Origin of the sequence: Flavobacterium sp. YO64, assembly GCF_004119505.1 — a bacterium.
Lineage (GTDB): Bacteria > Bacteroidota > Bacteroidia > Flavobacteriales > Flavobacteriaceae > Flavobacterium > Flavobacterium oncorhynchi.
The window spans coordinates 115,343-173,013 of sequence record NZ_NRQV01000009.1 but is presented as its reverse complement, the minus strand read 5'-3'; the positions used below and the strand labels follow the sequence as shown (position 1 = coordinate 173,013).

General features: G+C 32.8%; 54 protein-coding genes (2 of these 54 running past the window's edge). 18 read left to right on the top strand and 36 right to left on the bottom strand.

Annotated features, from left to right (window positions below; all coding sequences use genetic code 11):
* From BOW57_RS08825 to BOW57_RS08790, 8 genes are all read left to right on the top strand, one after another.
* Positions 1–135, top strand: partial view of an AI-2E family transporter gene (locus tag BOW57_RS08825; RefSeq protein ID WP_129053811.1) — the 3' portion only. The gene continues 966 nt to the left of window position 1, outside the view; 135 of the gene's 1,101 nt are visible here — the last part of the coding sequence; its start codon lies off the left edge, out of view; the stop codon is at positions 133–135.
* Positions 136–222: 87 nt separating this feature from the next.
* Positions 223–2,055 carry a hypothetical protein gene (locus tag BOW57_RS08820; protein WP_129053810.1) on the top strand — a complete coding sequence of 611 codons (1,833 nt, stop codon included), beginning with the start codon at positions 223–225 and terminating at the stop codon, positions 2,053–2,055.
* Positions 2,056–2,243: 188 nt separating this feature from the next.
* Positions 2,244–2,771 (top strand): hypothetical protein, encoded by a 528-nt coding sequence (locus tag BOW57_RS08815; protein ID WP_129053809.1) that lies wholly within the window; start codon positions 2,244–2,246, stop codon positions 2,769–2,771.
* A gap of 162 nt (positions 2,772–2,933) precedes the next feature.
* Positions 2,934–5,465: a PIG-L family deacetylase gene (locus BOW57_RS08810; protein ID WP_129053808.1), complete on the top strand. Its 2,532-nt coding sequence runs from the start codon at positions 2,934–2,936 to the stop codon at positions 5,463–5,465.
* A gap of 121 nt (positions 5,466–5,586) precedes the next feature.
* A complete protein-coding gene (locus BOW57_RS08805; RefSeq protein WP_089055739.1) occupies positions 5,587–7,311 on the top strand; it encodes a sodium:solute symporter in 1,725 nt (574 codons plus the stop codon).
* A gap of 144 nt (positions 7,312–7,455) precedes the next feature.
* Positions 7,456–7,908 (top strand): hypothetical protein, encoded by a 453-nt coding sequence (locus BOW57_RS08800; RefSeq protein WP_129053807.1) that lies wholly within the window; start codon positions 7,456–7,458, stop codon positions 7,906–7,908.
* Positions 7,909–8,016: 108 nt separating this feature from the next.
* Positions 8,017–8,646 (top strand): MCP four helix bundle domain-containing protein, encoded by a 630-nt coding sequence (locus tag BOW57_RS08795; RefSeq protein ID WP_089055741.1) that lies wholly within the window; start codon positions 8,017–8,019, stop codon positions 8,644–8,646.
* Between the two features lie 204 nt (positions 8,647–8,850).
* Positions 8,851–9,369 (top strand): hypothetical protein, encoded by a 519-nt coding sequence (locus BOW57_RS08790; protein WP_129053806.1) that lies wholly within the window; start codon positions 8,851–8,853, stop codon positions 9,367–9,369.
* Between the two features lie 100 nt (positions 9,370–9,469).
* Here the strand turns inward: BOW57_RS08790 and BOW57_RS08785 are convergent, their stop codons facing one another.
* The 10 genes from BOW57_RS08785 to BOW57_RS08740 form a co-directional block, all read right to left on the bottom strand.
* The gene (locus tag BOW57_RS08785) at positions 9,470–10,117 is read right to left on the bottom strand and encodes a DUF5661 family protein (RefSeq protein ID WP_129053805.1); all 648 of its coding nucleotides are present in this window, start codon (positions 10,115–10,117) and stop codon (positions 9,470–9,472) included.
* Between the two features lie 84 nt (positions 10,118–10,201).
* Positions 10,202–10,363 (bottom strand): DUF1328 family protein, encoded by a 162-nt coding sequence (locus tag BOW57_RS08780; protein WP_089055742.1) that lies wholly within the window; start codon positions 10,361–10,363, stop codon positions 10,202–10,204.
* 99 nt (positions 10,364–10,462) lie between these two features.
* Positions 10,463–11,545 (bottom strand): DNA topoisomerase IB, encoded by a 1,083-nt coding sequence (locus BOW57_RS08775; protein WP_129053804.1) that lies wholly within the window; start codon positions 11,543–11,545, stop codon positions 10,463–10,465.
* 67 nt (positions 11,546–11,612) lie between these two features.
* Entirely contained in the window at positions 11,613–11,852 is a 240-nt protein-coding gene (locus BOW57_RS08770) for a Rho termination factor (RefSeq protein ID WP_129053803.1), read from the bottom strand.
* A gap of 207 nt (positions 11,853–12,059) precedes the next feature.
* Positions 12,060–13,424: an amidohydrolase gene (locus tag BOW57_RS08765; protein WP_129053802.1), complete on the bottom strand. Its 1,365-nt coding sequence runs from the start codon at positions 13,422–13,424 to the stop codon at positions 12,060–12,062.
* 104 nt (positions 13,425–13,528) lie between these two features.
* Complete coding sequence (locus BOW57_RS08760) at positions 13,529–14,401, bottom strand: AraC family transcriptional regulator (RefSeq protein ID WP_129053801.1); 873 nt, start codon at positions 14,399–14,401, stop codon at positions 13,529–13,531.
* 85 nt (positions 14,402–14,486) lie between these two features.
* Positions 14,487–14,897 (bottom strand): hypothetical protein, encoded by a 411-nt coding sequence (locus BOW57_RS08755; protein ID WP_129053800.1) that lies wholly within the window; start codon positions 14,895–14,897, stop codon positions 14,487–14,489.
* Between the two features lie 117 nt (positions 14,898–15,014).
* The gene (locus BOW57_RS08750; RefSeq protein ID WP_129053799.1) at positions 15,015–15,428 is read right to left on the bottom strand and encodes a cupin domain-containing protein; all 414 of its coding nucleotides are present in this window, start codon (positions 15,426–15,428) and stop codon (positions 15,015–15,017) included.
* Between the two features lie 23 nt (positions 15,429–15,451).
* On the bottom strand, positions 15,452–15,868 hold the full coding sequence (locus BOW57_RS08745) for a cupin domain-containing protein (RefSeq protein WP_129053798.1): 417 nt from the start codon (positions 15,866–15,868) through the stop codon (positions 15,452–15,454).
* A 189-nt stretch (positions 15,869–16,057) separates the two neighbouring features.
* Positions 16,058–16,927 carry an AraC family transcriptional regulator gene (locus BOW57_RS08740; RefSeq protein WP_129053797.1) on the bottom strand — a complete coding sequence of 290 codons (870 nt, stop codon included), beginning with the start codon at positions 16,925–16,927 and terminating at the stop codon, positions 16,058–16,060.
* A 260-nt stretch (positions 16,928–17,187) separates the two neighbouring features.
* Here BOW57_RS08740 and BOW57_RS08735 point away from each other — a divergent pair, with 260 nt between their 5' ends.
* The 3 genes from BOW57_RS08735 to BOW57_RS08725 are packed head-to-tail and all read left to right on the top strand — an operon-like array spanning position 17,188 to position 19,017.
* Positions 17,188–17,571 (top strand): hypothetical protein, encoded by a 384-nt coding sequence (locus tag BOW57_RS08735; protein ID WP_129053796.1) that lies wholly within the window; start codon positions 17,188–17,190, stop codon positions 17,569–17,571.
* A 20-nt stretch (positions 17,572–17,591) separates the two neighbouring features.
* Positions 17,592–18,458, top strand: a complete 867-nt coding sequence (locus tag BOW57_RS08730) for a chromate resistance protein ChrB domain-containing protein (protein WP_129053795.1) — start codon at positions 17,592–17,594, stop codon at positions 18,456–18,458.
* A 58-nt stretch (positions 18,459–18,516) separates the two neighbouring features.
* Positions 18,517–19,017 (top strand): hypothetical protein, encoded by a 501-nt coding sequence (locus BOW57_RS08725; RefSeq protein ID WP_129053794.1) that lies wholly within the window; start codon positions 18,517–18,519, stop codon positions 19,015–19,017.
* Between the two features lie 46 nt (positions 19,018–19,063).
* Here BOW57_RS08725 and BOW57_RS08720 read toward each other — a convergent pair whose 3' ends face one another.
* Both BOW57_RS08720 and BOW57_RS08715 read right to left on the bottom strand, forming a co-directional pair.
* Complete coding sequence (locus tag BOW57_RS08720; RefSeq protein WP_129053793.1) at positions 19,064–19,534, bottom strand: hypothetical protein; 471 nt, start codon at positions 19,532–19,534, stop codon at positions 19,064–19,066.
* 11 nt (positions 19,535–19,545) lie between these two features.
* Positions 19,546–20,037, bottom strand: coding sequence for a TlpA disulfide reductase family protein (locus BOW57_RS08715; RefSeq protein WP_129053792.1), 492 nt, complete (start codon positions 20,035–20,037; stop codon positions 19,546–19,548).
* 167 nt (positions 20,038–20,204) lie between these two features.
* Here BOW57_RS08715 and BOW57_RS08710 point away from each other — a divergent pair, with 167 nt between their 5' ends.
* Both BOW57_RS08710 and BOW57_RS08705 read left to right on the top strand, forming a co-directional pair.
* Positions 20,205–20,507: a helix-turn-helix transcriptional regulator gene (locus tag BOW57_RS08710; protein WP_012025367.1), complete on the top strand. Its 303-nt coding sequence runs from the start codon at positions 20,205–20,207 to the stop codon at positions 20,505–20,507.
* 6 nt (positions 20,508–20,513) lie between these two features.
* Positions 20,514–21,620 carry an NADH:flavin oxidoreductase gene (locus BOW57_RS08705; RefSeq protein ID WP_129053791.1) on the top strand — a complete coding sequence of 369 codons (1,107 nt, stop codon included), beginning with the start codon at positions 20,514–20,516 and terminating at the stop codon, positions 21,618–21,620.
* A gap of 164 nt (positions 21,621–21,784) precedes the next feature.
* Here BOW57_RS08705 and BOW57_RS08700 read toward each other — a convergent pair whose 3' ends face one another.
* From BOW57_RS08700 to BOW57_RS08675, 6 genes are all read right to left on the bottom strand, one after another.
* Positions 21,785–22,933: an acyltransferase gene (locus BOW57_RS08700; protein WP_129053790.1), complete on the bottom strand. Its 1,149-nt coding sequence runs from the start codon at positions 22,931–22,933 to the stop codon at positions 21,785–21,787.
* 243 nt (positions 22,934–23,176) lie between these two features.
* The gene (locus tag BOW57_RS08695) at positions 23,177–23,824 is read right to left on the bottom strand and encodes a DUF1349 domain-containing protein (RefSeq protein WP_129053789.1); all 648 of its coding nucleotides are present in this window, start codon (positions 23,822–23,824) and stop codon (positions 23,177–23,179) included.
* A gap of 160 nt (positions 23,825–23,984) precedes the next feature.
* A complete protein-coding gene (locus BOW57_RS08690) occupies positions 23,985–26,201 on the bottom strand; it encodes a glycoside hydrolase family 3 C-terminal domain-containing protein (RefSeq protein WP_129053788.1) in 2,217 nt (738 codons plus the stop codon).
* Between the two features lie 206 nt (positions 26,202–26,407).
* Complete coding sequence (locus BOW57_RS08685) at positions 26,408–28,051, bottom strand: DUF6377 domain-containing protein (protein WP_129053787.1); 1,644 nt, start codon at positions 28,049–28,051, stop codon at positions 26,408–26,410.
* Positions 28,052–28,255: 204 nt separating this feature from the next.
* Positions 28,256–30,517, bottom strand: a complete 2,262-nt coding sequence (locus BOW57_RS08680; RefSeq protein WP_129053786.1) for an acyl-CoA dehydrogenase — start codon at positions 30,515–30,517, stop codon at positions 28,256–28,258.
* A gap of 173 nt (positions 30,518–30,690) precedes the next feature.
* Complete coding sequence (locus BOW57_RS08675; RefSeq protein WP_129053785.1) at positions 30,691–31,608, bottom strand: EamA family transporter; 918 nt, start codon at positions 31,606–31,608, stop codon at positions 30,691–30,693.
* Positions 31,609–31,709: 101 nt separating this feature from the next.
* Here BOW57_RS08675 and BOW57_RS08670 point away from each other — a divergent pair, with 101 nt between their 5' ends.
* Positions 31,710–33,128, top strand: a complete 1,419-nt coding sequence (locus BOW57_RS08670; protein ID WP_129053784.1) for a PLP-dependent aminotransferase family protein — start codon at positions 31,710–31,712, stop codon at positions 33,126–33,128.
* Between the two features lie 71 nt (positions 33,129–33,199).
* Here BOW57_RS08670 and BOW57_RS08665 read toward each other — a convergent pair whose 3' ends face one another.
* From BOW57_RS08665 to aspA, 7 genes are all read right to left on the bottom strand, one after another.
* Positions 33,200–34,147, bottom strand: a complete 948-nt coding sequence (locus BOW57_RS08665) for a bestrophin family protein (RefSeq protein ID WP_089055786.1) — start codon at positions 34,145–34,147, stop codon at positions 33,200–33,202.
* 181 nt (positions 34,148–34,328) lie between these two features.
* Positions 34,329–35,051, bottom strand: a complete 723-nt coding sequence (locus BOW57_RS08660; RefSeq protein WP_129053783.1) for a hypothetical protein — start codon at positions 35,049–35,051, stop codon at positions 34,329–34,331.
* Positions 35,052–35,128: 77 nt separating this feature from the next.
* A complete protein-coding gene (locus BOW57_RS08655; protein WP_089055788.1) occupies positions 35,129–36,532 on the bottom strand; it encodes a HAMP domain-containing sensor histidine kinase in 1,404 nt (467 codons plus the stop codon).
* Between the two features lies 1 nt (position 36,533).
* A complete protein-coding gene (locus BOW57_RS08650) occupies positions 36,534–37,208 on the bottom strand; it encodes a response regulator transcription factor (protein WP_089055789.1) in 675 nt (224 codons plus the stop codon).
* A gap of 163 nt (positions 37,209–37,371) precedes the next feature.
* Complete coding sequence (locus tag BOW57_RS08645) at positions 37,372–37,992, bottom strand: outer membrane beta-barrel protein (protein WP_129053782.1); 621 nt, start codon at positions 37,990–37,992, stop codon at positions 37,372–37,374.
* Between the two features lie 128 nt (positions 37,993–38,120).
* On the bottom strand, positions 38,121–39,389 hold the full coding sequence (locus tag BOW57_RS08640) for a BamA/TamA family outer membrane protein (RefSeq protein ID WP_241687419.1): 1,269 nt from the start codon (positions 39,387–39,389) through the stop codon (positions 38,121–38,123).
* A gap of 154 nt (positions 39,390–39,543) precedes the next feature.
* Complete coding sequence (aspA, locus tag BOW57_RS08635) at positions 39,544–40,953, bottom strand: aspartate ammonia-lyase (protein WP_089055792.1); 1,410 nt, start codon at positions 40,951–40,953, stop codon at positions 39,544–39,546.
* Positions 40,954–41,111: 158 nt separating this feature from the next.
* Between aspA and BOW57_RS08630 the strand changes: the two genes are divergently transcribed.
* Positions 41,112–41,690, top strand: coding sequence for a pentapeptide repeat-containing protein (locus BOW57_RS08630; protein ID WP_129053826.1), 579 nt, complete (start codon positions 41,112–41,114; stop codon positions 41,688–41,690).
* Between the two features lie 9 nt (positions 41,691–41,699).
* Here the strand turns inward: BOW57_RS08630 and BOW57_RS08625 are convergent, their stop codons facing one another.
* The 6 genes from BOW57_RS08625 to glyA all read right to left on the bottom strand — a co-directional run bounded on the left by BOW57_RS08625 (position 41,700) and on the right by glyA (position 47,598).
* Entirely contained in the window at positions 41,700–43,103 is a 1,404-nt protein-coding gene (locus BOW57_RS08625; RefSeq protein WP_129053781.1) for an MFS transporter, read from the bottom strand.
* A gap of 39 nt (positions 43,104–43,142) precedes the next feature.
* The gene (locus tag BOW57_RS20965) at positions 43,143–43,709 is read right to left on the bottom strand and encodes a TetR/AcrR family transcriptional regulator (protein ID WP_129053780.1); all 567 of its coding nucleotides are present in this window, start codon (positions 43,707–43,709) and stop codon (positions 43,143–43,145) included.
* A gap of 87 nt (positions 43,710–43,796) precedes the next feature.
* Complete coding sequence (locus BOW57_RS08615; protein WP_129053779.1) at positions 43,797–44,306, bottom strand: GNAT family N-acetyltransferase; 510 nt, start codon at positions 44,304–44,306, stop codon at positions 43,797–43,799.
* Positions 44,307–44,326: 20 nt separating this feature from the next.
* Positions 44,327–45,367, bottom strand: coding sequence for a GMP reductase (locus BOW57_RS08610; protein ID WP_129053778.1), 1,041 nt, complete (start codon positions 45,365–45,367; stop codon positions 44,327–44,329).
* 226 nt (positions 45,368–45,593) lie between these two features.
* Positions 45,594–46,187, bottom strand: a complete 594-nt coding sequence (locus BOW57_RS08605; RefSeq protein ID WP_089055797.1) for a tRNA-(ms[2]io[6]A)-hydroxylase — start codon at positions 46,185–46,187, stop codon at positions 45,594–45,596.
* A 136-nt stretch (positions 46,188–46,323) separates the two neighbouring features.
* Complete coding sequence (gene glyA, locus BOW57_RS08600) at positions 46,324–47,598, bottom strand: serine hydroxymethyltransferase (RefSeq protein ID WP_089055798.1); 1,275 nt, start codon at positions 47,596–47,598, stop codon at positions 46,324–46,326.
* Positions 47,599–47,707: 109 nt separating this feature from the next.
* Here glyA and fahA point away from each other — a divergent pair, with 109 nt between their 5' ends.
* Entirely contained in the window at positions 47,708–48,991 is a 1,284-nt protein-coding gene (fahA, locus tag BOW57_RS08595) for a fumarylacetoacetase (protein WP_089055799.1), read from the top strand.
* 246 nt (positions 48,992–49,237) lie between these two features.
* On the opposite strand, the gene BOW57_RS08590 is transcribed toward fahA, so the two are convergent.
* Positions 49,238–50,278 carry an agmatine/peptidylarginine deiminase gene (locus tag BOW57_RS08590; protein ID WP_089055800.1) on the bottom strand — a complete coding sequence of 347 codons (1,041 nt, stop codon included), beginning with the start codon at positions 50,276–50,278 and terminating at the stop codon, positions 49,238–49,240.
* Positions 50,279–50,464: 186 nt separating this feature from the next.
* Between BOW57_RS08590 and BOW57_RS08585 the strand changes: the two genes are divergently transcribed.
* Both BOW57_RS08585 and BOW57_RS08580 read left to right on the top strand, forming a co-directional pair.
* Complete coding sequence (locus BOW57_RS08585; protein ID WP_129053777.1) at positions 50,465–51,985, top strand: choice-of-anchor I family protein; 1,521 nt, start codon at positions 50,465–50,467, stop codon at positions 51,983–51,985.
* 200 nt (positions 51,986–52,185) lie between these two features.
* Complete coding sequence (locus BOW57_RS08580; RefSeq protein ID WP_129053776.1) at positions 52,186–53,448, top strand: OmpA family protein; 1,263 nt, start codon at positions 52,186–52,188, stop codon at positions 53,446–53,448.
* Positions 53,449–53,752: 304 nt separating this feature from the next.
* Here BOW57_RS08580 and BOW57_RS08575 read toward each other — a convergent pair whose 3' ends face one another.
* The 4 genes from BOW57_RS08575 to clpB all read right to left on the bottom strand — a co-directional run.
* A complete protein-coding gene (locus BOW57_RS08575; protein ID WP_089055803.1) occupies positions 53,753–54,643 on the bottom strand; it encodes a carbon-nitrogen hydrolase in 891 nt (296 codons plus the stop codon).
* Positions 54,644–54,857: 214 nt separating this feature from the next.
* On the bottom strand, positions 54,858–55,268 hold the full coding sequence (locus BOW57_RS08570; RefSeq protein WP_129053775.1) for a hypothetical protein: 411 nt from the start codon (positions 55,266–55,268) through the stop codon (positions 54,858–54,860).
* A gap of 333 nt (positions 55,269–55,601) precedes the next feature.
* On the bottom strand, positions 55,602–56,483 hold the full coding sequence (locus BOW57_RS08565; RefSeq protein ID WP_129053774.1) for a DUF808 domain-containing protein: 882 nt from the start codon (positions 56,481–56,483) through the stop codon (positions 55,602–55,604).
* A 384-nt stretch (positions 56,484–56,867) separates the two neighbouring features.
* On the bottom strand, positions 56,868–57,671 hold the end of the coding sequence (clpB, locus tag BOW57_RS08560; protein WP_089055806.1) for an ATP-dependent chaperone ClpB. It continues 1,800 nt past the right edge of the window; only the last 804 of its 2,604 coding nucleotides appear in the window; its start codon lies off the right edge, out of view — the gene reads right to left on this strand; it ends in the stop codon at positions 56,868–56,870.

Genomic DNA, 57,671 nt, shown 5'->3' with positions numbered 1-57,671 from the left:
GCAATTCCGCTTCTTGCAATTTTAAAAATTATCTTCGATCGTATAGAATCACTAGAACCTTGGGGCTATGTTATGGGCAATCATATGCCAAAAAAATTCACGTGGCGAGTTCGAAAAACCAAAGCTGTCAATTAAAATAAGCTGTCAATTTTAAAAATGTTCGTGTTATTTATCTTATATTCATATAAAAATCAGTAAAAAAGTAAGTTTAAAAATATCTGAATGTTTCTAAATAAAAAGATATTAGTTTTTATTTTGTTATGCTTTAGTTTACAAAGCATTTATGCTCAGTCAGATACTTTAAAAGAAAAGATTAAAACTAAAAAAGACACTACCGAAATATACAATCGAATTCGAAATTATTCTAAAAAGAACAAGTTCACCAAAACCTTACATAAGCTTATATTCAGAGCAAAGAAACCTAGAAAAAAAGAAGAACTCCTTGTGTCGAATGATACCACAAATTTTGATGGAAAAATTATTCGAAAAATCAACATCATTACATTAGATCCGTTTGGACATTCTGTAGTTGATTCTACCGTGATGCCAAAAAACTGGGGAGAACGCACAGGAAATCGACTTCACTTAAAAACAAAGAAAATTGCGATAAAAAACCTGTTGCTATTTAGAAAAAATACGGTTTATGACAGTTATAAAGTTCAGGAAACAGAGCGTTTAATACGATCTCAGAGATACGTTACTGCAGTTAGAATTTCGAATAAAGCAGTTGGCATGGCAGCAGATTCTGTTGATGTTACTATCAGGGTTTTAGATTCATGGAGTACCATACCAAGATTTTCAATATCCAGTAATCAAATGTCGATAGGTTTTAAAGAAAAAGATTTTTTTGGTTCAGGTCAGCAATTAGAATATCGATACACTAATCGATTTGATGATGGTAGAAATGGTAATGAGGCCACTTACACTATTCCTAATATTAAAAATACTTATATTGGAGCCGCCGTGCATTACAACATGGATCTCGATAACAATTACAGTAAATCAATCGATATTGAGCGTGATTTTTATTCTCCTTTGACTAAATGGGCAGGCGGTGTTTATATTGGGCAGAATTTCAGGAAAGATACGCTGCAAGCTCCTGATTTGACTTATGCCTATCAGCCGTTTAAATATAATTTTCAAGATTTATGGGGAGGTCACGCTACGAAAGTTTTTGAAGATGAAAATAAAGCAATTACAAATCTAATTGTAGCAGCACGTTTTTTAAATGTTGATTTTACCGAAACACCTTCAGAAGTTTATGATCCTACAAATTTCTATTCAGATCAAAAACTCCTTTTAGCAGGCATTGGATTGAATAGACGTAAATTTATAAAAGATAGTTATATTTTCAGAAACGGACAAACAGAGGATGTACCAATTGGTCGTATTTATGGTATTACTTTGGGATATCAATACAAAAACACCTTTTGGAGACCTTATGCCGGCGCACAATTTTCATTTGGAAACTACTACCGATTGGGTTTTTTAAGTATGAATTTTGAAGCAGGAACTTTTTTTCATCAATCAAAAACTTACGAAACCGCCTTTTTATTAGAGTCTAATTACTTTACCAAATTATTTACTATAGGAAACTGGAAATTAAGACAATTTGTGAATCCAAAGGTCGTTATTGGTGTAAATCGCGAGAATATTATTGGAGATGAACTGAATATAAACGAGCAAAATGGTTTAGCAGGATTTAATAGCGCTATTTACGGAACGAGCAAAGCTGTTTTATCGCTTCAAACTCAAACTTATTCACCGCATTCTATTTTAGGTTTCCGTTTAAATCCATTTTTTAATTATTCTATAGCAGTTTTAGGAAGTCCAGATAATGCAATGTTAAGAAGCAAACCTTATTCTAAAATTACTTTGGGATTATTAATAAGTAATGATTATTTGGTTTTCAGTTCCTTTCAGCTCTCATTATCCTATTATCCAAGTATTCCAAATCAAGGAGACAGTGTTTTTAAAACAAATACATTTGAAACTACAGATTATGGACTTCAAAGTTTTGAACTTGCAAAACCAAGAATTGTCGATTATAAATAGATAGAGCTTAATTTTTTTTACTTTTTTTATATTTTGTTTTTGTTTTAAAAATCAATACATTACGAGTTTTATAAGACTAATTCACTCGTTAAAAAGTATATTTTATCCGACGAACGGTATTGCGTTTTTATTTTTGGCACGGTATATGAAAATCCTTAAACAAGATTAACATTTAAACTTTAGAAAAGATGAAAACAATGAAAATAGCAATCGCCGGATTATTCCTTTTGATTGCAAATGCCACACAAGCTCAGGTATCAATAAACGTTAACATAGGTAATCCTCCAGCTTGGGGACCAGCCGGATATGCAAATATGGAATATTACTATTTGCCAGATATTGAGGCTTATTATGATGTTAGAGCTTCGCAGTTCATCTATTTTGGAGGCGGAAGATGGGTTAGAACAACTTATTTACCTAGACAGTACAGAAACTATGATTTATACGGAGGTTACAAAGTAGTTTTAACAGATTATCACGGAAGAACTCCTTATACTTACTTTGATCGACATAAAGTAAAATACTACAAAGGATATTGCGGTGCACCACAAAGACCTTATAGACCAAGACCAGTTTATGGTTACAATGATCGTCGTAATGATAACAGAAATTACAAGCACTACGACAAACATTATGATAAACATAACAACAAGCATCATGGAAAACATGATAGAGATGATGATGACGATCGCCACGAAGGTCGCGGCAGAAGATAAATAACTATAAAAGAGCGTATTAATCCTGATTAAGACGCTCTTTTTGCATGTTTAAACAGTATCTAATTAGTTTTCAATAACTAAACATTAACATTTCATTTAAATACTGTTCCATAATTTAATTACTATTTTTGAGTCTATTAAAAAACCAACTAACCAAGCATGATAAAAACTCCAGTTCAATTAATTCTATTTTTTTTAATAGGTTTTAACATCACATTCGCACAGCAGCCGCAAAAACCAAACTCGATTGAAATTTACAATCAAATCAAAAAATTAAATTTTTTAGGATCAGTTTTGTATGTTGCAGCACATCCTGATGATGAAAATACTCGTTTGATTTCTTATTTTGCAAACGAAGTAAATGCTAGAACTGGGTATTTGTCGCTTACAAGAGGAGATGGCGGTCAGAATTTAATTGGTCCTCAATTGCGCGAATTACTTGGTGTAATACGAACTCAGGAACTTATTGAAGCACGAAAAATAGACGGCGGTGAGCAGTTTTTTTCTAGAGCAAATGATTTTGGATTTTCAAAAACTCCCGATGAAACTTTACAAATTTGGGATAAAGATAAAGTCTTAGCCGATGTTATATGGACTATTAGAAAATTTCAGCCAGACGTAATAATTAATCGTTTTGATCATCGTTCGCCAGGAACAACGCACGGACATCATACTTCATCTGCAATGTTGAGCGTTGAGAGTTTTAATCTAACAAACGATTCAAAAGTATATCCTGAGCAATTAAAATTTGTTTCGCCTTGGCAGGTAAAAAGACTTTATTTTAATCCGTCGTGGTGGTTTTATGGAAGTCAAGAGAAATTTGATGCAGCGAACAAATCTAATTTTGCAAAATTAGAAACGGGTGTATATTATACTGGATTAGGAAAATCAAATCAGGAAATTGCCGCATTGAGCAGAAGTCGTCATCAATCACAAGGTTTTGGGAGTACTGGTGTTCGTGGTGAAGAAACAGAGTATTTAGAAGTAATTAAAGGCGAAAACGGATTAGATAAAAACAATGTTTTTGATGGAATCGATACTACTTGGAATCGCGTTAAAAACGGAAAACCAATTGGTGATTTGATATCGATAATTATTGCCAAGTATGATTTTAGCAATCCATCGGCGAGTATACCAGATTTAGTAAAAGCCTACACCATGATTGAAACTTTAAACGACGATCATTGGAAGAATTTAAAATCAGAAGCTGTAAAAAATATTATTGCATCTTGTGCAGGTTTATATTTAGAAGCTGTTGCGAGCGAGCAGGAAGCTACTCCAGGAAGCATTGTAAAACTTAGTTTAGAGGCAATAAACAGATCTCCAGTAAACATGCAGCTTACAAGTGTTACTTCATTGCCAGACAATAAAATAACTATTCAGAATACTATTTTAAAAAACAACAGCAATCAAAAGTTTATTCTTCAAACAAAGCTGCCAGAAAACATTGAATACACACAGCCTTATTGGTTAAAGGAAAAAGCAACTGTTGGAATGTATACCGTTTCTAACCAAGAAAACATTGGAATTCCAGATATTATTAGAAATGTAAAAGTTGTTTTTACCATAAAAATTGAAGGTGTCGAAATTCCGTTTGAGCGTACCGTTATTTACAAATACAACGACAGCGTAAAAGGCGAAATGTATAACTTTCTTGATGTTGTGCCAGAGGTAACCACTTCAATTTTAGAAAAAGTACTTGTTTTTAGAGATACTAATAGTAAAATGATTCCTGTAAAAGTTCGCGCAGGAAAAGATAATGTGAAGGGAAATTTACAGTTGGAATTGCCAAAAAGCTGGACTGTAGTTCCAAAACAAATTCCGTTTACTTTAGATCAAAAAGGGAACGAACATATTTTTTATTTTGAAGTTACACCTCCTATAAATCCTGAGGAAACTACAGCACAAAGTATTGTTACTATTGATAATAAACGTTTTGATAAAGCAGAAACAATTATTGATTTCAGCCATATTACAAAACAAATGGTTCTAAAATCAGCCGATTCAAAAGCAATACGAATTGATTTAAAAACTTCAGGAGATGCCATAGCTTATATAATGGGCGCTGGTGATGAAGTTCCTGAAAGTCTTTCTCAAATGGGATATAAAGTAACTATCTTAAAACCTGAAGAAATCACACCAGAAAAATTAGATTCATTTAATGTTGTTATTACTGGAGTTCGTGCTTACAATACTGTAAATGCTTTGGCTAACAAGCAAAGTATCCTATTCAATTTTGTAAAAAGCGGTAAAAATATGATTGTTCAATACAATACAAATGGACAATTGGTAACGGATAAAATTGCACCATATCCGTTAAAATTATCATACGACCGAGTAACAGAAGAAAATGCAAAAGTTACTTTCTTAGCACCAAATCATCCTGTTTTAAATACTCCAAACAAAATCTCATCAAAAGATTTCGAGGGTTGGACACAAGAACAAGGCTTGTATTATCCAAATCAATATGATCCTGCCTTTACTCCTATTATCTCTTCACATGATAAAGGAGAATCAGCCAAAGACGGTGCACTATTAGTAGCGCCTTACGGAAAAGGATATTATATTTACACCGGTTTAAGTTTCTTTAGAGAATTACCTGAAGGCGTTGCAGGAGCTTATAGATTATTATCTAACATGATTTCGCTGAAACAGCCAATAGAAGCTCCTAAACAAGATATTAAGCAATAAAAACGAAAGTATGGAAGCTAAAAAAGTAAAAAAATGGAAAAAAAGCTACACCTATGTTTTGGTTGCTAATGCCATTTATATTTTAATATTTTTCTTAATCATGCAATTATATTCATAACCTATGCAGCTATTTGATTGGATCGTACTTATTGTAACACTTTTATTCATAGTTGGATATGGTTCTTGGAAAACCAAAGGAAGTAAAAATGTTGAAGACTTTATTCTAGGTAATAACGAAACGCCTTGGTACACTGTAGGACTTTCGGTAATGGCAACCCAAGCCAGTGCCATTACTTTTTTATCAACTCCAGGGCAGGCTTATCATGACGGAATGGGTTTTGTGCAGTTCTATTTCGGACTGCCAATTGCAATGATAGTAATATGTGTTACTTTTATTCCGCTATATCATAAAAATAAAGTTTTTACCGCTTACGAGTTTCTTGAAAAACGTTTTGATGTAAAAACACGTTCACTTGCTGCCATTTTATTTCTTGTTCAAAGAGGATTAGGAACTGGACTTACCATTTATGCACCCGCAATTATCCTCTCGGCACTTTTAGGTTGGAATCTTACCGTAATGAACATTATTATTGGTGTTCTCGTTATTATTTACACATTCTCTGGCGGAACAAAAGCTGTAAACGTTACCCAGAAACAGCAAATGTTTGTAATTATGTCGGGTATGTTCATTACATTTTTCTTGATTTTGCATTATCTGCCAAATGATATGACGTTTAATAGCGCTATGCATATTGCTGGAGCAAATGATAAAATGAATATTGTTGACTTCTCGTTTAATCCAGAAGAGAAATACACTTTTTGGAGCGGTATTACAGGAGGTTTTTTCTTAGCCCTCGCCTATTTTGGTACAGATCAATCGCAGGTTGGACGATATTTATCAGGTAAATCGATTCGTGAAAGCCAAATGGGATTAATCATGAACGGCCTTTTAAAAGTACCAATGCAGTTTTTTATTCTGCTTACAGGAGTTATGGTTTTTGTGTTTTTTCAATTCAATCCAGTTCCTTTAAATTTTAATCCAAATAACAAAACAGTAATTGAAAAATCGCCTTTTAAAGAAGAATATCATGTTTTGGAAAAAAAGCTTAGTAAGCTTTCTGAAGATAAAAAAGTAATTAATTTATTGTACATCGATCAGTTAAATCAAGATTATGATAATCCGATTCTGCGTAAAGAATTAGTGACGCTATCAAATAAAGAAAAAGATTTACGCGACCGCGCCAAAGAAATTATTTCGAGAGCAGATAGTCGCAGTGAAACAAACGATAAAGATTACGTGTTTTTTCACTTCATATTGCACTATTTACCAAAAGGATTAATCGGTTTATTATTAGCCGTTATTTTATCTGCTGCAATGTCATCAACTGCTTCAGGATTAACCGCTTTGGCATCGACAACAGCAATAGATATTTATAAAAGAAATCTCAAAACAGAGAAATCTGAAAAACACTATCTTAATGCTACTAAATTCTTCACGCTATTTTGGGGAATTATAGCGATCCTTTTTGCTTGCGTTGGAACTCTGTTTGAAAACTTGATTCAGCTTGTAAATATAATTGGATCAATATTTTATGGCACCGTTCTAGGAATATTTTTAGTTGGATTTTATTTACGTCGTGTTAAGGCAAAACCTATGTTTTACAGTGCTATCATTAGCCAGTTAACCATTTTTGTTATTTATTATTTCATGATTTATACACAAGAAAAATTAGGTTATTTATGGCTTAATTTTATTGGAGCTATCCTAACGATATTATTGTCATTGATTATGCAGTTTTTATTTTTTAGAGAAAAAACAGATAATGATAAGGTGATTTTAGAATAATATCTTTTTTGGCTTAAGTGTTTTAGAAGATCTTGGTTGAAGTTTTAAACTTTTACAAAGATCTTTTTTTGTTTGCATTCTAAATGGTTTTTAAACATTTGCATAAAATCTTTTATCTTTGATAAAACCTTCAAATCACTAAAAATGAAACCATTAATAGTTCTGATTCTTGTTTTTTTAGTTTCAATTTTTACTCTAAAATTCCTCACAAATCAATACGATATGCCAATGGCAGCAAGAATAGCAATGTGTGTAATGCTGTGTTTTACAGCAATAGCGCATTTTGTTTTTACTAAAGGAATGGTAATGATGCTTCCTGAAAAAATCCCATTTCGGACAGAGGTGGTTTACGCAACCGGGATAATCGAAATTGTATTAGGAATATGTCTTTTGATTTCTTCAACGAAAGTTTATTCAGGCTGGATATTGATTATATTCTTTATCTTTTTACTTCCCGCTAATATTTATGCGGCTGTAAAACATATAGATTATCAAAAAGGAACTTATGAAGGAAACGGAATTTCGTATTTGTGGTTTAGAATCCCACTGCAGATCGTTTTTATTATTTGGACATTTTGGTGTGCAGTTTTATACTAAATGCATTTTCAATTTTTAGCTGCAATCAAGAATCAAGAAATAAACTAATTGCAATATTGCTAAAATACCATATTAAATTTTGTAAATTAGTCGATTAAAAGCTTTTTCATGAAAGACCTTAAGAAGTACAGTAATAAAACCAAAGCAGCCTTTGTTTTGCTGATTGTAATGCTGCTAATTTTACTTGGAAATTTTAATACGCTGCAAAATTCTAAAAATGTAAACAAACATATCAATGCAATTTACAATGATCGATTGGTTGTAGCGCATTATATTTTTCAATATTCAAAGGAACTTCATTTTATAAAGGCAGAAGCAGAAAAACTGGACTTAAGTGACAATATTAAGAAAGATGAAATTATACATACGCTGAATATCATTCATAATATTGATGATTTGTATGCCAAAACGGTTCTCACAAATAAAGAAAAACAACATTTTGATACATTTTTAAAATCTTGTAAAGAGATCAATAAACAAGTAGAAAATAAAGATTGGAATAAAATTGCTGTTTCGAGCGCAGAAGCTTTAAAAACACTAGAATCATTATCGCAAATTCAGATTCAAGAAGGAAAATCACAATTAGCAAACGCTAATGCAATGTATAGTAAAAACAATAGTCTTGGTCAGCTTCAAATTGCATTGCTTATAATTCTAGGTGGAGTAACTTGTTATCTTCTTATAGTCAAAAAAATAAAAAGAACAATTAAAATTCCCGAACCGCCAAGTTTAAATTAAACATCACTTTTCCGCTTTAGTAGTCCTAACGTCTTTTTTGTAAGATAAGAAGATGCAAATTTTATCTGCTTCAAATTATAATTTTGCATCATAAAATTACAATATAAACATCTGTTAATTATGGAATTACATTAAAGTATTCTGTAAGAAGTATTGTTGTTTTCAAGGTTACCTTGTAGTATAGAAACTATAAAAAAGAATGTCATGAATACTACAGATAAAAATCAAGATGCTTTTAACGGAAATTCTAAAAATCAAAATCCCAATATTTCAGGCAGAAACACTGTTATGAATGAAGAATTTTATGATTTGAACAATAATGAAGAAAACGATAACAGCAACAAAGCCAGTGTAGAGCGTGGTTACACTGTTAGAGACGGCTATAATCCTAATAAGCCCAACCCGGACCAAATAACGAATGATGAAAGAGATGATTTTGATGATTTAGACGATGATTTTCATAATCAAAATGATTTAGAAGACGATAACGACAATCTTTATGAGGTCGAACTAGAGGATGAAGATCCGGAAGACGATATAGAGAATAGACAGAGTGATGATTCTATCGATAATCTTGAAGATGATTTTACCGAAACGGAAGATGATTTAGAAGATATCGATGATGATGATGATCTTGACGAAGAAAGCGAATACATTGAAGACGATGTTCAAGAAGATGATCGTGATGAAAATTATCCAGATAATGATCCGAGGAAATTTTAGATTATAAACTCAGAAAAGCCGTTAAGTTCAAATAACTTAACGGCTTTTTGATTCAATTTAGATTAAAAATTGGTATTGCAATTGAACAAAACTAACTTAATTAATCTCCTATTTTTTCGAGTACAGGAATATCATCCATTTTTTGCAGTCGCTCAACCAAACCAATTCTAGCTTCGGTAAGCTCTTGTTCTGCTTTTCCTAATTCCTTATACCATTCCTCTTTACCTGTTTTTGCATTTTCTATTTTTCGCATAATTTCATAAATTTCTCCTTCAGCTTCCATTACTTTTAAGCGTTTGTAATAGGTTAAACTCTCTGTCATATGAGCAAGAGCAATCATCGCAGTCAAAAACGGATGATTATTGGTCACATTTACATCTTTAATTTTTCCGTGTTCAAGTTCAACTTTCAAAGCAAATGCAAATTCTTCCATATTAAAGGCTTCATGTTTACTTTTAGGATTCAAGTACGCTTTTATAGCTTCAACGTTATTCATTGTCGAGAGATCTACTTCGGTATGTTTAGTATCAAGTAAATCTTTGTAAACTACATTTGCAATTGCCCGCGCTTCGGCAGTTGATGGGTCATTTGCAGGATTTTCAAAATCACGTGTCGACCAATTCCAATTTTTAGGATGAACAGGTTTAATGTATTTTTCGCAAAAATCTGTTACATCATTTTTTAAGCTTACCATTTCATCATCTCTTTTAATATATACGTCTTGATAAGCACCGCTTTTAGTTCCCATAATTTGATATTTTTAAATGATAAACGACACATTTACCTTGGTAAATGTGTCGTTTTTACTTGGTTAATTATTAATGATAACCCGTTAAACGCTTTTTCGTCCACTGACCAGCGAAATAACAAATAGCACCAGAAATATAAAAAATAAAATTTTTGCTATACTAGCGGCTCCAGCGGCTATACCCCCAAAACCAAATATCCCTGCAATAATTGCCAGAATAATAAATATGACTGTCCATCGTAACATAATAAGTAATTTTAATTAATATCGATTTTGTTTGTTACTCAAATATTATGCTTTTAAAAGAGATGCATTAACTCTAAATCGTTTATTTGTAATCAATTATTAAACTAAATTGATTTGATAGTTTTCTATTAATGCTGCAAAAGCTGTTTCGGTGCGCGAAAAGTATTTCTTAGTACTTCGGCTTCTTTTAGCCTTATCAAAATATTGTTGGATCGAACCATCTTCGTATGTTGAAACCAGCAGCGGATGAACGTAATAATTTTTGCATACATTCCTTGTGTTTCCAAGTGCTTCTGCCGTTATATCATAAGCAATTGTAATGTTTTTCTTTATCTGTTTCTCGTCATATGAAACCCCAATCTCCATTAAACTTTCAAAAAACAGAACCGAAGCGACCCAAGTTCTAAAATCTTTAGCACTAAAAAATTCATCAGAAATTGCATGTAAATATTCATTTACCATGTGACTTTCTAACACTTTTTTTTCTCCATTATTGTTATAATATTTAAAAACTTCCCATCCTGGAATTTCCTCACAGCGTTCAACCAATTTAATTAATTGTTTATTCCGCGTTGTGATAGTATGTTGTTTTCCCTTTTTTCCGATAAATTCAAATCGAAGAGTATTTTTGTTGATATTGATATGTCTTTTTCGCAGTGTCGAAAGTCCGTACGATTTGTTCTCCTTTGCATATTTTTCATTTCCAATTCGAATATGGGTTTCTTCCATTAATCGGATTACTAATGCAATAATTTTATTTTTAGACCATTCTCCCTGATCTAAATCGAGATCTACTTGTTTTCTAATTAATGGCAATTTTTGTCCAAACGCTCCAATTTTATAAAACTTAGTTTGATTTCTAATGAGATTCCATTTAGGATGATAACGATATTGTTTCCTTTTTTTTAAATCTAAACCTACAGCTTGCAAATGCCCATTAGATAAATCTGAAATCTGAACATCTACCCAAGCTGGTGGTAAAACCAAACTCTTGAATCGTTTTAATTCCCTTTTCAGCTTTATTTGTCTTCCATTTTTTTTATAAATAAAACCGTTTTCATCTTCGCTTCTCTCAATTGGTAGTTTCTGATCCTTCACATAAACTAAATCTAATTTTTCAATAACCAATTCTGGAGACTGAATTAATTGATTCATAAGCTTTTGAGTTTTGGAGGCATTCATAACTTTTTTATTTATATAAGACTACATTAACTTTTACACCATATTAATTTAAACGAAAGTTTGTATTCTAGTTCGTACGCAAAGAGTGAATTAGATTCATCTTATTCATAGAAGAACGTCCTGAAATACCTACTCTTTTTGCCTGCTGATAAAGTTCTTCCTTAGTCCATTCCTCATATGGTTTTGCTTTTCCTCCTTTTTCTCCTGCATCTGGTGTATTTGCAATACGTGCTGATTTCTCTTTACTATATCCTTTTCTTAAAAGAGCTTCATATTGTGCCTCGTTTTTAATTCTTGGATTTTTCATGATTAAAAAATTTGATTCAATGAATAATTTATTGTGTTTACCAAAATTCATCAAAAAGAAAGATTTTTCTATTATATAATTTCGAGAATTACTTTCATAATTAAAATTAACGTCCTGAAAATGAATATTAAAAGTTACCATCAAAAAAAACTCCCAATTTAAAAAATTGAGAGTTTAAGCTTTTTGTCGAGAAAAGTATTGGAAAACTTAACTTTTCAAAAACTCAGTTCCGCCATAAATCATTTTACCTTTATGAAATACTCCTTCCCTTTTAGGCAAACGAGCTACAGCTTCGGCAGAGCAGCTTGCTTTTACCAAAATAAAGTTAGCATCATTATTTTCTGCAGGCCAAACGCGAGTTCCAGAATCGTTTAAAGGCAATACTTCATCAGTTGTTGCAATGTGAAGCGCACGGCTTAAGCCAAACTCATCTGTCCACCCATATAATTGAGCGCATAATTTTGCCTTTTCAAGCATATCACAGGTTCCAAAAGGCTGCCAATGGTCAACAATACTATCTGTTCCAGTCATTAATTTAACACCGTATTTTTTTAATGTTGGAATTGGCATAATCGTTCTCCCAATCGGAATTGTCGACACTACTCCTATTCCAAGATTACCCATTTGTTCTGCTATTTTTTCTAGATCTTTTGGGTCCATTCTTGCAAGAGCAAAACCATGACTGATGTATGTTTTTCCTTGTAACTGTTTGTTTTCCTCTGTTTTCTTTATAATATATTCAATTGCTGCTTGACCAGACGGCGGTGATTCATGCAAATGGATGTCTATTCCTTTATTCGTATCAATTGCAATTTGAAACATAGCATCAAGCGATTTTTCCATATTACCATCAACATTTGTAGGATCAAGACCGCCAATAAAATCAACTCCCATTGCAGCAGCTTCTCTTAATAAAGGCTCTGATTTCGAGTACAAAATTCCGTGCTGCGGAAAAGCAACAATTTCCCAGCCAAAACTATCTTTGTTATTATCCAAAGCCGCCAGCAAATGCTCCAAACTTTTTAATCCGCTTACAGGATCAATATTACATTGGCAGCGTGCAAAGAAACTTCCTTGACTTTGCATTAGTTTAATCGCTTCTTCGGCTTTACGCTGAGAATCTGGCAGTAATTGCGGAATTATCTTCTGTTCGAGCGTTATCATATCTTTTACTGTATACCCTTTTCTTGGTGCAGCATTCCATGTTCCGCCGTAGTATGTTTTATCAATATGAATGTGCATATCTCGTAATCCAGGAAGCATAAGCATACCTTTAGCATCAACATTTTTAAGCTTTAAAGCAGGTTTATCTAAAGTGATACTTTTAATCTTTCCATTAGCAATATGCAAATTGTACAAACCAGTTTTAGTCGAAATAACTTCGTTTTTTTCGTTGTAATTAAAACCTTCTTCTAGACGTACATTAGTCAATAGGTAATCTCCTGAAACCTTTTCTTTAGTTTCTTCAGGCAGCGATGCCGCATTTCCAGCAATTCCAGAGAATAAAGCAGCTCCAGTTGCAGCAGCTCCTAATCCTAAGAATTTTTTCCTGCTGATTATATTATCTTCCATAAGTTATGATTTGTTTTTTAGTTCGATTTTAGAATATACTCTAAAATTGCTAGAATATATGAATATGCAAAAATCGTTTAGAAATTAAAACAGCAACTGTAATATTACGGATAAGGATGGTAAAAATTATAACTTTCTTTAAAATCGCCTGGTGTTTTCCCTGTGTATTTTTTAAAAACTTTAGAGAAATAGCCATTGTCATTAAAACCAAGCTGATACGCGATTTCTTTAATAGATAAATCTGTACTCGTAAGCAAACGTTTTGCTTCAAGAATTGTTCGCTCTTTTATAATATCTCCCGCTGGAGATTTTAAGTATCTCTGAGAAAGTATATTAAGATAATTGGGAGTAATATTTAGCTTATCGGCATAAAAATTAACCGAGAATTCTTCATTGAAATGATTGTCTATCAAAGAATTGAATTTTTTAATCATTTTTTCTGGCTTAGTCGAAGAATCGTGCTGTGGAAATTGAATTAAATAATCTTTTTGTAATACTTTAAGCAATAAATGCAGTCGAAGCAATACGATTTCTTTCGAGCTTAAATCATTATCAGGTAAAACTAGTTCAATTTCATTCAAATGATTTTTTAAACCTTCAAACTGTTCTTGGGTTACAGAAAGACAGGAAGGAACATTTTGTTCAAAAAAAGGAAACGCTGACAAATTAGAAAATGCATTAACAATTTCTGGTGAAAGCATAAGCTGAAAACCTGTAGTATCAACATTTAAGAGCCAATTGTGAACTTGCCCCTGCCTCACAAAATACACTTGATAATCCTTGACTGCATATTGCGTAAAATCGACATTGTGCATTCCTGACCCTTTCTCGACAAAAAATACAAGGTGAAAATCGTGTTTATGCGGTTGTTCAAATGCATTTCGTCCTTTTACACTATGACGAAACAAAGTAATACCTAAAGTTTCTTCTCCAAGTATATTGCCTACGGATAAAACGGGAATTGGATGTTTTGTCAAAGGATAAGCGGTTAGTAATAGATTTTCAAAAATATAGAATTTAAGGATATAAAAAGCAAAGAAAAATTTTCTCTTTATGCCCCTTTTAATTTTCTACTTGTTTAGAAGGCTCTAAAAATAATAATTGACTTCTAAACTGCAATAAAGCGTTATGTTGCGTATAAATCATGTCTTGAAAAGTAGCAATATTACTTTTAGTGTAATTTTTATTAGTTTTTAATTCTTGATACACTTTATCTGATAATCCTTTATCATATTCTTGCTTAGCAACAATCAGATACTGTTGAAATGTTATATTAGTATATAATTGATGATTTGCGCCATCATTATCATCAATATACTTTTGAATTATAGATTGTACTTCCAAATGAAGCTTTTGTGTAGCAATAAAAATCCCTAATAAGTTATTTCTTTCCTCATCTGGCTTAGAATTAAACGTTTTGTTATATGTTAACCAAGCTATAATTAAACCTGCTAGACCTATAAATATTTCCATAGATTTATATTTAAGTTTATCAAATATACCTAAAAATAAAAGAGTTCTGTCTTACTAAGACAGAACTCTTTCTCTATTTACAATACTATAAAATTATAATAGTAATGTTAATGTATTTTAAATATTATAATTTGAAGTTCCATAATATTCTTCATCATTTACACTTTCCAGCCAAACTCCTGTACCTTTATCAATTTCGGTAATAATTGCGATATAAGAAAATTTACTTAAAGGCGTCGCGCCGTACCAATGTTCTACTCCTGGTAAAATTGTGACTACTTCATCTTTATGAAGCGTTCTTATTTCACCTCCCTTTTCTTGGTAAAAGCCTACTCCATTTGTTGCGATAAGCAAATGTAAACTTGCGTTGCTGTGCCATTTACTTCTGGCACAAGGTTCAAAAGTTACTTCTTTAATAATGGTATTTTTAGGATGAATTTCGCTTGTTTGTTTTTTATAAGATACTTCGCCCGTCATATACGTATTCGGTACTTTTCCTTCTTCAATTACAGCTGTATAATTTGTTGACATAAGTTATTTTTTGAGATTAATTTTTATTTAAAACTGTTGTATTCTTCATCCGTTACAGGTTCAAGCCAGTCTACAATTCCTGATTTAGTGCTTGTACTGATGGCGATATGTGTAAATTCGCTGTTTGGTGATGCGCCGTGCCAATGTTTTACTTCTGGCTGAATATTCACTACATCACCCGCCTGAAGCAGCTGAATAGGCTTTCCCGCTTCTTGATAGTATCCAGTTCCTTGCGTTACAATTAAAATTTGTCCGCCCGGATGTGTGTGCCAGTTATTTCGTGCACCAGCCTCAAACACTACATTTCCAACAGCTGTATTTAAAACTGGATCGTTTGGAACCAACATTTTTACCCAAGCTTTTCCTGTAAAATAATCGGCAGATGCTAAGTCTCCTTTTGGAAAAATACTTGTATTAAATTCATTTTCTGATGCTTTCATAATTTTCTTATTTGGAATTATCAGAATCAGAAAACTAAATCGAGAAAGCTAGAGTGTGCTTTATGAAGTATTATTTAGTCTATTAAAAACTGATAAAAGATTAATACTATAATTTCAAAGCAAAAGTAGTTCAAGCCGGCTTTTGCAAAATAACAATATTCAAACAAAAAATTAAGAAATTGAAACAATTTAGACTCTCAATGATTTTGGAACTGTTCCCGTAAGTCTTTTAAAATAATTATTAAAATAACTCGGATATTCGAATCCAAGCGAATAACCAATATCCGAAATGCTCCAGTCTGTATGCTGTAATAACGCTTTTGCTTCGCCAATAATACGCTCTGTAATATGCGCTGTAGTTGGTTTTCCGGTAACTTCTTTTACAGAACGATTTAAATGATTTACGTGTACAGCAAGACTTTGTGCGTAATCCTGAGGTGTTTTTAGAGTCAGCGGTTCATTTTTAGTCTCTATAGGAAATTGTCTTTCCAGCAGCTCTAAAAATAAAGAGGTAATTCTTGAAGATGCATTTTTATGTTTGAAGAAGTTTTCTGAGGGCTGCATTTTCATCGATTCGTGAATTATCAAATTGACGTAGCTTCGCATTAGATCATCTTTAAAAACATAATCCGTTTCATATTCTTTGATCATTTTTTGAAACAAAGAGTCGATAAAAATCTTCTGCTCAGCATTTAATGAAAATATTGGCGTTCCTCCTATTTTAAACAAAGGAGATTCGTGAAGTGTTTCCGAACGGTCTTTCGATTTTAGAAACTCTTCTGTAAAAACACAGGCATAACCTTCATAACCTTCGGAGATAGTTTCCCACGAATACGGAATAATTGGATTACCAAAAAACAAAATAGTTCCATCAGTCTCTATTCCGCGGTCAGCATATTGTATGATACTTTTACTGGTATTGATACAAATTTTATAAAAATCCCTGCGGCTGTAAACCGGAATTTTACTTTGATCTCCATTTATTTGATATACTTTAAAACCTTTAAGTTTTAAATCTGAAGTAAAATCGCAACTCTGAGTTTCTGTTTGATTATTCATTTTGCAAAGTTATGAAAATCAAATATATTTTTCAGCTGTTTTTCTTTGGACAAATCTTACTTAGAAATTTTCAAAGGCTTTTTCTAAAAATAAACTGTGCTGAAAACAGAGTAAGGTTTGTGTTATTAAATTATATGTAAGAGCTTCTTTATATGGCATGAAAATGGTTATTAAAAATTTAGAATCATTCTATTGGCTATACTTCATAAAATGATTCTGATTTGATGTAATTTTATATAAAAATAAAAACCAAAGATTATATGAGTGTTATTAAAGATGAAAAAAAGCTTCTTAATGCCATTAAACGTATCGATGAAAAAATCGATAAGAATAATGACCAAAAGATACTTGCCTTTTTTGAATCTCTTGAATTAACTGAAAGAGAGGACGTTCCCAAAAATTTTCTAGATTGGGATACGATTCTTATTGTTGTACCTGATCGTCACATTTCGCATGAATTAAAATATTATAAATTCTCTATATCAAGACTTTTTTTTGTTACAAATCCGTATGCAGACCAAATTCATATTTATGATTTTGACGAATGGAAAAGTGTTACCCGAAACAAAACACAATTCCAAATTAGAGAAATGATGAAAACAAGTTTTGGCGGAGTTAAAAAATCCGGAGCAGATAACGATTAGTTTTAATTCTCTGAAAAGTAATGAAATGGATCACTCGTGAAAGACCAAAAATTGACAGGATCGCCAGTCCGTGGCTGATCAAAAAATTTGTTGATAGTGATGCCGAATTTATTTATGTGCCTTTTAATGAAGTTTTAGAAAAAGCAAAAGAATTAGATGCAATTCCTTTTGATATTCCTGAAGTAGAATTTACCCATTATAATGAAGAATGCACTTTTGATTACATTATAAAAAAATATAAAATTGTTGATCCTGCGGTTTTAATCATGGCAAAAATTGTTCGCGGCGCCGATACTGACCGCCACGATCTTGCAAAAGAAGCTGCCGGACTTTGGGCAATTTCTGCAGGGCTTTCTCATAATATTACTAACGATGCCGAATTATTAGAAACAGGACTAAAGCTTTATGATGCGCTTTACAGCTGGGCAAAACATTTGTATAAACAAAATCATCTTCAAAATAGTCCGTTTGAAAATCTGCTTCATGAAGTATATAAAAAGTTTTTAGCCGAGAAAAAGACAAATCAAAAAACACCTTTATGGGTTAAGGAATTAAAAAACATAATTCAGGATCAAATCGATGCACAATTTACTTTTGATCTAAAGAAAATTTCAAATGATTTAGAGCTTAATCCTTCCTACTTATCAAGAGAATTTTCTAAGTATTTTGAAGATTTAAACTTTGGAGAATATGTCCGAAAACTTAGAATTGAGAAAGCTATAAACCTTATTGAGAGTTCAACTTATACTTTAACTGAAATAGCTTATATGACCGGATTTTCAGATCAAAGTCACTTTACTAGAATATTTAAACTGCAAACAGGAAAAAATCCTTCCTCGTATCGTAAAAATGCACTTAAAAGTAATTCAAATACAAAAGGTAAATAGTGTACTATTTATAAAATTGCATTGTCTATAGTTTTGTTTTTTAATTAACAAAACTATTATGATTTCATTCAAACACCTTTTTCCTGCTATTTTATTTTCTTTAAATTTCAATGCGTTCTCGCAAACTGTTTATCCAAAAATTACGGGTTATTTTGGAATTCTTCATCCTATCGTGACTTTTAGCGATGAGCAAACTAATGTAAACTTTAGAGATTATTATGCTGTTGGTTTTCCAACAGGAATCAATATTTGGAAAAATCAAAAAATAGGATTTTCATTTGAAGTTGTTCCTAATATAAAAGTACAAGGAAACAGCGATAAAGTAACTAATTTATTGTTTCATCCCGGGGTTTTGGTTGCCTTAGGACATGGTTATACTTTTGCAGGAAGAGCCGCTTTTGAAAGCAGCGGCAGATACGGTATAACTCCTGTAATAAATAAAACCATTATAAAAAGTGACAATTGCAGTTATTTTGCGGCTGTTCCTCTGCCTGTTCGTTTTGGCAATAATCATCCCGCTTCTTTTACGATTGGTTTTCAATTTGGAATAGCTTTCTAATACCTCTTAAAAAATAAGTTGAAATAAGCTTATCTATTTTTTTGACTCATTTAATTTCAAAAATTCTAATAAACTTTTGCTCTAATTTTTTTCTCTTTCTTTCTTCTTTCCATCTTGAATAGAATATAACAATAAGAAGAAACAAACTCACAATTGTAGTTGCCCGCCTAAGGCCTCTGCCAATGAAGAGAAAAAATATATTAATGAATATTAGAAAAACTACTGGAGAGTATTGTGTCCAAAGTAATTGAAATTTGCTGTTTTCTTCTACAACATAATTTACATTAATCCTATTATTAATGTTTTTATAATTTCCTCTCACAATAAAAATTGTTGGAGATGCTGCGGAATTTATTGTTAACCGAAAACTTGTGTCATCAAAAAGTCCGTAAAAAGGTTTTACTCCACCAAATATGGGAAACAGTCTAAAACGGCTTAAATTCACTTTTAAAGAGCCAATTTCGGTGCTATTCTGCAATCTTGTACGAAAGTCTGATAAAGAAAGGTTTGATTCCATTTTATGAAGTATCATGGCGCTAACAAACTTTTAATTTTATTTTCCAGAGCCTGTCCGTGAATATTTTTTGCTAATATAATTCCGTTTTTATCTACTAAAAAGTTTAACGGAACAGATTGCAGCATATAATCGCCAACAACTGGAGACTGCCAGTATTTTAAATCGCTGACATTTACCCAAGGTAATTTTCCTTTTGCTATGACTGTCTGCCAAAGCGTTTTTTTAGTATCCATAGAAACACTGTAAATTGATAATTTATCAGGATATGTATTGTATAATTTTAGCAGCAAAGGTTGTTCTTTTATACAAGGGCCGCACCAAGATGCCCAAAAATCGACTAAAACTAAAGAACCTCTTAAAGAAGAAAGTGCCACTAGATCGCCTTTTAAATCTGGAAGATCAATTTCGGGAGCAATGTCGCCAACATCAGTGCCAACAACTTGTGCTCTTGAACCCGTTATTATGCAAAATAGAAATATGGAAACGAGTAAAGTTTTTTTCATAGTTGATTAAGTTTAGTAGTTTGGGGCTTTTAAAACTAGAAAGCAAATATAAATTTTCTAATTATTTTTTGATTCTTTTTATTGCACTTTCCTCTCCTCTGTCATAAAGTTTTGCTAAAAATATTTTGCTTAATTGGTATATCGGGAAAAGTCGATATATTTGCGTCATGGAAAATATAGAAATATTTAAGGCACTCTCTAACAAGTCTAGACTACAAATGCTGGAATGGCTGAAGGAACCCGAAATAAACTTTCCGGGACAGCTTGAGCATGGTGGATTTGAACACGGAGTTTGTGTGGGACAAATTCAAGCCAAAGCTGGCTTAACACAATCTACAGTATCTGAATACTTGTCTATTTTACAACGCGCCGGATTCATCGAAGCCAAGCGTGTTGGGCAATGGACTTATTATAAACGCAACGAAGGTGCCTTTGAAGCACTTAGTAAATTAATTCAATCTAATTTGTAAATTACTATGAGTACAAACAACCTGTTTTCGCCATTTAACTTAAAAACGTTAAATCTGAAAAACCGAATCGTAATGGCGCCAATGACGCGCTCTTTTTCTCCAAATGGAGTTCCAACTGACGCAGTGGCTTCTTACTACCAAAAAAGAGCTGAAGGTGAAGTTGGTTTAATATTATCTGAAGGAACTGTAATCGACAGACCTTCATCGTCTAATGATGCAAATGTACCTCACTTTTACGGTGAGCAGGCTTTAAACGGCTGGAAAAAAGTGATTAATGAAGTTCATGCTGCCGGCGGACAAATGGGACCGCAAATTTGGCATATGGGCGTTATGGATAATCACCATTCTGGATGGGTTCCTCCGGTTCCTTTTGAAGGACCATCTGGGTTAAATCGTCCAGATTTTAAAAATGGAATTGCCATGTCTGAAAAAGATATTGAAGATACAATTTTAGCTTTTGGTAAAGCTGCTGCTGATGCCAAAAGATTAGGTTTTGATACTATCGAAATTCACGGTGCGCACGGTTATTTAATAGATCAATTCTTTAGAGCCGAAACAAATTTGCGTGAAGATATTTATGGCGGTAAAACATTACCAGAACGTAATCGTTTTGCGATTGAAGTTGTAAAAGAAATTAGAAAACAAGTTGGTGAAGATTTCGCTGTTATTATGAGATTTTCTCAATTTAAACCTTCTGATTATAACTATAAATTGGCTAAAAATCCGCAGGAATTAGAAGCTTGGCTTACTCCTCTTGTTGATGCTGGTGTGGATATTTTACACTGCTCGCAGCGCAGATTCTGGGAGCCTGAATTTGAAGGTTCTGATTTGAATTTTGCAGGATGGGCTAAAAAAGTAACTGGAACTCCAACTATTACAGTTGGTTCTGTTGGACTTTCCAGTGATTTCTTTGGTGCATTTGCGGGTGAAAGTTCTGAGCCAACTTCTTTAGAGGAATTAAACAGACGTTTCGACAGAGGCGATTTTGATTTAGTTGCCGTTGGAAGACCACTTTTATCTGATCCAAACTGGGTAGCTAAAATTAAAGAAGGAAAATTAGACCAATTAAAAGGTTTCAGTAAAGAAGCTTTAGGAGCATTAGTTTTAGAATAAGCTTTTTGTTTAGGTTCAAAGTTACAAAGGTTCAAAGTGGCAGAGTTTTTTACTTTGTCCTTTGAACCTTTCTTTTTAGGTTCAAAGTTGCAAAGGTTCAAAGGAACAGAGTTTTTTCGTCCCTTTGAACCTTTGCTGCTATGAGCCTTTGTTCCTTTAAAAAACTAATTATTAGCTACAGCAACTTTTAGCTTTTGGTATTTATTTGTAAGCCAATTTCGAACTGGTTCATCATAGAATTTCAAACATAATATTGCAATTACAATACTCGAAAATAAAACTACAATTCCTAATGGGTAACCTTCTTTCAAAGTAACTTTATTATTTGCAACCCAAGCCATATAACAGTAAACTAATGGGTAATGTATAATGTAAATTGGATATGAAATATCTCCTAAAGCTTTACACACTTTAAGCGATACAGGATTTGTGATCTGTCCTCCTGCTCCAATTGCAACAATTATTGGAAATAAAATAATAATACAAAACGATTCATATAAACCGTTCATCCACAAACTGTTTTCGTCGCCAAGTCTTGGTATACTGAAAATAATGATGATTAAAAGGCTGCAAACCCAGAAAGCACCTTTGATATGAATTAGTTTTCCTAAACGTGATAATAAAACTCCTGCAAAGAATGGATACAACAAACGTGTAAAACCAATATTCATTTGCTCAAGATTTAACGACCAGCCGCCAATAACATCACCTTTTGGTCCAAAAACAGTTAAATTGACAAGCATTGCTGCAAATATCAAAACGAAGATTGATAAAACAGTATTTGAAAATTTACGAAAGAATAAAGCGTATAAAATATTACCAATATACTCGAAGAATAAAGACCATGCAGGCCCATCAAGCGGATGCATTTCTCCCCATCCTCTAATTTCTAATGATGGCGGAATTGGCAATAAAGTAAAACCAATAACCATGGTTAAAATTACTTTCCATACTTCCATTCCTGCGATTTGTGGAAACATAACATCTGAGGCTTGAAAATAATAGAAAATGGCCCCTATTATCATTCCCATAATTACCATGGGCTGCAAACGAATTAAACGACGCTTGTAAAATTCCCATTGCGTCAGCTTGCCCCAACGATCATCATAGGCATATGCTACAACAAAACCTGATAAAAGAAAAAAGAAATCAACAGCCAAATAACCGTGATTCATAAGTTGTTTAAATCGGCTTCCCTCATTAAAAGCCTCAAAGATGTGAAAAATAACGACTAGAACTGCGGCTACTCCTCGTAAACCGTCTAAAATTTCATAATGTTTTTTTGGTTTAATGTCAATAGAAATTGAACTCATAAAATACTTTTTTTTGTGGTTAAAAGATTAATTTATGTTATTTGGCATTGGCTAAAATAGCGCTTTTTTTTACAATGAATGACAGGTTTTTGACTTAGTTGCAAATTTTCTGCGTTTTTTTTGCAATAAGAAGAAAAAATTTCACAACTTAATATTTATCTTTCAGTCTCTGCTTAAAGCGTACTATTTTTTTGACGCTTAAAGTTAATTACCAAGAATAAGCTAAAATCAATAATTATTCAATTACTGATGATTTTTAAGCCATTCTGTCCTGCGTTGATCCGGCAAATGTTTTACAGAAAAATTTTCAAATTTTGCTTCAAAACCCTTTCCATCTGGAGAAGCGGCCATTAATCCAACCATAACAGGCGTATTATCTTGCAAAGGTGCATTTCTAGTCATTACATAATTTTTATCATCGTAAGAGAAAAATACTTCAACGGCATCTAATCTTCTCACTGCTTTTATCCAGATAAAAGGCGGTGCTTTTTCTAGCGTTGTAACACTCCAATCGCTTTTGTCGTGCGTAACTACGGTGCTTATATTAAATTTACCGTCTACAAATTCAACTCCGGTTTTAATATAATTTTTCTCATCAACACGAATCATAAGACCCATTTGGTCGAAACGAGCAATATAATTCCCTGTCAGTTTTACCTTTACTTCAAACTCTCCTCCGTAATTAGCATAATAAAAAGGTGCGTCATCGACCGTAAAACCATAATGAGAAATACGCCAGTAATCACTGTTTGCAGTAACATTCATAATTAAAGCATTGTTTTTAATTTCCCATTTTTCAGGTTCATTAAACCATTGCATTTTGTTTAAGCTTTGTGCCGATAGATTTTGGGCTAAAAACAAAGTCATGGCCCCAAGTAAAACTTTTTTCATAATAACTATTTAGATAATAAAGTATTTTTTTTTACGCTGTAAGATAATAAGTTCAATCCTTAATTGATTCAATATCTTAAAGATAAGTTTAGTTAAAAAGCAAAGCTGCAACTTTTTACACTTGCAGCTTTACTAACCAACCAATTTAGAAATAATGAAATTATTTAAGTGAGAATCCCACTTTAGATTTTATATCTGTTGAAGAAGCTCCAATAATTGCTTCGAAATCTCCAGGCTCAGCAACCCAGTTATGTTTTTTATCATCGAAGAAACTTAAAGCCGTTTTGTCAACCGTAAAAGTTACCGTTTTTTCTTCTCCAGCTTTTAGCGAGATTTTCTCAAAACCTTTTAGTTCTTTTATCGGGCGCGGTAATGAAGATTTCAAATCGCTTATATAAAGCTGTACAACTTCTGCTCCTTCTCTATTTCCTGTATTTTTTACTTTTACCGAAAATGTGATTTGATCTCCCGTTGTCATTTGTTTTTTATCAGCAGTAACTTTTCCGTATGCAAAAGTGGTGTAACTCAAACCGTGACCAAACGAGAATAATGGTTTTGCTTTTTGTTTATCTGCCCATCTGTAACCAACAAAAATACTTTCGTTGTATTTTACAGTATCTCCGCCCGGAAATTCTCCTAAAGCGTGGGCACCATTATCTGATAATTTTACAGGAAAAGTAAAAGAAAGCTTTCCTGATGGATTTGCATCACCAACTAGAATCGAAGCCAAAGCAGTACCTGCTTCTGTTCCTAAAAACCATCCTTGTACAATTCCAGGAACTTCTTTAATCCAAGGCATTGCAACTGCATTTCCAGATATATTTACAAAAACGATGTTTTTATTTACTTTCGCTAAATCAGTAATTAATTTATCTTGATTATACGGAAGCCCAAGTTCTGTACGGTCAAATCCTTCAGCATCTTGTTTGTCGCTTTTATTTAAACCACCAATGAAAAGAACGATATCTGCATCTTTAGCCGCTTTTAATGCCTCTGCAGTCAATTCTGCAGGAGAACGTTTGTCTTCTAAACTTACTTTAGCTATAACTCCATTATAATCGCTTGTTGGATCTCCTACATAACCACGAGCGTATACGATTTCAGCTTGACTGCCAATTCTTTTCTTTAAACCTTCAAGAGGTGTAATTTCATATTTTGCTTTAAGTGAAGAACTACCACCGCCAACAGTCATCATTTTAATTGCATTCTCACCAATTACTGCAATTTTCTTAGTTTTAGAAAGATTAATTGGCAGAATGTTGTTTGTGTTCTGAAGTAAAACAATTGCTTCTTCGGCAATTTTACGGCCGGCTTCTGCATGTTCTGGTGTTCCAAAAGATCCAAAAGGACGATTTCTATCCATTGTCGTTAAGAAAGATAAACGTAAAACACGACGTACTTTTTCGTCTAATTCTTTAGTTCCAACTTCACCTTTTTTTATCATTTCTGAGTAAGGTTTCGCTAAGAAATAATTATCATAAGCATTACTTGTTCCCCAAGAAAGTCCGTTTGTCCAAGAACCAAATTCCATATCTAAACCATTATGAATAGATTGTTTTGTATCGCTTACGCCGCCCCAATCTGAAACTACAGCTCCTTTAAAGCCCCATTCGCCACGAAGAATATCATTCAATAAAAATTCATTGTGGCAGCATTGTTGTCCTTTATATTTATTATAAGCGCCCATAATTGACCATACGTCACCTTCTTGAACTGCGGCTTTAAAAGCAGGCAGATATATTTCGTAAAGAGCACGATCATCTACGATTACGTCAACAGAATTACGTTTTGTTTCTTGATTGTTTAAAGCAAAATGTTTTACACAAGCTGCTACTCCGTTTAATTGTACGCCTTTAATGTAAGGAACAACCATTTTTGAAGCTAAAAACGGGTCTTCGCCCATGTATTCAAAGTTGCGACCGTTTAATGGGCTTCTGTAAATATTTACTCCCGGTCCTAATAGTACATTTTTGTTTCGGTAACGCGCCTCTTCTCCTAGTGATTTACCGTATAAATGAGCCAATTCTTTATTCCATGTTGCCGAAAGTGCTGTTAAAGCCGGAAATGCAATACAAGAGTCATTTGTCCAGCCAGCTTGGTCCCATTCATCCCATTTTACTTCGGGACGAATTCCGTGAGGACCGTCTGTCATCCAGTTTTCTGGAATCCCTAATCTCGGTACGCCTGGAGAACTGAATTTTGACTGTGCATGAATCATGGCAATTTTTTCGTCGATTGTCATTCGAGAAAGTGCATCTTCTACACGCTCATTAATTGGCTTTTTATCATCTAGATAAACAGGAACTTTATTTTGTGCATTCAATCCGAATGAACTCAATAAAACTAAAACAACGATTGTTTTAACGTTTTTAAACATAACTATTAATTATTTAAGCATTCAATTTATTTAAAGATACAAGTAACCATTTTGTACCATTTAATAATATTGTAAAACTAAAACGTTATAGTTCGTGTTAGATTTTTAAACGAAAAAAAGTAGTGATTTAAAAAATTAAATTATTGATTTGCAAATAATTAAATAAAAATGAGAGGCAAAAAAAGTAGTACTTTTAAAACCAAAAACTATATTTTTTGCGTAATTAAACCAATTTTTATGACCATTTCTTCAAAATCATTTCTCGAAACTGCTGCCTTATTACGAGCTCTTGTTCGATAATTATAAATTGTACTTAAGGAATAACGAAGAAATGCTGCAATCTTAACGCTGTCTGTAATTCCGAGACGAATTAATGCGAAAATGCGAAGTTCAGTATTTAACAATTCTCCTTGCTTTAAAATGATCTGTTCTTCCTTTATCAAAAGTGCGTTGAAATCTTTTACAAACGTTGGATATAAATTCAAGAAAATAATATCAAAGTTTTTGTACAGTTCTTCAAGTTCATTATCAACCAGCGTTGTTGATTTTAGGATTTTATAAATTTCGTCAAACTGTTTTGCTGTCGCTTTCTTGTTCAGAATGATTCGGTAGTTTTCTAATTTATTGATATAAGTAGAACAAAGGCTGAAAAAATGAGCAATATACTCCTCTTTTACATGGTTTGATTCTGATAATTGTGCGTTACGTTCCTGAAGCTGTTTGTTGGTTTCAGATATATCTTGATTTAATTCTGCTAATTTTTGACTGGTTTCATACAATTCTCCCCGAATTTTAGAAACTCTTTTCATTTGTTTGTAAACATAAATCACAGCCACAATCAAAAAAGCCGATAATAAGCTTATACATAATAAATACAACTGCAATTCGGTTTTACGTTTTGCTTCTTTCTCTAAATAAACGGTATTGATAATCGAATAGACTTCAGACATTAGCAAGGTGCGAAATTGTACATTGCAGTAAAGCGCATCTTCAATGGCCGATTGTGTAAGTTTATAGGCCATATCGACATCTTCTGTTTCATAAAAAACTAAAGCTAGTTCCTGAATTGAAGCATTGTCTTTGTTAACATTTTTGATATCTGCGGTGGCCGATAACGCGTAGTATTTTTTCTGTAATTCGACTTGATGTGTTTTCTCATAAATTTTCCCCAGTAAATAGGTAATCATTGCATATTGAGGCTCTTCTTCTTTTGAGTTTTTCAATAATAACAGCAATTCTTTTTGGGAACTTACCAGTTTTTTACGATAAATATCTTGCTGAATTTTATTGATTTTATAGGTTATTGATTTTGGGTCTAAAATTGTCAATAACGAATCTCTGTATTTTTGTATTTGCTCAATGTAATGTATGCTATAACTATTGGCAGCATAATGCTCAAAGAATTCGCGATAAGCAATGAAATAATTTGCAAGTAAGTTTTTTGATAATTTATTCTTGTCAATACTTCTTAAAATGGCTTCAGATTCACGATACTTTCCAGAGGAGGAATAAAGTGTTACTAACTGTAATTGCGCCAAATGCAATAAATCTTTATTCTGAAGCTGGTTGGCAATTTTTAAGTTCTTTTTTACGTAGAAAATGGCTGAATCAGAATTGAATTTTTGATATTCTGTGTATAATGTTTTGTTGTAGTTGTACTCCTGCTCTTTTGTTAAACTGTCTGATTTAATTTTTTTGAAGTTTAAAATTCGTTCTTCTTTTAGTTTAACATAATGCTCTTTGTTTTCTAAAGCACGGTTTAGATTAGCTAAGATATCATCAATGCTGTCTGCAGCAAATACAGGAACGTTTACAAGAATGAAGAATAAAAACAGTACGTATTTTTTCAAGTTGATTTAAGGTAAATATAGAATTACAAATATAATAAAGTAATCACATTGGTCTAGTTCCTAAATATTTTATTTAAACAAACTAGGAGAAACAAAGTTCGGAGGCTTTGAGCAATGTCATTACGTTTAGAGCTTTTAATTTGAACACCAGCTGTTATTAAATTTTTACTTGTTTGAAAGCTCTTTTGAAGTACTTTTTAAATACTATAACTTAGAAATTGGTGCAGACAAACAACTTTCTGGAATATCAAAAGCATTAACCAGCGCCAGCGCATCAGGGCGGATGTCCCAGCATAATTGATTTACCATTTTTCTAATGGCTTTTGTTTTTACTGCTTCCATATATCCATCTTCAAGAAACCAAGCCTTGTTTTTTTCTAATTGAGAAAGTGCATACAGCTGACTTAATTTTGTCAATATTTCTTTTGTTTTTAAATCTTCTACAGCTTTAACTGCGATTTGAAACTGTTCTAGAACTACTCTTTCTAAGTAAGCTTGAGATACATCTATCATTTGATGCTGCACTACATTAAAAGCATCATAAGTATCTAATCCGTCATCAATTAGCCTTTTGATACGTTTAGCTGCTGATGCTAGAATTGTTTTCTCTCTGTGAATGAAAGCCTGCAAATGGAATTCTCCATCTAATAAATGTTCGTCTTCTGTTCGGCGAGTAGCAATTGGGTTCTTTTCGGTAATTGCGGTTTTTGCATTTTCATACACATAATTTATAATTCCGAGTGATCCCATTTCTCCAAAAGACTTTCTAAACTCAGATAAACGATTTTTAGCCGTTAACTGCATTAAAACAGTATTATCACCTTCAAAAGTGGTGTAAATTTCAGTGTCATTTTTTAAAGCATCAATTCTATTTTCAGATAAATATCCTTTTCCACCGCAAGCTTCACGACATTCCTGCAGTATATCTCTTGTACTCCAAGTCGAATATGATTTCAATCCCGCTGCCAATGCTTCTATTTCCTGCATTTCGGCTTCTGTTCTATTCAAGAATCTACTAGTAAGATATTGCAGAGCAAAATGTACTGCATATGTTTTTGCCAAATGCGGCAGTAAACGACGCTGATGAATTCTATAATTTAAAATTGGAACTTCTGATCCTCCTTCTGGGCCAAACTGTCGGCGTTGGTCACTGTATCGAATTGCAATTGTTAATCCTGATTTTGCTGCTGATAATGCAGAACGCGGAATCCCAATTCTTCCGCCGACAAGAGTTCCTAACATCGTAAAAAACCTTCTGTTATCACTCGGAATCGGACTTTCAAATTCTCCTTTATCGTTTACCGATGCAAAACGATCGAGCATATTTTCTTTCGGAATTACGACATTATCAAAACTTATTGTTCCGTTATCAACTCCGTTTAAGCCCATTTTATGACCGCAATCACCTATCGTAACTCCGTTTAGAATATTTCCATTTGCGTCTCTTAGTCCAACGACAAAAGCATTTACACCATAATCATGGCCGTCAATAATTAATTTTGCAAAAACAGTCGCCATTTGACCATGTACAGCAGCGTTGCCAATATATTCTTTTTGGGCATTTTTGTTTGGCGTATGAATTGTAAAAGTTTGATCGTTATGATTGTAAGTTGCAGTAGTTTCCAGTCCTTTAACATTAGATCCATGATGTGTTTCGGTCATGGCAAAACAGCCGGGAAGCTTTAAAGAACCAATATCTTTTAGATATTTGGCGTAATGTTTCTCTGTTCCAAGAGATTGTACACTCATTCCCCAAAGTCCAAATTGAACTCCAAATTTTATTACCAAACTCAAATCATGGTAACTTAATGTCTCCATTACAGCAAAATAATCTGCAATATTTTCTCCTCCGCCATATTGCTTTGGATAAGCCATATTTCCTAAGTTTTCCTCTGCTAGAATTTTACACCATTTATATACTGTTTGGCGGTAAATATTAATATCTGTTGAAGTTTCGTAAGCAAACTCGGGTTTCGAAATTATTGATTTTACTCTGTTAATTATTGGTGCTTCTTTACCGTTTAGAATTGATGTTAATTGTTGAATATCAAAACTATTTGTTGTTTGAGAATTAGCGGTTAATGAATCTGATTTTGTCTTAAAATTCTGAATTACTTCTTCTCCCAGAATTCCAAGATCATTTTCCAGTTTTGTAAAATCTGATTCTAAAGCCGAAATGTCTAAGTCTTTTTCTGAGAGTGCTACAGCAATATCAAAAATAGATTTTATCGACGATTTGTCTTTTATATTAGCTTCAATGTCTGATTTCCATTGTGTGAGTTCATTTCGCGAAGGCGGATTTGAAATATCAACTTTTGAGAGAAGATATTCTTGCTCTTCAACTGAAAGGTTTTTTTGAGATTTTATAAACTCTTTTAGTGTAACAAATTCTTTTTGAGTTAAAAGATCATCGGACCACACTAAATAAAACAATGGAATAAAGGCTTGAAGTTTGGCATTTTTCATAGAGAATAGGTTTGGAAATAGTTTTTTTGCCACTCCGATAAAGATCTGAAGTGGTATTTTTCAATTTACTGCATAAAAAAACAGGAATGAAAAATACTCATTCCTGTTCAAACATCCTGTTAAGATTCTGGTAATTTATATTTTAAACCAATAAAAAATATAAAAAACGATTGTTATTTAGAACCTTTGGATACTGGGATTAATTTTTGCTTTATGGCAAAAATATGATGTGAATTAAAAACCAATACTGCAAGAAATACAATTCCGTATGCGATAATTTGAGTAGATCCAATTGGCTCTTTATAAAAGAATGCCGCCAAAAGAAATGCGATCATAGGATTAATATTCAAAAGCATCCCAACTGTTGAAGAATTAATACCTGAAAGTGCGTATAAATTAAGAAATAACGGAAAGATCGTAAACAAAATAGCAATGGTTTCGATACAGAAATAAAACTTAAATTCTGTTGGAACCTGTCCGCTGTAAGCAGGATAAAAAGGCAGTAAAAATAAAGCCGCCAATGTAATATGAAAAGTTAAGACTATAAATTTATCAAAACCTTTATTTATACGCTGACTTACTAAATAAGAAGCATAAGTAAAGCCAATTATTATACTGAAAACCATATCCATAATATTAGTATAAGATAAAAGCAGACAGCCCGAAATACTCAAACCAACAGCCATCCATTGTGTTTTACTTAGTTTTTCATGCAAAATAAAATAAGCCAATAAAGTGGTTAGAATTGGACATACTAAATAAGCTAATGAAGTTGCTTTTACACTAACATGATTCATTACATAGATAAATGTAAACCAGTTTGCCATTAAAAAAACGCTTCCGCCAATATTTAATAAAATACTTCTTCGTTTTTCATAAACCGGCATTGCTTTAAAAGTAGCTATGGCTTCTTTTATTTTTTTTCTTCTAAAGGTAAAAGCAATCAAAAGCATGAGAATACTGCAGCTGAAAACGCGATAAAACAATATATCCAATGATGGATATTCATGTATTGGCTTTAAAACCAAACTAAAAAATCCCCAGATTACAAAACATGTAATGGCTGCGATGTAGTATTTTGTTGTTTTCATCTGGATATTATTTATACTTTTTTTGATGAAACAAATTTCTAAAAAATTATACAGCAATACAGATACAGTTTTTGTAAATTGCAGCATAACAGTTTTTTTTTATGAAAGATTCGAATTACTTGTATTTACAGTTTGCTGATCGTATTGAAAAACAGATTAAATCTGGTGTTTTAAACGTGGGTGACAAACTGCCTTCTATAAGAGAAGTATGTGCAGAAACAGGTTACAGCATGAGTACTGTAAGCAAAGCCTATTACGAAGTTGAGAGCAGATCACTTATAGAATCAAGACCTCAATCTGGTTATTATGTAAGTAATATTTCGGCTAGAACAATTCCTGAACCATCACCAAGCAGTCCTATTTTAAAATGTGAAAACATTGATCGAGAAGATTTGATCGATCAGGTTTATGGTAATATGACCGACAAAAATATTACGATGCTTTCTTTAGGATTTCCATCTAATGAGCTTCTTCCTATTGCTAAGTTGAATAAAGGAATGGTTCAAGCCATGCGACAGCTTCCAAACAGCGGAACGAGCTACGAACAAGTTCAAGGAAATTTAAATTTAAGAAAAGAAATAGCCCGTTGGTCCTACACTTGGGGCGGATCTTTGAATGAACATGATATAATTACAATGCCAGGATGCACTAGTGCAATCTCACATTGTTTAATGACTTTGACAAAACCGGGAGATACTATTATTACTGAAAGTCCAGCGTATTTTGGAATTTTACAATTGGCAAAATCATTGGGTTTGTATATTATGGAACTGCCAACAAATATGACAACAGGTATAGAATTGGAAGCTTTGAAAAAGGCTCTTTCTTCAAAGAAAGTAAAACTTTGTTTGTTGATGAGTAATTTTAGCAATCCATCCGGGAGTATGATGCCGGCTGAACATAAAATAGAAGTAGTTCGATTGATGGAATTTTACAATATTCCGCTGATTGAAGATGATATTCATGGCGATTTGTACTTTGGTTCCAGCCGTCCTACAAACTGTAAAACGTATGACGAAAGCGGTATTGTGCTGTGCTGCAGTTCTGTTTCAAAAACGCTTGCTCCTGGTTATCGTGTAGGCTGGGTTTCACCTGGAAAGTTTAAAAAACAAATTTTGCGAAATAAAATTTACCACAGTCTCTCCTCGCCTACAATTACGCACGAAGTTGTGGGAGATTTTCTAAAAAATGGACGTTACGAGAATCATCTTCGTAAAATCCGTCAAATTTTGAATCGTAATTGTAATAATTATATAAATACGGTTTTAGAATCTTTTCCAGCAGGAACAAAAGTAAGTCAGCCGCAAGGAGGTTTTTTTCTGTGGATTGAGCTTGATAAAAGTATCGATACGGCTGCATTTTATCATTTAGCTATGAAACACAATATTAGTATTGCTCCAGGACGTATTTTCTCTTTTCAAGATCAATTTTCAAATTGTATGCGCCTGAGTTTTGGTCTTCCTTGGTCAAATGAACTTAGAGAATCAATACAAACTCTAGGAAAACTTGCTGGCAAATAATATAAAAAAAGCTGGACAGCTTAAAAAAATATACTGTCCAGCCAACAATTAAGAGACCAAAATTAAAATTGTTATAAAACGAAATAAGCGTCTTTCTCGACTTTTACTGGTTCGTCTTTTAAATCAAATTCTTTTATAATATCAAATTCACTTTGATACTCGTTAAGCATTTGTTTGATATTTCTTTCTATCGTATTAGCAATAGTTGTTACAGGTGTGTCTGAAGGTCTGTTTTCAAATGGATCCTGCAAGTGAATAGCCATTCTTTCTATTAAAAAGAAAGCTCCCGAAATTGCAGTAATTAACGGAATCGCAAACCAGCTTAACACACTTGTTAAACCAAATGGAAGCAGAAAAATAAACAAACACAGCGTCAATCTAATGTACATACTGTAAGTAGTTGGGAAAATAGTATTTTTAATTCTCTCACATTTACCCATCTCATCGCATAATCTTGACAATGTATTATCAATTTCTACTTGTTGATACATATTGATTCGCTTTTCGTTTTTAGCATTTCTAAGATCTCGCGCATGCAGCATTAAAATGGCATTTGGTATATTTTGATGGTTCTTGATGTAACGAAGTTCTTCTTCGCTTACCAAACCTTCAAGCGGTTTTATGGCGTCTTTGTTTCGCAGTGCTTGACCTAAACTATAACACCATGCAATCTGTCTTTTGGCGAAATTCTCCTTGAATTCGCTCGCTTTAACAGAAAAATCTGGATCTTTATAAAACGTCAATACTTGACGAATTAAGGTTCTTGAGTCGTTTACAATTGCTCCCCAAACAATTCTTGCTTCCCACCATCTATCATAAGCCTGATTAGACTTAAAGGCTAATAATAAGGAAATAATCGTTCCAATCATTGTTGGAATCGCAATTGGAATATCTACAGGAAGATTTATAAAATAGTGATGAAAAATTTCAAATAGTATGGTATAAGTCAATACCAAGGCAATTTCTACTTTAATTTTCCCGAGAACGTACTTCATTGGTATTCTTTTCTTTAATAACATATCGTCGGTTTTAATTAAATTAATATTTGAGCTGTTTATTTTTTTTAGTGATTAGTACTAAGTAGCTAGTAATTAGTCTTAAGATTTATAAACTCCATCTTTAAGTTTTACATTTCTAAAATCTAGATCATTTTATCGGCTAAAATTAGGAACAGTTACTAATTACTAAGGACTAAAAACTTTAAACCAATTCTTCGTATAACGAAAGAACAGGAAGTCCTAGTCGCTCATTAATACTCTCTTTTTTAGTTTTCTTAAATTTGATTTTCTCACCTTTACGAGTTTCTACAAGCAAATCGATGTCATATTTTGAAATTGCTTCATTTAAATATGGAGCCATATCTTCATAGTTATCATCGATTTTTGAAGTTTGGCTTACAATTTCATAAGAGAAATTATCATTCAAAAATTGCTGAACATCTTTAATATGCATATTTGCCTTACCGTTTTCGATATAAAGTGCTTTGTTGAAATCGTTTTTAGGCTGTTCAATTCCTAAGTGCAGAATTGGGCATTTTTGGTTTCCTGCCAGCTGAGTTAAATACTGATGGATACGTTTGGTCTCTTTTTTATAAGAGTGAGTTAAGATGACCAATTTAACAGAAAAGTTGTCTATAATACCTCTAAAAATTGGAGATGAAAGACCGTATTGATTGTGGATTTTTATTTTGCAGTTTTGCGTATGACCAATCATATATCGGCAAGTTTCTAAAACTTCTTCTTGGCTTCTTGTAAGTCCAGTTCTCATTTCACGTAAAAAATGAGAAGCAGAAAAAGTATCCGGAGTGTCAGAAACCATTATTAGAATGATTTCGCACTCCGATTCTTTTGCTTGATTAATAGCAGCATTTACTGCGCTGATTGTATCGTCTTTTAATGTAGTAGGTATAAGGAAATTTTTCATAAGTATATTCTTTTAGTTTATACATACAAAATAACTCCTTGGAAATTAGATCGTTCTTAAGCTCTAATTAGATTTTTCTAAGATTCAACATTAGAATTTTTAATGTTATTCTTTTTGATTTTTGATTTATTAAAGATTATAGTAACGATAGTTCCTTTGTTTTGCTCAGATTGCACTTGAATTTCTCCATCATGCATACGGATAATTTTTGAAGCTAAAGGAAGACCTAAACCGTAACCAATATACTTGGCAGCAATTTTTCCTCTAAAGAAAGGTTCATATAAATGAGGGATATCTTCAGGAGGAATTCCAATTCCGATATCATTAATAGAAATTTTAATAAAATCATGGTTAACAGTAAGTACCACAAAAACCTCATTATTATCAGAATATTTTACTCCGTTGGTAATAATATTATTAATAGCGAGCTCTAAAAGAGGTTTATTACAAGGCAGCAGCAGTAAACTTGAATCTTTTGGAGCAAAGTTTAACTTGATACTTACACGGTTATCAGGGAAAATTTTATCTAAATCTGATTTAACATCTAATAGCAATTCGTCTATTCTGGCAATATCTAAAACTTGTTTTTTACCGTCATAACCGGTTTGCGTAAGTTTAAGCAAACTTTCGGTTAAGTTTCCTAATCTTGATGCTTGGCTGTAAATATTTTCTAAAGATTGTACATACTCTTTTACCTCACGTTCTTTAAGAAGCATAATTTCTGCTTCGGCAATTATTGTTGTAATAGGTGTTTTTAATTCGTGAGAAGCATTATTTATAAAATTGGCCTGTATTTCAAAAGAGGTTTCTAAACGATCCAGCATATCATTAAAGGTTTCTGTAAGATCTGAAATCTCATCAGAATTCTTGACTTCAGGAAGACGATTGTGCAGGTTTGATGCACTTATTCGGTTTACTTCTCTAATAATTCTTGCTACAGGATTAATAACTCGTTTAGCTAAAAAACGACCTAAAAAGAAAGCCAAAAACATAAACGCAATACCTCCTACGATCAATATTTTTACAATATAAATAGAAGTTGTTTTTCCTTGACGATCTCGTGCACCAACAATTACTATGTATTTTTGATTTCCTTCTTTAAAAATCTGTCCTAAATAATATTTGCTGTTTATTTCATAATAGTTTCTTCCTGTCTCTAATATGGTAGAATAAAATTCATTTGGAAGATTTAAGTCTGTATTGTAATCAAAGCTGTTAGCGCTGTTTACTTTAAGCACATACTCTTCTTCCTCGATAAGTTCTTCGAGTCCGTTTTTCTTTAAATTACTATAATATTTTATCTTTTCAGGATCATTTTGAAAATGAATAGAAGACACAATTTTTGCTCTGTCATCTAATCGTTTCAAAAAATGATAACGATTATTTTCTCTAAACAAAACAAAAACAAGTACACTTAAAAGTAAGGTACTAAAAGTTGAAAGCGCTACATAAGTTAAAGTAATTTTTTTTCTTATATCCATTTTATGGTTTTATCACATAACCTAGTCCTTTCATCGTATGAATGAGTTTGGTTTTAAAAGGTTTGTCTACTTTTTTTCGTAAATATGTAATATAAACATCTACAACATTAGTGTTCATATCAAAATTAATATCCCAAACGTTATCTAAAATCTGATCACGAGAGACAATCATACCGGCATTTTTGCCTAAATAATACAATAATTTAAACTCTTTTGCAGTCAAAATTATAGATTCACCGTCTCTTTTAACTGTTTTTGCACGTCCATTTATCTCTAAATCTCCTACCGAAATAACATCAATTTTATCTGTTTCTTGATGTGCTCTACGATGTAAAGCGTTGACTCTTGCATCAAGTTCTCCAAACTTAAATGGTTTAACCAAATAATCATCAGCTCCTGCATTAAGTCCGGTTACGATATTTTCTGATGTTCCTAAAGCTGTTAAAAGCAAAACAGGCACAAAGTTTTTACTTGCGCGAAGTCTTCTGCATATTTCAATTCCATTAATATCAGGCAGCATTACATCTAGAATTACAACATCAAAATTATAGTTGTGAATCATTTCTAGTGCAGTTTTACCATCAAGTGCCACACTTACTTCGTTGTTATTTTCTGCAAATCCTTTGCGTAAAATCGACAAAAGATTTGGTTCGTCTTCGACTATAAGTAGTTTCATATTAATTTGTATCAACAACAAAAATAGGGATTGCCATTAAAAATACTATTCATAACTGTTATAAATTATGATTTTATTATGAACTCTTGCTTAAATTTTATGCAAAAAAAAAGCAACTTACAATAAGTTGCTTTTTTATATACTAAAATAGGGTTGTTTAGTACTAGTTTTTGAAATTAAAACTCAATACAGCTCCTAAGCCAAACTGGAAAGTAGAAACATAATCGTCAACTGCAACTGGTCCATACCAATATGTCCAATAATAACTCTGACCAACTGCTGCTGACATAGATTGTAAATAGGCATTAATATTTACAGAGACTGTTGAAGCGGTTTTAATCTTTACCCCTCCTTTTATATCCCAAGCAAAATAAGTACCACTTCCGCCCTGAGGTGTTTCAATAATACCAACTCCCGCTCCAGCGCCTAAATAAGGCAAAAGATTTGAACCTGTATCAAAATAATGAGTAAAATCGGCAAGAATAAAATTAAAAGCTCCTTTATCGTTTCCAGCATTGATTTGGTTTCCTGTTGGACCATAAAATGGAATTTTAGTATCAGCTCTTAAGTACTTTAACTCCACTGAATTGTTTGTTGAGAAAAAATACTCAAAACCAGCGCCATATTGAAAACCATCTTCAACTGTTGCTGAATAACCATCGTAGTCGATGCTGTCAGAAAAATTGTAACCACCATACAAATTAAGAGAAAATGACCTCGCATCTTGTGCATTCATTCCTATTGCAAATAGGAAAAAAACTAAAAATAAACTGTACTTTTTCATAAATTTTGTTTTTGAAAGTTAATAGGGAAATCAAATTTAAGTTTTTTCTTCTAAATTTTAAACAAATTTTAACAAAAAAAATATGACTAGTAAATCATTAAGTCATTAAAATACATTTGATTACGAATTTAAAATGTCTCGCCTGCATTCAAATAGAATCCTTTTGAACTATTTCCCCATGCGTAATCCACAATTAAATTTGTCCGCGTTTTTTTATCAATTAGAATTCTTAATCCAATACCAGCTGCAGGCTGAATTGCATGAAAAAGAGATGTATTTGCATCATTATTACTAGCTGTTACAAAATTGGTAAAAACAGTACCGCTTATCATTTGATTGCAAGTAATAGGAAATCGAAGTTCTGTAGAGAGATAAATCAATCCATCTCCTCTAAATAAGCCTTGTGTATACCCCTCTCCGCTCCTGCTGCGCTGATCCCAGCCAATTGCGGGTAAATTTAAATAAGGTACTTTGCCTCGTGTAACAAATTGTCCGTAAGCCCAAATTCCTAAAATATAACGGTCGTTTTTACTTGATAACGGAATAAACTGTCTAAATTCTGTATACAAAACATTACTGTATTGTTGATTATCAAATAAAACGGGATTAAAACGATAATTAACATTGGCGAACCAGCCACGGTTAGAATTCACTTGATTATCTCGTGAATCGTAAACCATATTAAAACTTACTCCTGTTAGAAAATATTCTAAATTATTAAATCCGTGCTGTTGGCTGTAATTGTAATGATAAGTTAAATTTCCATTTGCCACATCCAGTTCTTTGTCGTTTATATTAGTGTACCAATCAATATTTACACCTCCGCCCACATAAAAATTTTTTCTTACTTCAAAAGAAGCAGTTTGATGAAACTTAAAATAATTATAATCCATTGATTGTGCAATCGAGTCGATACTAAAGCTTGGGTCTCGATCGCGTCGAGACGGAATAATATCGGTGCCTAGACCATAATTAGGCTGTGAAAAAATATAAAGACGATAATCACCGCTTAGAAAAATTCTGTTATTCTTCAACAAAATATTATTTTTCACATTGATCATCCATTGCTTTTTCAAAGTGTAAATAATTCCAAGATTTGCGACAGAATATTTATCAGCCTCTTGTTTGCCTTTAAAAGTGTATTGCGCAACTCCTCCAAAAAAAAATCCGGTCGCTGGTTGTGAGCCAATTGCCGGAATTACAAGAAAAAAATTGCTTTTAGTAGGTTTAACGATATAAATGGAATCTTTCTTTTTAAAAACCTCAAAAATAGTTTTAGGTGCGCATATTTCTGAATTGTTTGTCTCTGATTGTGCATTTAAATGTAAAGGCATAAAAAGAAGCAAGAATGCTAGTTTCAGGATGTGTTCAAAATAAGTATTTTCTAAGAATTTCACTCTTTAAAAGTTTTAATTTCTACTAAAACCACATTCAAACCTAATGTAAATATAGCTTATTTTCAACACATTACTAAAATTTAATGCGTTTAATTGTATAAAAAAACCGTCAATTTGTATTGACGGTTCTTATTAACTAATTATGTAGAATTAACTATTTCGTAATAAACTTTGGATGAATTAAATTTTCTAATGAATAAATTTCATCCCATTTTTCCTGTGTGATCAGCTTTCTTTCTAAAACAGCAATTTGATGTACGCTTTTATTCGTTTTCAAAGCTTCACCAGCGATACTTGCGCTTTCTTCGTAGCCAATAATTGGATTCAATTGTGTTACGATTCCAATGCTGTTCATTACCATATTATAACAATGATCAACATTTGCAGTAATTCCGTTAATACATTTATCAATTAAAGTCTGAATAGCATTTGACAGATAATCAAGCGATGTAAACATTGCAAAAGCAATTACAGGCTCCATAACATTCAATTGCAATTGTCCAGCTTCTGCGGCCATCGTAACCGTTAAATCCTGACCAATTACATAAAAACAGGTTTGGTTTACCACTTCTGGAATTACAGGATTTACTTTTCCAGGCATTATAGACGAACCTGGCTGACGTGCCGGCAGATTAATTTCGTTTAAACCAGTTCTCGGCCCTGAGCTTAATAATCTTAAATCGTTACAGATTTTAGAAATCTTAACTGCAGAACGTTTTAAAGTTCCCATAATCTGTACGTATGCTCCCGTATCAACAGTTGCTTCAATTAAATCTGGAGACAGTGTTAATGCAATTCCAACTTCTTCAGCAAGATATTTCACGCAAATTTCAGGATAACCTTCAGGTGCATTTACTTTCGTTCCAATTGCAGTTGCTCCCATATTAATTTCTAATAATAGTTCCTGAGCATTTCTTAAACGCTGAATATCTTCGCCAATCGTAGTTGCATAAGCTTTAAATTCCTGTCCTAAAGTCATCGGCACAGCGTCTTGCAGCTGCGTTCTCCCCATTTTTAGAACTTCCTTAAATTCCTCACCTTTTTTTGCAAAAGCGATCTCTAATCCAGAAAGCGTTTTAATAAAACTTTCCATTTTTAGATACAATGCAATTCTAAATGCCGATGGGTAAGCATCGTTTGTAGACTGTGAACAATTTACATGATTATTGGGATGCAAAAAGTTGTATTCGCCCTTTTTATGTCCCAAATATTCAAGTCCAATGTTTGCAATCACTTCATTTGCATTCATATTTACAGATGTCCCTGCACCGCCTTGAATTAAATCACTCACAAATTCGTCATTAAATTTCCCCGCAATTACCTGATCACTTCCATAACAAATCGCTTCGGCAATTTTAGGATCTAATGCACCGCAGTCTTTGTTTGCCAAAGCAGCGGCCTTTTTTACATATCCTAAAGCTTTGATGAACAAAGGCTCTTTAGAAATAGGAATTCCAGTAATATTAAAATTCTCTACCGCTCTAAAAGTCTGGATTCCGTAGTATAAATGATTTGGAATTTCCAGCTCTCCCAGAAAATCATGTTCCTTTCTTGTTGATTCCATATAATAAAATTGCTATGTTTTTAACTTAAAAATAAATGTAAAGCTACATCAAATTATGCATTAAAAATGTGAATGAAATCAAAATGATTTTCGATTTGCATAGAATATTTTATTCTAAATTATTACCTTTTCACTCTCAAACAATTATCAAAACAGAGTTGAAAAAAGAAAGCGAATATTTTCTTGATAAAGAGTTTAATACGATTATTTACGCTAAAGACGATCTGAATTTTAAAGATTTTGAATGCTGCGTTTTTAATAATTGTAACTTTTCTGCCTGTACTTTTCTTGCTGTTACTTTTATTGACTGCGTTTTTAACGATTGCATTTTTAACGAAGCCAAAATTAACTACGTTGCTTTTAGAACCGCATCTTTTAATCGCTGCGAAATTAAAGAAGTAAACTTCGCCATGTGCGACAAACTAATTTTTGAAGTCAGCTTTACGGATTGTGTTTTGGACTTTTCAAAATTCTATACTTTAAAAATAAAGGGAACACCATTTATTAATTGCAGTTTAATTGCAGTCGATTTTATGGCCGCTGATTTAACCAATGTTATTTTTGACAATTGCGATTTGTACCGTTCTGAGTTTGATAGAGCCATTGCCAACAAAGCCGATTTTAAAACGAGTTACAATTATACTATTGATCCATCTAAAACCAAACTTAAAAAAGCCGTTTTTGCTTTGAAAGAATTAAAAGGTTTGTTGTTTAAACATGATGTAATTGTGAGTTAATGAGTAACATTAATCTGCTTTTTTAGGAAGTACTGACTTTGGCAGATACAATAAAATCACTAACACACTTGCTAAGCAAAAAAAATGAATAAGCATGCTATAGAAAAAAGCATTATAGAAATGCTGAAAATCTGTAGTTCCTTTTGTTAAATAATAAAATACACTTCCAGTAAGAGCAATTCCTAAAGCCCCAAACAACTGCTGCAATGTGGAATAAACACCAGAAGCATTTCCGATAAGATTTTGTGGCAAATTTTTGAGAGCGATATTAGCAAATGAAGGCAAAACCAGAGCAACACCCGCGCCATGCAAAAACATGACTATATATCCTCTAAAATCAATTGTTTGGTAATAAAAAAGAACAAGTTGTAGAATAAGCACAAACATAAGTATCAGTACGCCAAATATCAATACGTATTTTCCATAACGCAGTACTAATTTGGCAGAAAAAAAAGAAGCAAGAATAAAACCGCTTCCTTGAAATACAATAAAATATCCCGCATGCATCGGAGACAGTCGAATTCCCTCCTGAAGAAAAATCGCAAGTACAAAAAAATAGGCATCCAGCATTAACGTAAAAAACGCTGACGTTAAAATTGCCATGTTAAAGTTTGTATAGGTGAAAAGTTTCATATCTAATAAAGGTTCTTTTCCTTTAGATTTTCTTCTTATCTGTCTAAAAATAAAAGCAAAAACAAACAAAATAGATAAAGGCAAACCAACTTTAATAGAACCGTTTTGTTCTCCTCCATTACTTAAAGAAAAAACTAATAGGGCAAGTCCTCCACATAAAATAAAAGCACTCAAATAGTCCATTTGCATAGAAGAATTATCCCTAGATTGAGTAAGATAGCGAGTCGCCAGCAATAGACCTGCTGCACAAATAGGAATGTTTATGAGAAATATATAGCGCCAAGAATGGTCAATTAAAAATGGCTTAAGTTCTACTAAGAAGCCTCCTAAAAACTGCCCCAGCATAGTGCCAATACCTATTGCAATTCCGTACCAGCCCATCGCATAGGTACGTTCCTTATGATCAATAAAAAGAACTTGTATATATGATAAAACTTGTGGTGACATTAAAGCCGCACTTATTCCTTGAAAAAATCTTAGTAAAATTAGATAGTCAATTGTTCCCGCAAAGCCACATCCCGCAGAACAAATCATAAATAGAAACATTCCTAAAATAAAAATTTTCTTTCTCCCGTAATAGTCCCCTATTTTACCGCCAATTATTAAAAAAGAAGCAAATCCAACCATGTACATTGAAACTACCAGCTGTATTTTTCCATTATTGGAGACAAGCCCTCGTTGAATTGAAGGAATCGCGATGTTTACAATAAATATGTCTAGTATAGTTAGTAAATGTCCGAGTAACAATACGAGCAATGAAATGTGGTTTGTATTTTTCATAATATATAGAACGATCTATCTATTTTAGATTAAAAAAAATTAGAAGAGTTGTTTAATGGTATTTTTTAAAGTTTGGAGTTCATTAGTATTTCCATTTATAGTTGCTGACACTACTGCTCCTTCTATAGTTAAAAAGACGATATTTTGTAAGACGCTTTTTTCTAGCGAAAGTTTTTTTACGGCACTTATTTCATCAATCAAGACATTAATATAATCTTTTTGACGCTTTTTATGTGCAGCAATAAATTGCTCAACTCTTTTATCTTCTCGACCAATTTCTGCATTTATTTTAATAAAATGGCATCCAGAACAACTAGAATCCTCCTGAAGTTTAATACGATAATCAACCAGTTTAAGCAGTTTTTGTACAGGATCTTTCTCTTCTTTTAAACAGCTGTCAAGTTCATTAAAATACTCTATTTCTTGTTGTTCAAGATAATGGTACAACAAGTCGCTTTTGGATTGATAATGCTTGTAAAGAGAGCCAATAGCGATACCGGCTTCAGCGATAATCTGATTAATTCCTGTACTTTTATAACCTTGATGATAAAACAGACGAGAAGCTGTTTCAAGTATTCTTTCTTTTACACTGACTTTCTGTTCCATTCATTTTTTTGTCAAAGATATAATAAAATAGATAGACCTATCTATATGTTTTACTCGAAATTAAAATTTATTCAAGTTTGAATTTAGTTAACTAAGAAGCTTTAATGGTTTTCTCATTACATAATCCTCCATTAAATAACCATTTCCAATTTCGATATCAACTTCTTCTTTTACGTCGAAACCAACTTTTTTATAGAAATTCAATGCCGTGTTAAAACGGTTTACATTTAATAAAAGCGCAGTTGAATTATTCTTTAAAGCTAATTCTTCAATCAAATCAAAAACTATTTTTCCGTAACCTTTTCCTTGAGTTTCTGGTAAAAGGTATATTTTGTGAATTTTGGTTACAGCTTCATTTTTATAATTATGCTCAATTCCGATGAACCCTATAGTGGCTCCTGAATCTAAAATCAAGTAAAACAATTGTTCTTTAGTCTCGATTTGTTTACTTAAAGCTTCATCTGAATAAAAAAGCTTTAACATGTAGTCTAACTGAGTTTTAGATAAAATACTTCCATATGTAATTGGCCAGGTGATGTTTGTGATTTCTTGAATTATTTTAACATCATTTACATCTGCTTCTGAAATTGTAATCATATTATATTCTGAAATTTCTTTTAATTTGTAAAAACTTGATTTTCTTGTTCACTTACTCTAATAAATGTAGTTCGCTTAGAAAGTTCTTTTAATCTTGGAGCTCCAACATAAGTGCAAGTGCTTCGTAATCCTCCTAAAATATCCAAAACAGTTTGAATGACATTCCCTTTAAAAGGTACTTGAACTGTTTTTCCTTCACTTGCTCTATATTCTGCAACTCCTCCAACATGTTTATTCATTGCAGTTGCCGAACTCATTCCGTAAAATTGTTTAAATTTTTCGCCGTTTATTTCGATTAGTTCTCCTCCGCTTTCAGTATGTCCAGCAAGCATTCCGCCTAACATTACAAAATCTGAACCTGCTCCAAAAGCTTTTGCAACATCGCCCGGAGTTGCACATCCGCCGTCACTTATAATATGTCCGCCTAAACCGTGTGCAGCATCTGCACATTCTATAATTGCAGAAAGCTGTGGATAACCAACGCCTGTTTTAACACGTGTTGTACAAACAGAACCCGGTCCAATACCAACTTTTACAATATCGGCGCCTGCCAAAAGTAATTCTTCTACCATCTCGCCTGTAACGACATTGCCTGCAATAATAACTTTATCTGGATATTGTTTTCGAGTTTGTTTTAAAAACTGAACAAAATGTTCTGAATATCCATTGGCAACGTCAATACAAATAAATTTTAAGAGCGGGTTTGCAGTAACTACTGTTCCAATTTTTTCAAAATCTTCTTTTCCTGTTCCTGTGCTTATGGCGATATAGTTATAGAAATCTGAAGTAACATTTTTCAGAAAATTATTCCATTCTTCTAAAGTATAGTGTTTATGAATCGCGGTAAAAAGTTTTTCCTTTGCTAGAACCTTCGCCATTTCAAAAGTACCGACTGTATCCATATTTGCTGCCATAATTGGAATTCCTGTCCAATCTGCCGTACTATGTAAAAACTTGAAATTTCGTTCGAGAGAGACTTCAGATCTGCTTTTTAGTGTAGATCTTTTGGGGCGAATCATTACATCTTTAAATCCTAATTTCAGATCAGTTTCTATTCTCATAGTTCAAGATTTTGGTTACTCTCAAAGATAGGAAATTTTAGATTCTAGACTTTAGATTTTAGATTAACAAAAACTTGAACTTGTGAACAATTATGAGACGAATTTACTTTCGCGAAAGCGTATTTATTTTACAAAGTTTCACAAAATTTCTAATTGGAACACGTTTCGACTTCGCTCAACGTGAAAAACCTGAAACACGAGACCTTAAACAAAAGAAACTAAGAAATTATCCGTGAATAGTTTCACCTTTTCCGTAATTGGTAATGATTGATTCTTCAAATTCCAACCATTCTCTCCAGCGTTTTTCTACATCTATTCCAACTCCATATTTTCTAGCATAAGTTATAAAAGTTGTATAATGACCTGCTTCGCTTTCCATTAATTCTCTATAAAAAACAGCCAGCTCTTCATCTTTAATATTCTCAGAAAGAACTTTAAAACGTTCGCAGCTTCTAGCTTCGATCATTGCTGAAAATAGTAATCGTTCTACTAAACCGGAAACACGACTTCCATCGCCGCTTTTCTTCATATATAAATAAAGTTCATTTACATAATCGTCTTTGCGTTCTCGTCCAAGTTTTAATCCTCTTTTTATAATGATATTGTGAACCTGTTCAAAATGATCGATTTCTTCTTTGGCTAAAGCTAATAAATCTTGCACTAAATCTTGATGCTCAGAGTTGTTGGTAATAATTGTAATGGCATTTGTTGCTGCTTTTTGCTCGCACCATGCATGATCTGTTAAGATTTCTTCTATATTTTTCTCAACAATATTTACCCATCTTGGGTCAGTTGGTAATTGTAATCTTAGTACACCCATTTTTTATATTTGTTTCAGATTTATTTTGTTTAACGTTTCAAGTTTTCTATTCTAAACGAAAAAAGTTTAAAGTTCTAAACCGTCTTTTGAACAGTCCAAAACTTTAAACTTGAAACTTTAAACTTGAAACTATTTTTTAGTAAGCAAAAATTGGTCTTTCGCTCATCATTTCGTTTACTTGTTCAGCAACTTCTTCGATAACATCTTCATTTGTGTGATCTGTAAGAACTTTATCGATTAAAGCAACGATAGTTTCCATGTCTTTTTCAACTAAACCACGAGTCGTGATTGCAGCTGTTCCTACACGAATTCCAGAAGTAACAAATGGTGATTTGTCATCAAATGGAACCATATTTTTATTTACTGTAATTTCTGCTTTTACTAATGCATTTTCAGCTTCTTTACCAGAAATATTTTTGTTTCTTAAGTCAATAAGCATCATATGGTTATCAGTTCCTCCAGAGATAATATTGTAACCTCTTTTTACGAAAGCATCTGCCATTGCGTTTGCATTTTTTTGCAATTGCATTGCATATGTAAAGAATTCATCTTTTAACGCTTCACCAAAAGCAACTGCTTTTGCAGCAATAATATGCATTAAAGGTCCACCTTGATTTCCTGGGAAAACTGCTAAATCTAATAATGAAGACATCATTCTGATTTCTCCTTTTGGAGTTTTTAAACCTTGTGGGTTTTCAAAATCTTTCCCCATCAAGATCAAACCTCCACGAGGTCCGCGTAATGTTTTGTGAGTTGTTGTTGAAACAATATGACAATGAGGGATTGGATCATTCATCAAACCTTTTGCAATTAAACCTGCAGGGTGAGAAATATCAGCAAATAAAATTGCTCCTACGCTGTCAGCGATTTGTCTGAAACGAGCAAAATCCATATCACGAGAATAAGCCGAAGCTCCTGCGATAATTAATTTTGGCTGCTCTTTTGTAGCAATTTCTTGAATTTTATCATAATCTAAGCGACCTGTTTCAGCATCTACACCGTAGAAAACTGGACGGTACAAACGACCAGAAAAGTTAACTGGTGAACCGTGAGTCAAGTGACCACCGTGCGATAAATCGAATCCTAAAATTGTATCACCAGGATTTAAACAAGCGTGATATACAGATGTATTTGCTTGTGAACCTGAGTGAGGCTGTACGTTTGCATATTCAGCACCAAACAATTCTTTTGCTCTGTCAATAGCAATTTGCTCAATAACGTCAACTACTTCGCAACCGCCGTAGTATCTTTTGCCAGGATAACCCTCGGCATATTTATTAGTTAAAACAGACCCAGCTGCTTGCATTACTTCATCACTTACAAAATTTTCTGAAGCGATAAGTTCTAATCCGTGAATTTGTCTATCTTTTTCCTCTAGGATAAGACTAAAAATTTGTTCGTCGCGTTGCATTTTTTCGTTTTTCGTTAATTTCCTGCAAAAATACAAAAAAACGTTTGTGATACTGTTAGATTATGATATATTTGACAAGTAATTTTTCAACAAATAATTAACATTCAACATGCCAATAACCGCTAACGATACCAAAAGAAAATCATGGTTAGAAGTACCAGAAAATAGCGACTTTCCTATTCAAAACATTCCTTTCGGTGTATTTCTTACTAAAGAAAATGTTGTGACCGTAGGAACAAGAATTGGTGATTACGCTATAGATTTAGGGGCTTTACAACAATTGAACTATTTTGCAGGAATTGATTTGACTGACGATATGTTCATGCAAGATACGCTTAATGATTTTATTTCTGATGGAAAAAAAACATGGCGTTTAGTTCGAAATCGCATTGCCGAGATTTTCGACGAAACCAATCCACAACTTAGAGATTCAACAAAAGACAGAGATATTGTTATTTTTAACATCGATGATGTAGAAATGCAGCTTCCTGTTTTAATCGGTGATTATACTGACTTTTATTCGAGCAGAGAACACGCTACAAACGTAGGGAAACTGTTCCGTGACCCTGAAAATGCGCTTTTTCCAAACTGGCTGCATATCCCAGTAGGCTATCACGGAAGAAGCTCAACAATTGTTCCGTCAGGAATTCCTGTTCACAGACCAATGGGACAAACTTTGCCGGCAGGTGAAAAATATCCTGTTTTCGGCCCGTCTCGTTTAGTTGATTTTGAATTGGAAACTGCTTTTATTACAACTGATGTCAATGTAATGGGAGAAAACATTTCAACGTATGAAGCTGAAGATTATATTTTTGGTATGGTTTTACTAAATGACTGGAGTGCGCGTGATATCCAAAGATGGGAATATGTGCCGCTTGGACCATTTTTAGCTAAAAACTTTGCAACTTCAATTTCTCCGTGGATTGTTACTATGGATGCTTTAGAGCCTTTTAGAACAAAAGGACCTAAACAAGACCCTACTCCGCTTCCATACTTACAAACAAAAGGAAAAAAAGCTTTTGATATTCATTTAGAAGTTTCAATAAAACCAGAAGAAAAGGAAGAAACTGTGGTTTCTAAATCTAATTTTAAATATTTATACTGGTCAATGAGTCAGCAATTAGCGCATCACACTTCAAACGGATGCCGCGTTAATTCGGGTGATATGATGGGCTCAGGAACTATTTCAGGACCAACTGATGATAGTTTTGGTTCTATGTTAGAATTGACTTGGGGAGGAAAAAATCCAGTTAAGCTAAATGATGGCAGCGAACGTAAATTTATTGAAGATAATGATACGGTGATTATTCGCGGTTTCTGTGAAAGTAATGAAGTACGAATTGGATTTGGAGAAGTTTCAAGCCAATTATTACCTCCATTCATCAGACAATGAAGAGCAGATCAATCTGAAGAGATATAGAAATAGAAAAACCTTGGTGAGAGCCAAGGTTTTTTTTATGTTTATTTATTTACATTTCAATCTCGCAAGAAGTTATGCTTTTTCTCATTTTTGTCATTTCGACGTAAGGAGAAATCTTCGCAAGTGACTCCGTAACAATAAGACAATCTTTATGTAGCTTCTCGTGGAGATTTCTCCTTACGTCGAAATGACAAATAGTATGTATTTACTGCTATTTAATTAAGCAGGAATTTGCTGGCTTAAACAATGCAAAGTTCCAAATCCCCAAATAAAATCAATACAGCTTATTCCTATTACTTCTCTATCAGGAAAACACTCAGCTAAAATATTTAAAGCCACGCGATCGTTGCTGTCGTTAAATGTTGGTACTAAAACGCAATTATTTAAGATTAAGAAATTAGCATAACTTGCAGGTAATCTTAAATCTTCGAAATCTACACGTTTTGGCATTGGAAGCGCTACAATAACCGGCGATTTTCCATTTTCTAATTTTGCATTTTGCAAACGTTTCAAATTATCCTGTAAAGGTTTGTAATTTGAATCGTTTTTATCTGTTTCTACAATAGTTACAATTGTATCTTCATTTACGAATCGACATAAATCATCAATATGACCGTGAGTATCATCACCTTCGATTCCATCACCCAGCCAAATTACATTCGTAACACCTAGATACTCTTTAAAAACAGCTTCGTAATCTTCTTTTGTAAAACCTTGATTTCTTACCTGAATTGTAGGATGCATCAAGCATTCTTCAGAAGTTAACAAAGTACCTTTTCCGTTTACATCTATTGCTCCGCCTTCTACGATTACTGGTTTGCCTTTGTACATAACCTGAGTTAAAGGCACATCAATAAAATCAGCTACTTTACCTGGTACGAACTTATCTAATTGATAGTTTTTGTATTTCGCCCAGCCATTAAAATTAAAATTTAACGCTTCTCGTTTTGAACCATTTTTTACAATAATGGGCCCAGAATCACGCATCCAGCTTCTGTTAGTTTTATGAATGATAAAAGAAACATTTTTAATGTTTACACGAGCTCTTTCAAGCATATCAGCCACTTTTTCTTTTAATTTCTCGTCGGCAACAACCAAAAAAACAGTTTCAAATGTTGCTACTTTTTTTATAAATTCTACAAAAGCCCATTGAACAGCTTCATATTTTCCTGGCCAGTCATTACCATTATGAGGAAAACATAATACAATTCCTTGTTGTTTTTCCCATTCTGCTGGAAATCTTCTATTATTTGTTGACATAAAAAGGTTCTATTTTGAAAGAGTACAAAGATAAACATTCGTTAGGATTTTAAAACATTTGAATAGAAATGATCTGATATTTAATACTTATTGCCTTCTAAAAATTAAGTTAAAGATTAAATAATGAAGGCTTAATATACTGCCGAGATGAGCTAATTACATTTGGCGAAACTAAAAAACTAACAAATGAAAAAATTAAGTATCACATTATTAGCAGCATTAGCTCTTATGACAAGCTGTAATAACGATGAAAACTCAAAAAATGAAGAAAACGAAGTTGTTGCAAATGAAAACCCAGCAACTTTTAAAGAAATCGGCTCAATTACAATTGGTGGAGAGGCTGCTGCCGAAATTTCTGCTTACTGCGAAAAAACAAAAAGGCTCTTTACAGTAAACAACAGCGGAACAAATCAAATTGATGTAATTGATTTGTCAGATCCAACTAGACCTGCAAAAATTGGAAAGATTGATTTAACTCCTTATGAAGGCGCATCAAACAGCGTTTCTGTTTTTAATGGTAAACTTGCTGTTGCTTTAGAATCAACAACTAATAAACAAGGAAACGGAAAAGTTGTAATTTTTAACACAAGTGATTATAGCTTAATAAAACAAGTTACTGTAGGAGCTTTACCAGATATGATCACATTTTCTCCTGATGGAAAGTTTATTATGACGGCAAATGAAGGTGAACCAAATACAGATTATTCTCAAGATCCTAACGGAACAATCTCTATTATTGATACTAATACATATACTGTTACAACCCTTGATTTCAGCTCATTCAGCGGTCAAGCTGCAGCATTAGCTAAAGATGGATTTAGAATTTCTAAGTTTGCTAAGAGTTTTGCTCAGGACATTGAACCAGAATATATTACTATTTCTGATGATTCTAAAACGGCATGGGTAACTCTTCAAGAAAATAATGGTGTTGCAAAAGTAGATTTGACTTCAAAAACGATTACTGCGATCTATCCCTTAGGTTTAAAGGATTTTAACACTGCTGAAAATGCAATTGATGTAAGCGATAAAGATGATAAAATTGCTTTTAATCCGTGGAAAGTTAAAGGAATGTATATGCCAGATGCAATTAGTCATTTTTCAGCAAATAATGTTCCTTATTTTGTTACAGCGAATGAAGGAGATGCTAGAGAATATGCGGCTTACTCAGATATTAAACGAATGAAAGATATGAAACTGGATGCTGCTGTTTTCCCAGATGCTGCAACTTTAAAATTAGAAACAAATTTAGGAAGACTTAACCTTGTTGCTGATATGGGTGATACTGATGGAGACGGCGATTTAGACCAAATGGTAAGTTTTGGCGCTCGCTCTTTCTCTATTTGGAATGGAAATACTGGAAAAATTGTTTACGACAGCAAAAATGATGTTGATAAAAAAACAAATGAATTTGGAACTTATGATGATAAACGAAGCGATGACAAAGGATCTGAGCCTGAAGCTGTAGTTGTGGCTAAAATGGGAAATCAGAACATTTTGTTCGTTGGACTTGAAAGATCAGATGCTTTTATGACTTATGATGTAACAAATCCCGCTTCACCGCAATATTTGCAAACGGTAAAAACTGGAGATGCTCCAGAAGGACTTTTATTTATACCAGCTTCAAAAAGTCCTAATAAAAGAAGTTTAGTTGTAGTAAGCAGCGAAGGTGATGGAACCCTAAAGATCTATCAGCCAGATCTTAAGTAGTCAATTTTAACAAAAATATTGAGAGGGTAAAATATTAATTTTACCCTCTTTTTTTATCAAAAATTGAGTTTTTGTTAACTAATTTACATAATTAAATGCCAAAATATGGGAATTATGTAAGACCTAATAGAACACAATCTAAAACATGAAGCATAATTTTGTCAGGAGTTTAATAATAAAAACAACTAAATTTTGATATCATGAAAAAGAAATTAGCTTCCTTATCACTTTTATTCTTAGCATTTGCTGCAAGTGCACAAAATATGGCTACGACCTCTGCACAGTCGACAGTTGATCAACCTGCTTATAACAAATGGTCCATCGAACTTAATGGCGGTGTTAACAAGCCAACGCGAACAATGACTCCTGGTTATTCTACATCAACTTTAAATCCGTTTCATGCTGATTTAGGCGTTAGATATATGTTTAATCCAAAATTTGGTGTTAAACTTGATGTTGGATACGATCAGTTTACAGAACGCGACAATACGCCAAATTTTGAAAGCAGATATGTTAGAACAAGTTTACAAGGTGTTGTAAATATTGGACGAGCTTTAAATTTTGAAACGTGGACAAATACTATCGGAATATTAGCTCATGGTGGATTTGGTGTTTCGCAAATAAGCACTGAAACGGGTTTTGGCGGTCAGGATTATATGGCGCACGGAATTGTTGGTTTAACCGGACAAATTAAAGTAAGCAACAGAGTGGCTTTGACTGGTGATCTTACGGGAATTGTAAACGGAAGACAAAACTGGAACTTTGACGGAATGGGTAATACTACAACAGGTTCATTTGATGGTGTTTTACTAAATGCCTCTGTAGGTTTGACATTTTATTTAGGTAAAAATGAAAAACATGCTGACTGGGTAAGCGAAGAAGATCGATACGGAAAATTAGAAAAAAGAGTGGACTTGATAGAGAGCGGTCTTTTGGACACGGACAAAGATGGTGTTGCCGATTTGTATGATTTAGAACCAAATTCTATTGCAGGTGTTGCTGTTAATACAAAAGGACAATCAATTGATACAAATCAAAATGGAGTACCTGATGAAATGGAAAGTTACTTAGATAAAACTTACGAAAAGAAAGGCAATGGAACTGCAACAAACAACACTGTTGAAGAATTAATTAACGGTGGTTATGTAAATGTTTACTTTGACTTCAATTCGTCTAAACCTACAAACGCTTCATTATCTGGTGTTGATTTCTTAGTGAAATATCTAAAAAACAATCCAGGAAAATCTGCAGATATTATTGGATACGCTGATGAAATTGGGAACACAAGTTACAATCAATCATTGTCTCAAAAAAGAGCTGAAGCTGTTAAAAAAGTTGTTGTTAATGCAGGTATTGATGCTTCTAGGTTAAATGTAATTGGTAATGGTGAAGACACTTCTGTAAATAAAAAATCAAAAGAAGCGCGTCAAATCGTGAGAAGAGTTACTTTCCAAGTGAAGTAATACATATAAAGCTAAAAACAAGAAAAAGAGCTGTTTCAAAAATGAAACAGCTCTTTTTTGTTATAAATAGATAAATTTTAAAATAAAATTATTGTTTATCTAAAGCTCCAGCGGAGCGAATTATTTATAGCGTATCAACAAAACAAATAAAAAAGCTCCAGCGGAGCGACATCTTTCTTAAACCTAATAAATGTCGCTCCGATTGAGCTTTATACTGTAACTATTAAATATTTCGCTTCTTCGAAGCTTAAAAAAAAGGCAAAATAATATTATTTTGCCCTTTTTATATTTATGATAAATCTAATTATCTATCGATTGCTCTTTTAGTGATGTCTCCAAAAGCGTCAATTCTTCTATCTCTAAAGAACGGCCAGTTTTGACGAACATTTTCTTGTAAATCTAGATCAACTTCTGCAATTAGAATTTCTTCTTGATCGTGAGAAGCTTGTGCTAAAATTTCACCTTGCGGACCAGCAATGAATGATGCACCCCAGAACTGAATTCCTTCTGTTCCTTCAATGTACTTTTCAAGACCAATTCTATTTGCTGCTGCAACAAAAACACCATTTGCTACTGCGTGACCTTTCATTACATTCATCCAAGCACCATATTGATTCTCTCCATATTGCTCTTTTTCTTTTGGATGCCACCCAATCGCCGTTGGATAAAATAAAACTTCTGCTCCTTTTAAAGCCGTAATACGTGCTGCTTCAGGATACCATTGATCCCAACAGATTAAAGTTCCTACAGTTCCTTTTTTAGTTTCTATTGCTTGAAAACCTAAATCTCCAGGTGTAAAGTAGAATTTTTCATAGAAATGCGGATCGTCTGGAATGTGCATTTTACGATATAAACCAGCTTCTGTACCGTCAGTATCAATAATATAAGCGCTATTATGGTAAATACCTGCCATTCTCTTTTCGAAGAAAGGAACAATAATTACTACTCCTAATTCTTTTGCCAATTCGCTGAAAGCAATAAACGAAGTGCTGTAAAGCGGTTCTGCTAGTGCAAAATTATCTACATCTTCGCTTTGGCAGAAATAATGACTGCTATATAATTCTGGAAGTAAAATAACTTCTGCTCCTTTTCCGGCAGCATCTCTTACCCAGCTGATACATTTTTTAAGATTATTTTCGGCTACGTCATTCAAGTTTAATTGAATAACCGCTATTTTATACTTTCTTTTCGGCATGACATAAAATTTAGAGTGCAAAAATAGTAAATTTTAGAGGAATGGCAAACTAAGCGTAATTGGCATTCCCAGAAAATTACAATCAAACATTTAAACAAAAATGGGTTTTAGAAAGTTTATTTTAAACGAAAACCATTTTACAATTCTCTATTTATATTTTGAATAAAACAGATATTTGCAAAATGGTCTTCCAACCTATTTTTCTTATAAGAAACTATTCAATAACCACTTTTTTAGTCAAGAATTCAGTTTCAGATTTTTTGAATTTAATTTCAAAAGTTCCTTTTTCAGCTGATTTAAATTTATAAACCGTTTTCTTAGGATCTGGAACTTGTTGTGTACAAAGTCCTGATGGGTATTTTACATCTATCTGCAGACCTTTTACTTCACCAATTTTTGTCTCAGAAATTTTTACAAATTCACCGCAAGCATTATCCACAAGATAAGTTACATCATAACTTAGTTCGTCATTTACTTTTCCTGTTTCTGGACCTTTAATTTCTGTTGCAAATGCCGCTTTTATGTTTTCAGGTGCTGCCGCTTTATCATCATCGTTGCTGCATGATACAAATGCTGTTGTTAAAAATAATACTACTAATGCTGATGTTAATCTAATACTTTTCATATAAAATAATAATTAATTGTTAATTACTATGAAGATGTATCAAAATTGAGATGGTTGCTTTTAAAGAATGTTAAAAAAAACAGCTAGCAAATAAACACTTAATAATCAATGACTTATTTTTAATAATAATTTAAAAAAATAACCGTATTTTCTATTAAAAACCAAAATATCTCGAATAGCCCCGGTAGAAACGGCATCCTTTTTCTTGCTTCTTTAGCAAGAAAAAGATAAAGTGGATAACGGGACAAAAGGTCTTAAAAAAACGCTTAGAACTGCTCAAAAAAAAACATCAGCCTCTCGACTGATGTTTCTTATAAATGAGTAATACTTCTGCTATTTTTTCTTTTTAAAGATCAATTTAAAAAGATTAACAAAACCTAAAACGACAAGTCCTAGTGCTAATCCAATTACAAATTCTTTTATAATTGATGGAATATTTATCGTTTCTGATAAGTGATGAAAATATGGAATATAGTGCACAAAGATACCTCCGGCAACTAATAATAAAGCTATTGTACCTATTACCGTTAAGCTTTTGATCACTAATGGAAGTCCTTTTACTAAAAGATTTCCAATGAATTTAGAAATACTTTTTTCTCCTTTGCTAAATTTGATAAGCTTATACCCTGCTTCATCCATTCTAACAATTAAGGCAACAATACCATAAACTCCAATTGTTGCCACCAAAGCAATGATTGACGTTACAGCTATCTGCTGTGAAATTGGTTTCCCTATAACAGTTCCAAGCGCAATAATTACGATTTCGACAGATAGAATAAAATCGGTGACAATTGCTGATTTTATTTTACCTTTTTCGGCTTCTAAAATCTGTTCTTCTGTAAAAGTTTCTTCTGTAATTCCTTCAGATTCTTCATGACTGTGAGGAAAAATAAACTCGTAAATTTTTTCAGCACCTTCATAAGCTAAGAAAAGTCCGCCTAGAACAAGAATTACAATAATTGCAATAGGAAAAAATGCACTTAACAAAAATGCAATTGGCAAAATGATAATTTTGTTAAGCAATGAACCTTTACTGATTGCCCACAATACAGGAAGTTCTCTTGAAGAAGCAAATCCTGATGCTTTTTCTGCATTTACTGCTAAATCATCGCCTAAAATTCCTGCTGTTTTCTTTGCTGCAACTTTACTCATTACGGCTACATCATCCATAATTGCTGCAATATCGTCTAGTAATACGAAAAAACCTGATGCCATTATATTTATTTTTGTTTAAATTTAGTTGTGCGAATCTAAGACTTTTTATGCTAATCTTAATACTGTAAAATCACAATTAATTCCTAACTGCACTGTCCTAACAGCACCCAAATAATTATAAAAATAAATACAGTGCTAAAACATCCGCACCCTAGTTTCTTAGCTCCATAGCCCGCAATTAATCCTCTAACTATATTATTCATATTTATCTTTTTTAAACTACTGTAAATTTGAGAATTAAAGATCAGATTGGTTTATATTACTTTAAAAAAAAGTTTCATTATTTTATGGGCATAAAAAAAACACCAGCATTTCTGCTGGTGTTTTTCTGGTGAGTAAAAAGGCGCACAGCAGTGCGTCTCTACCTTATTTTCTAGTACTAAATTATTTTACTTCGTGGGTTTGATTTCTAAAAACCAATTTTCCATCAAAAGCATCAATTAAAATAATACTATCTGTTGTAATATTGTTTGCCAAAATTTCTTTCGACAATTGGTTCAGCACTTCTCTCTGAACGATACGTTTTACTGGTCTTGCACCAAACTGTGGGTCATATCCTTTTTCAGATAAGTAAGCAACAGCCTCTGGCGTAGCATCCATTGTGATACCTTGCAGAGCAAGCATTTTTGTAACACTCTTAAGCTGCAGACTTACAATTTTCGAAATATTATCTACCGTTAATGGTGTAAATAACACAATTTCATCAATACGGTTTATAAATTCCGGACGAACGGTTTGTTTCAACAAGCCTAAAACTTCAACTTTTGCAGCTTCAGTAGTATCTTCAATGCTTCCTTTTAGATTCTCAAACTTTTCTTGTATAATCTGACTTCCCATATTAGAAGTCATGATAATAATTGTGTTTTTAAAATCGGCTAAACGACCTTTATTATCTGTTAATCGGCCTTCATCTAAAACTTGCAATAAGATATTGAAAGTATCTGGATGTGCTTTTTCTATCTCGTCTAATAAAACTACAGAATATGGTTTTCTACGAACAGCTTCTGTTAACTGACCACCTTCATCATAACCAACATATCCTGGAGGTGCACCAACCAAACGGCTTACACTGTGACGTTCTTGGTACTCGCTCATATCGATACGAGTCATAGCATTTTCATCGTCAAAAAGATATTCTGCCAATGCTTTTGCAAGTTCTGTTTTACCAACACCAGTTGTTCCTAAAAA

Coding starts and splice junctions, on each gene's coding strand:
- BOW57_RS08820 (WP_129053810.1), top strand. CDS start 223: ATGTTTCTAAATAAAAAGATATTAGTTTTTATTTTGTTATGCTTTAGT.
- BOW57_RS08815 (WP_129053809.1), top strand. CDS start 2,244: ATGAAAACAATGAAAATAGCAATCGCCGGATTATTCCTTTTGATTGCA.
- BOW57_RS08810 (WP_129053808.1), top strand. CDS start 2,934: ATGATAAAAACTCCAGTTCAATTAATTCTATTTTTTTTAATAGGTTTT.
- BOW57_RS08805 (WP_089055739.1), top strand. CDS start 5,587: ATGCAGCTATTTGATTGGATCGTACTTATTGTAACACTTTTATTCATA.
- BOW57_RS08800 (WP_129053807.1), top strand. CDS start 7,456: ATGAAACCATTAATAGTTCTGATTCTTGTTTTTTTAGTTTCAATTTTT.
- BOW57_RS08795 (WP_089055741.1), top strand. CDS start 8,017: ATGAAAGACCTTAAGAAGTACAGTAATAAAACCAAAGCAGCCTTTGTT.
- BOW57_RS08790 (WP_129053806.1), top strand. CDS start 8,851: ATGAATACTACAGATAAAAATCAAGATGCTTTTAACGGAAATTCTAAA.
- BOW57_RS08785 (WP_129053805.1), bottom strand. CDS start 10,117: ATGGGAACTAAAAGCGGTGCTTATCAAGACGTATATATTAAAAGAGAT.
- BOW57_RS08780 (WP_089055742.1), bottom strand. CDS start 10,363: ATGTTACGATGGACAGTCATATTTATTATTCTGGCAATTATTGCAGGG.
- BOW57_RS08775 (WP_129053804.1), bottom strand. CDS start 11,545: ATGAATGCCTCCAAAACTCAAAAGCTTATGAATCAATTAATTCAGTCT.
- BOW57_RS08770 (WP_129053803.1), bottom strand. CDS start 11,852: ATGAAAAATCCAAGAATTAAAAACGAGGCACAATATGAAGCTCTTTTA.
- BOW57_RS08765 (WP_129053802.1), bottom strand. CDS start 13,424: ATGGAAGATAATATAATCAGCAGGAAAAAATTCTTAGGATTAGGAGCT.
- BOW57_RS08755 (WP_129053800.1), bottom strand. CDS start 14,897: ATGGAAATATTTATAGGTCTAGCAGGTTTAATTATAGCTTGGTTAACA.
- BOW57_RS08750 (WP_129053799.1), bottom strand. CDS start 15,428: ATGTCAACAAATTATACAGCTGTAATTGAAGAAGGAAAAGTACCGAAT.
- BOW57_RS08745 (WP_129053798.1), bottom strand. CDS start 15,868: ATGAAAGCATCAGAAAATGAATTTAATACAAGTATTTTTCCAAAAGGA.
- BOW57_RS08740 (WP_129053797.1), bottom strand. CDS start 16,927: ATGAATAATCAAACAGAAACTCAGAGTTGCGATTTTACTTCAGATTTA.
- BOW57_RS08735 (WP_129053796.1), top strand. CDS start 17,188: ATGAGTGTTATTAAAGATGAAAAAAAGCTTCTTAATGCCATTAAACGT.
- BOW57_RS08730 (WP_129053795.1), top strand. CDS start 17,592: ATGAAATGGATCACTCGTGAAAGACCAAAAATTGACAGGATCGCCAGT.
- BOW57_RS08725 (WP_129053794.1), top strand. CDS start 18,517: ATGATTTCATTCAAACACCTTTTTCCTGCTATTTTATTTTCTTTAAAT.
- BOW57_RS08720 (WP_129053793.1), bottom strand. CDS start 19,534: ATGGAATCAAACCTTTCTTTATCAGACTTTCGTACAAGATTGCAGAAT.
- BOW57_RS08715 (WP_129053792.1), bottom strand. CDS start 20,037: ATGAAAAAAACTTTACTCGTTTCCATATTTCTATTTTGCATAATAACG.
- BOW57_RS08710 (WP_012025367.1), top strand. CDS start 20,205: ATGGAAAATATAGAAATATTTAAGGCACTCTCTAACAAGTCTAGACTA.
- BOW57_RS08705 (WP_129053791.1), top strand. CDS start 20,514: ATGAGTACAAACAACCTGTTTTCGCCATTTAACTTAAAAACGTTAAAT.
- BOW57_RS08700 (WP_129053790.1), bottom strand. CDS start 22,933: ATGAGTTCAATTTCTATTGACATTAAACCAAAAAAACATTATGAAATT.
- BOW57_RS08695 (WP_129053789.1), bottom strand. CDS start 23,824: ATGAAAAAAGTTTTACTTGGGGCCATGACTTTGTTTTTAGCCCAAAAT.
- BOW57_RS08690 (WP_129053788.1), bottom strand. CDS start 26,201: ATGTTTAAAAACGTTAAAACAATCGTTGTTTTAGTTTTATTGAGTTCA.
- BOW57_RS08680 (WP_129053786.1), bottom strand. CDS start 30,517: ATGAAAAATGCCAAACTTCAAGCCTTTATTCCATTGTTTTATTTAGTG.
- BOW57_RS08675 (WP_129053785.1), bottom strand. CDS start 31,608: ATGAAAACAACAAAATACTACATCGCAGCCATTACATGTTTTGTAATC.
- BOW57_RS08670 (WP_129053784.1), top strand. CDS start 31,710: ATGAAAGATTCGAATTACTTGTATTTACAGTTTGCTGATCGTATTGAA.
- BOW57_RS08665 (WP_089055786.1), bottom strand. CDS start 34,147: ATGTTATTAAAGAAAAGAATACCAATGAAGTACGTTCTCGGGAAAATT.
- BOW57_RS08660 (WP_129053783.1), bottom strand. CDS start 35,051: ATGAAAAATTTCCTTATACCTACTACATTAAAAGACGATACAATCAGC.
- BOW57_RS08655 (WP_089055788.1), bottom strand. CDS start 36,532: ATGGATATAAGAAAAAAAATTACTTTAACTTATGTAGCGCTTTCAACT.
- BOW57_RS08650 (WP_089055789.1), bottom strand. CDS start 37,208: ATGAAACTACTTATAGTCGAAGACGAACCAAATCTTTTGTCGATTTTA.
- BOW57_RS08645 (WP_129053782.1), bottom strand. CDS start 37,992: ATGAAAAAGTACAGTTTATTTTTAGTTTTTTTCCTATTTGCAATAGGA.
- aspA (WP_089055792.1), bottom strand. CDS start 40,953: ATGGAATCAACAAGAAAGGAACATGATTTTCTGGGAGAGCTGGAAATT.
- BOW57_RS08625 (WP_129053781.1), bottom strand. CDS start 43,103: ATGAAAAATACAAACCACATTTCATTGCTCGTATTGTTACTCGGACAT.
- BOW57_RS20965 (WP_129053780.1), bottom strand. CDS start 43,709: ATGGAACAGAAAGTCAGTGTAAAAGAAAGAATACTTGAAACAGCTTCT.
- BOW57_RS08615 (WP_129053779.1), bottom strand. CDS start 44,306: ATGATTACAATTTCAGAAGCAGATGTAAATGATGTTAAAATAATTCAA.
- BOW57_RS08610 (WP_129053778.1), bottom strand. CDS start 45,367: ATGAGAATAGAAACTGATCTGAAATTAGGATTTAAAGATGTAATGATT.
- BOW57_RS08605 (WP_089055797.1), bottom strand. CDS start 46,187: ATGGGTGTACTAAGATTACAATTACCAACTGACCCAAGATGGGTAAAT.
- glyA (WP_089055798.1), bottom strand. CDS start 47,598: ATGCAACGCGACGAACAAATTTTTAGTCTTATCCTAGAGGAAAAAGAT.
- fahA (WP_089055799.1), top strand. CDS start 47,708: ATGCCAATAACCGCTAACGATACCAAAAGAAAATCATGGTTAGAAGTA.
- BOW57_RS08590 (WP_089055800.1), bottom strand. CDS start 50,278: ATGTCAACAAATAATAGAAGATTTCCAGCAGAATGGGAAAAACAACAA.
- BOW57_RS08585 (WP_129053777.1), top strand. CDS start 50,465: ATGAAAAAATTAAGTATCACATTATTAGCAGCATTAGCTCTTATGACA.
- BOW57_RS08580 (WP_129053776.1), top strand. CDS start 52,186: ATGAAAAAGAAATTAGCTTCCTTATCACTTTTATTCTTAGCATTTGCT.
- BOW57_RS08575 (WP_089055803.1), bottom strand. CDS start 54,643: ATGCCGAAAAGAAAGTATAAAATAGCGGTTATTCAATTAAACTTGAAT.
- BOW57_RS08570 (WP_129053775.1), bottom strand. CDS start 55,268: ATGAAAAGTATTAGATTAACATCAGCATTAGTAGTATTATTTTTAACA.
- BOW57_RS08565 (WP_129053774.1), bottom strand. CDS start 56,483: ATGGCATCAGGTTTTTTCGTATTACTAGACGATATTGCAGCAATTATG.